The sequence below is a fragment of the Sphingomonas sp. genome (genome assembly GCF_039595165.1).
Classification (GTDB): Bacteria; Pseudomonadota; Alphaproteobacteria; order Sphingomonadales; family Sphingomonadaceae; genus Sphingomonas.
Genome location: NZ_JBCNMA010000019.1, coordinates 1 through 47029 on the forward strand (window position 1 = coordinate 1; position 47029 = coordinate 47029).

Genomic DNA, 47029 nt, shown 5'->3' on the forward strand with positions numbered 1-47029 from the left:
CTCGCTGGTCGGCCCTCGACGCAGCTCGGCGAGGTCACGCCGAGCTACAAGCCCGGGGTGACGATGACAGATCTCTCCCGCTGTCTTCCCGCCTTCGCGATCGACGCGATCCGCGAGGCCCTCCCGGTCTTCGGCCGCCAGATCGCGCGCTACGACCATCCCGATGCGGTGATGACCGGAGTCGAGACGCGCACCTCCTCCCCCGTGCGCATCACCCGCGGCAAGGATTTCCAGAGCCTCAACGTCGAACGGCTGTTCCCCGCCGGCGAGGGCGCGGGCTATGCCGGCGGCATCCTCTCCGCCGCGATCGACGGGATCAAGGTCGCCGAGGCGGTGGCGGCGAGCATCACCGCCCCGCGCTGACCGGCGCTCGCACGATTCGCCAGCTTCCCCGTTCGTCACCACACGAACGGAACCTGCCGATGCGGGAAAAGCCAACATGTTGTGCGACATGTTCTACTTTCCCCCTCGCAATCTGCCTCGCCGACGCTCTCCCATAACCGCTCGAAAGCACGCATTTCCGCGGCTTCCGCAGAGTTCCACGTGGAACCTATTTGGTTAAACTAGGCGGATTGATGCCGCGTGGACACGGGCGTGTTCGATCCGGATTGAACCTCTTCCCCCTGCTCCGCGCCCAGCTCGCCGAGCGAACCCTCCGCGCGCGCCTTGCGGCCATAGACCAGCTCGAACAGCGGCGAGGCCATCAGCGTGGTCACGATCGCCATCAGCACCAGGATCGAGAACAGCGCCGGCGTGATGATCCCGCGCTGCAGCCCGATGTTGATGATGATCAGCTCCATCAGCCCGCGCGCGTTCATCAGCGCGCCGATCGCCATCGCGGTCGGGTTGTCCTGCCCGGTCAGCCGCGCCGCGCCCCAGCAGGCGACGCCCTTGGCGGCGATCGACGCCACCAGGATGCCGCCCGCGATCAGGAACATCGCCGGGTCGGCGAGCAGCGACATCTGCGTGTTGAGGCCCGAGAAGGTGAAGAAGATCGGCAGCAGCAGCACCACCGTCACCGGCTCCAGCATGCGCCGCACTTCGCTCGCGAACACCCCGCGCGGCATCACCGTGCCGAGCAGGAAGCCGCCGAACACGGCATGCAGCCCGGCCCAGTCCATCCCCAGCGCGGCGCTCGCGAACAGGATCAGCGTCAGCCCGAGCAGCGATTGCGAGACCTTGCCCTCGCGCGCCGCGACACGCCCGAGCGGCGCCAGCAGCCGCGGCCCCGCGAACAGGATGAACAGCGCGAGCAGCCCGCCGCCGACGATCGCCTTGATCGCCACCACCGGCCCGGCGCCGAGGCTGGCGAGCACGATCGCCAGCACCGTCCACGCCGCGGCATCGTCGATCGCGCCGGCCGACAGCGACAGCGTGCCCAGCCGCGTCCCGCTCAACCCACGCTCGTGGATGATCCGCGCGAGCATCGGGAAGGCGGTGATCGCGATCGCCGCGCCCATGAACAGCGTCGCCTGGAACTGGCCGACCCCCGGCGTGAACAGCCCGCCATTGGCGAGCAGCAGCGGCGCGATCAGCACGGCGATCATGAACGGCGCCGCCATCCCCGCGATCGAGACCGAGGCCGCGCTCTTGACGTTGGCGCGGAACTCGTCGCTGCGGAACTGCAGCCCGACCAGGAACATGTAGAGCCCGACGCCGAGCTGGGCGAGCACGTAGAGCAGGGTGCGGCTGTCCTTGGGGAACAGCACCTGCTGGATCTCGGGGAAGATCAGCCCGAACAGCGACGGCCCGAGCACCACGCCGGCGATCATCTCGCCCACCACCTGCGGCTGCCCCAGCCATTTCCGCGCCATCCAGCCGACCACGCGCGCCGCCGCGATGATGATCGCGAGCTGCGCGAAGAAATGGATGCTGAGCTCCGCTGGCGCCACGTTCGCCTCCCCTTGAAGCAGCCGGACTCGTTGGCCCGCCCCATGTCAACGTTATCAACGCAAGCGGGAGATGCAATCAGCTGCGCGTCAGGTGCAGGACATAGCAGTGCGATTCCGGATCCTCGGCGAGGTCGTCCCCGCGCCGAAAGCCGGCACCGGCCAGAATATGTGCCGACACCGTGTTGGCGGGGTGCACCGTCGCCACGACGCGATCCCTGCCAAGCGCATCGCGGGCATAGGCGGCCAGCGCCGCGACGAGCTCGCGGCCATATCCCCGGCGCCAATGTGCTCGCGCGAGGCCGTAGATGATCTGCTCCGGCCCGTCCTCCGGGCGCGCGAAGCCGGCCCAGCCGATCATCTCGCCGCTGGCCCGCTCGACCACCGCGCCCGTGCCATAGCCGTACCGGGCGAGGTTCTCGCGCGACCGCTCGATCCACAGCTCCGCTTCCGCGCGCGGCAGCGGCTCGCCGGCGTCGACCCAGCGCGCCACCAGCGGGTCGGCGAACAGCGCGACCAGCGCCGCGGCGTCGTCGGGCTCGAACGGGCGGACCTGCAGCCGCGCGGTCTGCAGCACATCGTCATGGATCATGGTCGGGGAAACACCAGCCGGGCATTGTCGAGGATATAGGGCGCGTAACGAAAGTCGCGGATGCGCGCGATCCGGCCGTCACGCCATTGCACCTGCATGAGGTAGGCCGGCGCCTCGTCGGCGTGGTTCCCAAACACCGCGATCACCTCCTCGCCGCTGCCGTCGAGCCGCGCGGGTTTCAGATGGAAATCGGCGATGGTGGCATAGGTCGTGAAGAAAATACCGACTTCGCGGCGCCCCCTGCGATCGGCGAGCGTCGTCTGGGTAAGATGGACGTCTTCCGCCAGCAGCGTGCGCAGCGCGTCCCAGTCGCGCGCGTTGAAGAGTGCCGAGAAGCGGATCGCATCAGCCGTCGGCGGTCGCGCGGGGCCGGGTTCGGGCTTGGCGCCGAGCTGCCGCAACCGTGTCCGCCCGCGGTGCAGTGCGCCCTTGACCGAATCGATACTGAGATCGAGCAGGCCTGCGATATCCTGCAGCGAATGATCGAGCACGTCCTTGAGGATCACCACGCTGCGCTGCAGGATCGGCAGTTCGGCAAAGCGCGAGAAGGCGGCGGTCGCGGCCTGCTTTCGTGCCAGCGCCTCGTCGGGGTCGTGCGCCCGATCCTCCGCCACCTGCGCCGCCGCCTCGATCGGCTCGCTCCGCCGCACCGCCTGGCTCCTCAGATGATCGAGCGCGCGGTTGTGCGCGATGCGGAACAACCACGGCCGCAGCGGCACGCCCGGCTCCAGCGCATCCACCGCCGCCAGCGCGCGAGCGATCGCATCCTGCACGATATCCTCGCCGTCGAACGCCGATCCCGCGAGGCGCGCGCAATAGCGGTGAAGCTCGGGCCGCAGCGCCGCGATCTCCGCGCGCCGCGCCGCGGGATCGGCCTCGGACGGGTTCATCGCCGCATTCAAGCCGCCGCTTCCTCCAGCACCGCAATGCCTTCGCTCCCGGACAGGCCGAAGGCGCGCTGTTCGGCATAACGGGGGTCGCTCAACAGCGCCACGAGATGTTCGCCATATCGCCGCGGCGGCATCGGCGCCCCGAAGCGCTCGAGATATTCCGCGACCGGAATGCCGAACTTCGCGCTATAGGCCGAGGACGCGGCGTCGCCCGTGCCCGTGCCGGGGATCATCTGGCGCGGCACCACCGTCTGGAAGCGGATGCCGAGGCCGCGTTCGGCGGCGAGCTTGTCGGCATAGTTGGCCATCATCCACAGCATCCGCTTGGCGCCCCCATAGCCGCCCGACATCGGCGAGCCGCCCACCGCGGCGCCGCTCGATCCCATCAATACGCGACTGCCCGGCGCGAGCGGGGTCTCCAGCGCGGCCTGGACCCAATGGAGGCCGGCTTTGACATCGGTCTCCCAGCTGTGGCTGAACGATTCCCAGTCATGCGCGTCGAGCGTGGCCATCGAAGGCGGCGCGCCGGCGTTGAGGACGAGGATCGCCGGCCGTGTCTCGGCGAGGATTCGCCGCGCGGCCGCTCGATCGGTCACGTCCGCCGCGACCGTCGCCACGCCCAGCCGCTCCGCGACCTTCTCGAGATCGCGCTTCGTGCGCGCGACCACGGTCACGTTCGCGCCCTGATCGACCAGCGCCTCGACAATCCCGAGGCCAAGGCCGCGGCTGCCGCCGGTCACCACTGCGGTCTGATTCTTCAACTCCATTTCGGCACTCCTGTTTCGGTCCATGTCCAGGACGTTCAAGGGAGGCGAAAAGAGTCGGTCCTCGGCGAGGAAAACCGGGATCAGTCCAGATTGGGCCGCAGCCAGCGCTCCGCCTGCTCGACGCTGACGCCGCGCCGCCCGGCATATTCCTCGAGCTGGTCGCGGCCGATCCGCGCGACGCCGAAATACTCGGCCTGCGGATGTCCGAAATAGAAGCCGCTGACCGCCGCGGTCGGCAGCATCGCGAAGCTCTCGGTCAAGCTGATCCCGGTGTTGCGGTGCGCGTCGAGCATATCGAACAGGATCGGCTTGAGGCTGTGCTCGGGGCACGCGGGATAGCCGGGCGCCGGGCGGATGCCGCGATACGCTTCCTTGATCAGCGCCTCGTTGGTCAGCTGCTCGCCCTCGGCATAGCCCCACAGGGCGGTGCGCACATAGTGATGCAGCCGCTCGGCGAACGCCTCGGCCAGCCGGTCGGCCAGCGCCTTCAGCAGGATATCGCTATAGTCGTCGATCGCATTCTTGAAGCGCGCCAGATGCGGCTCGATGCCATGGATCGACACCGCGAAGCCGCCGATCCAGTCGCCCTGACGGTCGATGAAGTCGGCGAGGCACATGTTCGCCCGCCCCTCGCGCTTCTGGATCTGCTGGCGCAGCATCGGCAGCGTGACGTGCTTCTCGTCCTCGACATGGACGATGATGTCGTCGCCCTCGCGCCGGCACGGCCACAGCCCGGCGACGCCGCGTGCGGTCAGCCACTTCTCCTCGACGATCTTGTCGAGCATCTTCTGCGCGTCGGCGAACAGCGACGTCGCGCTCTCGCCGACCACCTTGTCCTCGAGGATCGCCGGATAGACCCCCGCCAGCTCCCAGGCGCGGAAGAACGGCGTCCAGTCGATATATTGCCGCAGGTCCTTCAAATCCCAGTCGGGGAAATTGTGCACGCCGGGCAAGCGCGGCTTGCCGGGCTTCAGGCTCATGTCCGCCTCGAACGCGTTGTCGCGCGCCACGGCGATCGGCACCAGCTCGCTCTGCCCCTTGTTGGCGCGCGCCACGCGTACCGCCTCATATTCGTCGGCGACCTTGGCGACATATTCGTCGCGGATCGTGTCCGAGACGAGCGTCGTCGCCACGCCCACCGCGCGGCTCGCATCGAGCACATGCACCACCGGGCCGTCATAGGCCGGAGCGATCTTGAGCGCGGTATGCACCTTCGACGTCGTCGCCCCGCCGATCAGCAGCGGCATCGTCATCTGCGCGCGCTTCATCTCCTCGGCGACGGTCACCATCTCGTCGAGGCTCGGCGTGATCAGGCCGGAAAGCCCGATCATGTCGGCGTCATTCTCGTTCGCCGCCTCCAGGATCTTCGACCAGGGCACCATGACGCCGAGGTCGACCACCTCGAAGCCGTTGCACTGCAACACCACGCCGACGATGTTCTTGCCGATATCGTGGACGTCGCCCTTGACGGTCGCCATCACGACCTTGCCCTTGCCCTTGGCGCCCGGCTCCTTCGCCGCCTCGATGAAGGGCAGCAGGTGCGCCACCGCCTTCTTCATCACGCGCGCGGATTTCACGACCTGCGGCAGGAACATCTTGCCCGACCCGAACAGGTCGCCGACGACGTTCATCCCGTCCATCAGCGGGCCTTCGATCACCTCGATCGGGCGATCGGCCTTGAGGCGGCATTCCTCGGTATCCTCGACCACATATTGGTCGATGCCCTTGACCAGCGCGTGCTCGAGCCGCTTCTCGACCGCCCAGCCCCGCCACTCCGCCGCCTGCTTCTCGGCCACCGCGTCGGTGCCGCGGAACTTCTCGGCCAGCGCCACCAGCCGCTCGCCCGCCTCGGGGTCGCGATTGAGGATCACATCCTCGCACGCGGTGCGCAACTCGGGCTCGATCTGGTCATAGACGTCGAGCTGGCCCGCGTTGACGATCGCCATGTCCATGCCCGCGGGGATCGCGTGGTAAAGGAACACCGAGTGCATCGCCTTGCGCACCGGCTCGTTGCCGCGGAACGAGAAGCTGAGGTTCGACAGGCCGCCCGAGATATGGACATGCGGACAGCGCGCCTTGATCTCGCGGCACGCCTCGATGAAGTCGACGCCGTAGTTGTTGTGCTCCTCGATCCCCGTCGCCACGGCGAACACATTGGGGTCGAAGATGATGTCCTCGGGCGGGAAGCCGATCTCGACGAGCAGCTTGTAGGCGCGCTCGCAGATCTCGACCTTGCGGTCCTTCGTATCCGCCTGGCCGACCTCGTCGAACGCCATCACCACCACCGCGGCGCCATAGGCCATGCACTTGCGCGCATGCTCGAGGAACTGGTCGACGCCTTCCTTCATGCTGATCGAATTGACGATCGGCTTGCCGGAGACGCATTTCAGCCCCGCCTCGATCACGTCCCACTTCGAGCTGTCGACCATCACCGGGATCCGCGCGATGTCGGGCTCGGCCTGGATCAGCTTGAGGAAGGTCGTCATCGCCTCGTGCGCGTCGAGCAGGCCCTCGTCCATGTTGACGTCGAGCACCTGCGCGCCGGCTTCGACCTGCTGCAGCGCGACCTCGACCGCGGCGGCATAGTCGCCGGCCATGATCAGCTTCTTGAAGCGCGCCGATCCGGTGACGTTGGTCCGTTCGCCGATATTGACGAATGCGGTGGAGGTGGTGGTCGAGGTCATCTTGTCTCTCTAATTCCCCCCCCGGAGGGGGAGGGGGACCAGCCGCAGGCTGGTGGAGGGGTAGTTGCCACAAACGGGCCGGCCTGCTTGTGGAGAGCTACCCCTCCACCGGCTTCGCCGGTCCCCCTCCCCTTCCAGGGGAGGAATTTCAGGTCACGCCGCCATCGTGAACGGCTCGAGGCCGGCCAGCCGCGTGCGCACCTCCGGCGTCGGGATCGCGCGCGGCGGCAAGCCTTTCACCGCCTCGGCGATCGCGCGGATATGCTCCGGCGTCGAACCGCAGCACCCGCCGAGCACATTGACCTGCCCCTGCTCCGCCCACTCGCCGACCAGCCCCGCGGTCGTCGCCGGGGCCTCGTCATAGGCACCGAGCTCGTTGGGCAGGCCGGCGTTCGGATAGACCATGATCAGCGTGTCGCAGAGGCCGCTCAGCGTCTTCACATGCGGCCGCAGCTGCTCGGCGCCGAACGAGCAGTTGAGCCCGATCGTCACCGGCTTCGCATGCCGCACCGCGTGCCAGAAGGCCTCGACCGTGTGGCCCGAAAGGTTGCGCCCCGACAGGTCGGTCAGCGTCATCGACAGCATGATCGGCAGGTCGCGGCCCAGCGCCTCGCCCGCCTCGATCGCGGCCATGATCCCGGCCTTGGCGTTGAGCGTGTCGAACACCGTCTCGATCAGCACGAAGTCGATCCCGCCCTCGACCAGCGCGTCGATCTGCTCGCGATAGACGTCCTTCAAATGATCGAAGTCGATCTCGCGATAGCCGGGATCGTTGACGTCTGGCGACAGCGACAGCGTCTTGTTGGTCGGGCCCAGCGCCCCCGCCACGAACCTCGGCCGGCCATCCTTCGCCTCGAACTCGTCGGCGATCGACCGCGCCAGCTTGGCGCTCTCATAGTTGATCGCGTGCACCAGATGCTCGGCGCCATAGTCGGCCTGGCTGATGCGGTTGGCCGAGAAGGTGTTGGTCTCGGCAATGTCCGCCCCCGCCTCGAAATAGGCGCGGTGGATGCTCGCCGGCACCTCGGGCATGGTCAGCGCGAGGATGTCGTTGTTGCCCTTCTGGTCGTGGCTCAGGCCCAGGTCGCCGGCATAGGCCGTCTCGTCGAGCTTCCAGTTCTGGATCTCGGTGCCGAACGCGCCGTCGGTGATCAGGATGCGCTTGGCGGCTTCCGCCAGCAGTTTCTCGCGCGCGGTCATGCCGCCTTCTCCCCGCTCTGGTCCTTGGGCCGCACGCCCAGCAAATGGCAGATCGCGTAGCTCAGCTCCGCGCGGTTGAGCGTGTAGAAATGGAACTGCCGCACCCCGCCGGCGTAAAGCTTGCGGCACAATTCCGCCGCCAGCGTCGCCGCAACCAGCTGCCGCGCCGCCGGATGCTCGTCGAGCCCCTCGAACAGTCGCGCCATCCATGCAGGGACCGCGGTGCCGCACATCGCCGACATCCGCACCACGCTGGCATAGTTCATCACCGGCATGATCCCCGGCACGATCTCGGCGTCGATCCCCGCCGCCGCCGCATCGTCGCGGAAGCGCAGGAAGGTATCGGGCTCGAAGAAGAACTGCGTGATCGCGCGGTTGGCGCCGGCATCGATCTTGCGCTTCAAGTTATCGAGGTCGTGCAGCGCGTCGGGCGAGTCCGGATGGCATTCGGGATAGGCCGCGACCGAGATCTCGAACGGGTGCAGCCTGCGCAGCCCCGCGACGAGGTCCGCAGCGTTCTCGTACCCGCCCTGCGGCGACACGAACTTGGTCCCCGCCGTCGGCGGATCGCCGCGCAGCGCGACGATATGGCGCACGCCGGCCGCCCAATATTCCTCGGCGACCGCATCGATCTCCTCGCGCGTCGCCTCGACGCAGGTGAGGTGCGCCGCCGCCGCGATAGGCGTCTCGCGCGCGATGCGGGCGACGGTGTTGTGCGTGCGCTCGCGCGTCGATCCGCCCGCGCCATAGGTGACGCTGACGAAACGCGGCCCCAGCGGCGAGAGCGTCTGGATCGACTCCCACAGCGTCTCCTCCATCCTCTCCGTCTTGGGCGGGAAGAATTCGAAACTGACGTCGATATCGCCCGCCACGTCCGCAAACAGCGGCGCACCCGGGTCCAAACTCACACTCATGCTGCTTTCACTTTCCCAAGCGGCTGGCCCGCTTTCCGCGCCAGCCACAATTTCACCGTGAGCTCGCCGCCCTCCAGCGTCTCGGTCATGACCGGCGCGAGGTCGGCCGCGTCGAACCAGCCGAGCATCTGCTCGTCCGAGAAGCCCAGCCGCACATGCCCCTCGCGCTGGCGCAGTTCCTCGCGGTCGTGCGGCGCGAAGTCTGCGATCAGCAGCCGCCCGCCATCGCCCAGCACGCGTGCCGCCTCGCGGATCGCCGCGCCGGGCTGCTGCGCGAAGTGGAGGACGTGATGCAGGATCGCGGCGTCCGCCTCGTCGTCCGCCATCGGCAGCGCATAGAGGTCGGCCTGGCGCAGCTCGGCATTGGCGAGGCCCTGCCCCGACAGCTTGGCACGCGCCAGCCGGAGCATCTCCGAGCTGCGATCGATGCCGAGCGCGCTCTTCGCCCGCGGTGCGAACAGCTCGAGCATCCGGCCGGTACCCGTGCCGATATCGATCAGCCGCTCGATCGGAAGCTCGCCCAACGCCGCGGCCATCGCCGCCTCGACCTCGCTCTCGGCGACATGGAGCGAGCGGATCGCGTCCCACTCGCCGGCATGGCTCTCGAACCATTCCTCGGCCGCCGCGGCGCGATCGGCGCGCACCGCCGCCAGCCGCGCGCTGTCCGCCACCGTCCAGTGATCGGCATCGTCCGCCGCCCACGCGTCCAGCGCGCTCAGCACTGGCCGAACGTGGCGATCGTTGCCCAGCGCGACGAATACCCAGCTGCCTTCCTTGCGCCGCTCGGCAAGGCCGGCGTCGCAGAGGATCTTCACATGGCGCGAGACGCGCGGCTGGCTCTGACCGAGCACCTGCGCGAGCTCGCCCACGCTCAACTCCATCGAGCGCAGCAGCGCGAGGATGCGCAGCCGCGTCGAATCCGCGAGCGCGCGGAAGATTTCGAGAGCGATCTTCATGGGGTTAGAGATATAAAGATATCTTTATATCAGGTCAACGGCGCATGTCACGTCGCATAAGACAAGTGGGCGCAAGGGGCAACAACCTGTCCCCGATCCACCATGTTTCGTAATTTGATGACAGCCGCGTGCCTCAGGCGGCGCGCGCTTCCTCGACGATCGGCACCAACGCGTTGAGGAACTGCCGCGCGCTCGCTTCCCAGGTGAAGCTGCTGCCATATTCGGCGCAGGCGGCGCGGTCCTTGGTCAGCGCCTCAGCGATCGCCGCGTCGAGGTCCTCCGCCATCGCCCCGGTCTCCGGCGTCAGGATGTCGACCGGCCCGGTCACCGGATAAGCCGCCACCGGCGTTCCGCACGCCAGCGCCTCGATCATCACCAGCCCGAACGTATCGGTCTTGCTCGGGAAGACAAAGACGTCGGCGGCGGCATAGGCGCTCGCCAGCTCGGCCCCGAACATCGGGCCGAGGAACCGCGCCTCCGGATATTTCGCCTGAAGCGAGGCGCGCGCCGGACCGTCGCCGACCACGACCTTCTTCCCCGGATGCTTCGATGCGAGGAACGCCTCGAGATTCTTCTCGATCGCGACGCGCCCGACATAGAGCTGAACCGGCCCGCCAAGCTCGGCCATCGCCGGATGCGGTTCGAGCCCTGGCCGGAAATTGGCGAGGTCGACCCCGCGCCCCCAGTGCCGCACTTGAGTCAGCCCGTGATCGACCAGCGCCTGGCGGATCGAGGGGGTGGAGGCGAGGATCGACTGGGCCGGCGCGTGGAACCAGCGGATATAGCGCCACACCCACTCCGCCGGCACGCCCGAGCGCGCCTCGACATAGTCGGGGAACTGGGTGTGATAGGCGGTGGTGAAAGGGAAATCGTGGCGCAGGCACCAGCGCCGCGCCGCGACGCACACCGGCCCCTCGGTCGCGAGATGCACCGCGTGCGGCGAGAAATCGTCGAGCAGATCGCCGATCGTCCGGCTGCGTACCATCGCCAGCCGGATCTCGGGATAGGTCGGGCACGGCACCGAGTAGAAGCGGTCGGGCGAGATCACGAGCACCTGATGCCCCTGCGCCTCGAGCACGCGGCGCACCGATTGAAGCGTGCGGACGACCCCGTTCACCTGGGGCTCCCAGGCGTCGGTTACGATCGCGATCCGCATCTCTTCGTCACTCAAGCAGCAGCCAGCGCCTCGACCCGTTCCGGGGCCGTGTCGCGTGCTGCGATCTCATCGGCCCAATGGAGAATTTCCATCCGGCCATCGTAATGCTCGACCAGCGCGGTGCAACCCTCCACCCAATCGCCGTCATTATAGTATTCGACGCCATCGATCTGGCGCATCTCGGCGGTGTGGATATGCCCGGCGATCACGCCGTCGACACCGCGCGCACCCGCCTCCTTCGCGACGATTTCCTCGAAGTTCGAGATGAATTCGACCGCGTTCTTGACCTTCTGCTTGGCGTGCTTGCTGAGCGACCAGTAAGGCAGCCCGCGCCAGCGCCGGTATTTGTTGCACCAGCGGTTCAACGCCATCACCGCGGTGTAGGCGGCGTCGCCGAGGTGCGCGAGCCAGCGGTGCGACAGCGTGATCGCGTCGAACTCGTCGCCGTGCAGCACCAGCAGGCGGCGGCCGTCGGCGGTCTGGTGGATCGCCTGGCGCTTGATCTCGACCCCGCCGAAGTTCAGGCCCGTGAACTGGCGGAAGATCTCGTCGTGGTTGCCGGGGATATAGATTACCCGGGCACCGCGCTTGGCGCGCTTGAGAATGCGCCACACGATGTCGTTGTGAGCGGCAGGCCAGTAGAATTTCTTCTTGAGCTGCCAGCCGTCGATGATGTCGCCGACGAGGTAGATGGTGTCGCTGTCGACATGGTCGAGGAAGTCGATCAGCATCTCCGCATTGCAGCCACGCGTGCCGAGATGGATGTCGGAGATCCAGATCGTGCGATACTGCTTGCGCCCGCCGATCGCCCGCTCGGGGATCGCCGGATTGGACGCCGTGAAATCCGCGAGATCGGTGGTCGCCGCTTCGAACGGCAGCCGAGTGATCGTGGCCATTTTAGCCCCGCGCTGTAAGTCCTTGCCCGAGCGGCTAATGGCGGCGGAATGTTACAGCTGGGCGCGTCCTAACGTCATCGCAGTGTCACGCGGTGATGGGAATATACCCCTCTTGCCCCTCGACCCGCGCGATCCAGGCCCGCACCGCCGGCCAGGGGGCGAGTGAGAAGCCGCCCTCCTCGGCGACATGCGTATAGGCGTAGAGACAGATATCCGCGACACTCGGCCCGTCGCCGACGAACCAGTCGCGCGTCGCGAGATGCTCCTCCATCAGCTTGAGCGCCGCCTCGCCGCCCGCGCGCTTGCCCGGGAGCATCGCACGCTGAAGATCGGAAAGCTTGTCCTCTCCCACCAGCGTCATCCAGAAGCGCACGGTCGCGATGTTGGGCTCGTGGTTGTACTGTTCCCAGAACATCCAGCGCAGCATGTCGGCGCGGTCGAACGGATCCCCGGGGATCAGCGCGCTGCCTTGCGCGACATAGAAGGCCGCGGCGTTGCTCTCCGGCAGGAAGCGGTCGCCGGCCTGCAGCACGGGGATGCGGCCATTGGCGTTGACCCCTGACAGGAAGGCGTCGGTGCGCGTCTCGCCCTTCATGATGTCGTACTCGCGCCGCTCGATCGGCTTGCCCGTCAGTGCGGCCGCCAGCCGGATCTTGTAGCAATTCCCCGAAGCGGCATATTCGTGAAGGATCAGCGTGGTCATGACGTCCCCCGGTCGATACGCGCCGAATGACCTTCATCCGGCCGGCCAGCCGCCCTTAGTCACGCATGCCGCGACCGGGAAGCGCAAGCTCACCAAGCGCCGACACGCATCGACATACGTATTCACCGCTGCCCTCGCTTTACCCGAATGCGCCGCCTTCCTATCCCGCCCCCGGCGGCCGACGACAGGCCGTGCGACGATGGAAGGGAAGAGGATGGCGGGACTCGCTCACCGGTGGCTGCGCGCGCTCGCATTGCTGCTGCTCGGGATCGCCATCGGCGCCGGCGCCGCGCAGGCCAGCCCTCGCCTGATCCGCCATGCCGCCTTCCCGTCCAGCCATGTCCCCGCCCGCGACGTCACCGTCTGGTTGCCCGACGGCTATCGCGCGGACGGGCCACCGCTCCCGGTCCTCTACATGCACGACGGGCAGAACCTCCATGAGGACGCGCGGTCCTTTGGCGGGGTCAGCTGGGGCGTTGGCGAGACCGCCGCGCGCCTGATCCGCGAGGGCCGGATCCCGCCGGTGATCATCGTCGGCATCGACAATTCCGCCGCGCGCGGCCGCGAATATCTGCCGCAGCGCATCTACGACCTGCTGCCCGAGGCGAGCCGCGCGCTGCTGGACGCGGGCTGGGGCACGCCGCGGTCCGGCGCCTATCTCGACTTCCTCGTGCGCGAGCTCAAGCCCTTCATCGACACGCACTATCGCACCCGCACCGATCGCGCGGCGACCTTCATCATGGGCTCGTCGATGGGCGGCCTCATCTCGCTCTACGCGCAGACCGAATATCCCGAGGTGTTCGGCGGCAGCGCGTCGCTGTCGATGCACTGGCTGCTCGGCAATTCCGGCGCGCCGCTCCCGCCGCCCGAGCTCTACACCGGCCAGGTGCTGCGCGCGTTCGAGACCTATCTCGCACTCAGCCATCTCACGCCCGCGCGGCATCGCATCTATGTCGACCGCGGCACCGAGACGCTCGATGCGCGTTACCAGCCCTATACCGCGCCGTTCGAGGCGTTCATGCGCCGCGCCGGATGGCGCCAGGGCGAGACGTTCGACAGCCGCGTCTATCCCGGCACCAACCACAGCGAGAAGGCGTGGCGCGCGCGGCTCGCCGACCCGCTGACGTTCCTGCTGGCGCCGCTGCTCGCCCCGCGCGGCGATCCCGAGACTCGCGCCGAGGCCGCCCGGCTCGCCCAGCTGCGTGCCGCCGACGCCCCGGACGCCTATCTGCTCGGCAAATTCCGCAGCGCCGACGTGGTGCTGCTCGGCGAGGATCATGCGGTCAGGCAGAATATCGCGTTCGTCGCCAGCCTGATCCCCAGCCTCCATGCGGCCGGCGTCACCAACCTCGTCATGGAGTTCGGCGCCGAGGAGGATCAGGCGCGGCTCGACCGGCTGGTCGCCGCACCGGCCTACGACGCCGCGACCGCGCGCCAGCTCATGTTCAACTACAACGTCATGTGGAGCTGGCGGGACTATCGCGACCTCTATCGCGCGGTATGGACGTTCAACCGCAGCCTGCCCAAGGGCAAGCCGCCGTTCCGGATCGTCAACATGAGCTATGTCTTCGACTGGAGCGGCTTCAGCGGCTTGCGCACGCCCGCGACGATGCAGCAGGTGTTCGCGCGGGGCACCGCCGACCAGTTCCGCGCCGGGCGCATCGCGCGCGAGGTGCTCGATCGCGGGGAGAAGGCGCTGGTGCTGACCGGCACCGTCCATGCCTTCACCCGTCATGCCGCCGGGCAGACACAGAGCGACGGCGACGGCTTCTGCCAGCGCACCGCCAACGCCCTCGGCAACCGCCTCCACGCGACCTATGGCGCGCGGATCACCAATGTGCTGCTCCACCAGTCGCTGCCCGCGCTGCCCGGCCGCTCGCGGCCGTTCGAGCAGCCGGGCGACGGCGCGGTCGAGCGGCTCGCGCGCCTCGGCGGCGATCGCCCGATCGGATTCGACCTGCGCCATGCGCCGATGGGCACGCTCCGCGACTATAGCTATTATGGCCTGTGCGACCGCGATCTCACGCTCGGCGACCTGTTCGACGGCTATATCTTCCTCGCGCCGTTCGAGGCGCTGCGGGCGGCCACGCCAGATCCCGCCTTCGTCGACGCGACCAACATCGGCCGCGCGATCGCGCAATTCCCCGATCCCGACTGGTCGCCGCGCCCAGCGAACCTGGCCGAGGCGCGGGCGCATCTTCTCGACATGGCGAAGCAGATCGACGCGCGCTACGCCGCGCTCGCCGGGAACTAAGGGACCAGCACGATCTTCCCCATATGCGCGCCGCTCTCCATGTGCCGGTGCGCCTCGGCGGCGTCGGCAAGCGAAAAGGTGCGGTCGATCAGCGGCTTGAGCTTCCCCGCCGCCACGTGCGGCCAGACGGTGCCGGCCAGTTCGTCGGCGACCAGCGTCTTGAAAGCCTCGTCGCGCGCGCGCAGCGTCGATCCGGTCAGCGTCAGGCGCCGCCGCATGATCTCCCACACCGGCACCGTCGCCAGCATCCCGCCCTGCGCCGCGATCGAGACGTGGCGCCCGTCATCGGCCATGCACTTGATGTTGCGCGCGACATAGTCGCCGCCGACCATGTCGAGCACGATGTCGACGCCGCGCCCGTCGGTGATCGTCTTGATCCGCTCGACGAAATCCTCGGTCTTGTAATTGATGGCATGGTCCGCACCGTGCGCCCGGCACGCGGCGACCTTGTCCTCGCTGCCCGCGGTGACGATCACCGTGACGCCGAACAGGTTGCAGAGTGAGATCGCCATCGTGCCGATGCCGCTGGTCCCACCATGGACCAAGGCGGTCTCGCCCTCGCGCGCATAGCCGCGCTCGAACAGGTTGGTCCACACGGTGAACAAGGTCTCGGGCATCGCCGCCGCCTCGACCATCGACAGCGCCGCGGGCACGGTCAGGCATTGGCCGAGCGGCGCGACGGCATATTCGGCATAGCCCCCGCCCGCGATCAGCGCACACATCGGCTGGCCGATCACCTCGGTGGGAACGTCCGCGCCGACCGCGACGACCTCGCCCGCGACCTCGAGCCCCGGGATGCTGGTCACGCCCGGCGGCGGCGGATAGGCGCCGAGCCGCTGCACCACATCGGGCCGGTTGACCCCAGCCGCGGCGACGCGGATCAGCACCTCGCCCGCACCGGGCAACGGCACCGGCCGCTCGACAGGTACCAGCACCTCGGGACCGCCCGGCACCTCCGGGTCGATCGCCGTCATACGCTGTGGCACGCTCTTCATGTGTTCCCCCTTGCCGCCTGAATCGGGATCGGGAGGCACGACGTCAAGGCTTCGCGGCGCCGATCTATCCCCGGATTTATCCGGCTGTGGCCGCTTGACATCGCCCGCCGTGCGCCCGACGCTGTCCTGCGATGGACGCCGACGATCTTCCGCGTCGCCATGACGACTCCGCCGCGCAGCTCGCGCGCCAGGACCTCGATCCCTTCTCGGTCGAGGAACTGGCCGAGCGCATCCAGCTGCTCGAGGCCGAGATCGCGCGCTGCCGGCAGAAGATGGATCGCGCCATTAATCATCGCGCAAGCGCGGACGCCCTATTCAAGCGATGAGCGTTGCACCGGAGCCGGGGCGTCACGCCGCCAAACTCCGGTGCGAGAGCGTTGAGCTTGATGCAGGGGTCCGCACTTCCAACATTGGTGGAAACGGGCCGCATGTCCTGATGGCCCGACTGGAGTTGCCCCCGAATGCCTAGTTTCGCTTCCGCCCTCGAATCCACCCTGCACCGCGCGCTCGAGGCGGCGAGCTCGCGCCGCCACGAATATGCGACGCTCGAGCATCTGCTGCTCGCGCTGGTCGACGACGAGCATGCCTCCAAGGTGATGGGCGCGTGCGGCGTCGATCTCGACGAGCTCAAGACCACCGTCGCGCATTATCTCGACACCGAGCTTCAGGCGCTGCGCGTCGACCAGGCGACCGACCCCTCGCCGACTAGCGGCTTCCAGCGCGTCGTCCAGCGCGCCATCCTCCACGTCCAATCCTCGGGCCGCGACGAGGTGACCGGCGCCAATGTGCTCGTCGCGCTGTTCAGCGAGCGCGAGAGCTATGCCGTCTATTTCCTGCAACAGCAGGACATGAGCCGCCTCGATGCGGTGAGCTTCATCAGCCACGGCGTCGGCAAGGGCGCGAGCCCGGCCGAATCCGCGCCGCCCAAGGGCGCGGCCGAGGAGGAGAAGCCGCAGAAGAGCGAAGGCGGCAAGAAGGGCGAGAGCGCGCTCAAGCAGTTCACCGTCGACCTCAACGAAAAGGCCAAGGCCGGCAAGGTCGATCCGCTGATCGGTCGCGGGCCCGAGGTCGACCGCACCGTCCAGATCCTGTGCCGTCGCTCGAAGAACAACCCGCTCTATGTGGGTGACCCGGGCGTGGGCAAGACCGCGATCGCCGAGGGCCTGGCACGCAAGATCGTCGAGGGCGATGTGCCCGACGTGCTCAAGGAAGCGGTGATCTACTCGCTCGACATGGGCGCGCTGCTCGCCGGCACCCGCTATCGCGGCGATTTCGAGGAGCGGCTGAAGCAGGTCGTCTCGGAGCTGGAGAAGCTGCCGCACGCGGTGTTGTTCATCGACGAGATCCATACCGTGATCGGCGCCGGCGCGACCAGCGGCGGCGCGATGGACGCGTCGAACCTGCTCAAGCCGGCGTTGTCGGGCGGCACGATCCGCTGCATCGGCTCGACCACCTACAAGGAATTCCGCAATCACTTCGAGAAGGATCGCGCGCTGCTGCGCCGGTTCCAGAAGATCGACGTCAACGAGCCGACGGTCGAGGATACGATCAAGATCCTCGCCGGCCTGCGCACCGCATTCGAGGACCATCACAAGGTCAAGTACACCCCCGACGCGATCAAGTCGGCGGTCGAACTGAGCTCGCGCTACATCAACGACCGCAAGCTGCCCGACAAGGCGATCGACGTGATCGACGAGGTCGGCGCGATGCAGATGCTGGTGCCGCCGTCCAAGCGCAAGAAGACGATCACGCCCAAGGAGATCGAAGCGGTGATCGCGACGATGGCGCGCATCCCGCCGAAGAGCGTCTCGACCGACGACACCCGCGTGCTCGCCAACCTCGAGACCGACTTGAAGCGCGTCGTGTTCGGCCAGGACAAGGCGATCGAGGTGCTGTCCTCGGCGATCAAGCTCAGCCGCGCGGGTCTGCGCGATCCCGAGAAGCCGATCGGCAACTATCTCTTCTCGGGCCCGACCGGCGTCGGCAAGACCGAGGTGACCAAGCAGCTCGCCGAGCTGCTCGGCATCCCGCTGCAGCGTTTCGACATGTCCGAGTACATGGAGCGCCACAGCGTCAGCCGCCTGATTGGCGCGCCGCCGGGCTATGTCGGCTATGACCAGGGCGGGCTGCTCACCGATGCGGTCGACCAGAACCCGCATTGCGTGCTGCTGCTCGACGAGGTCGAGAAGGCGCATCCGGACCTGTTCAACATCCTGTTGCAGGTGATGGACAATGGCAAGCTGACCGACCATCACGGCAAGACCGTCGATTTCCGCAACGTCATCCTGGTGATGACGACCAATGCCGGCGCGTCCGACATGGCGCGCGAGAGCATCGGTTTCGGCGAGATCAGCCGCGAGGACGTTCAGGAAGACGCGGTGAAGAAGCTCTTCACCCCCGAATTCCGCAATCGCCTCGATGCGATCGTGCCGTTCGATTACCTTCCGCCCAAGGTGGTCGAGCGGGTGGTTGAGAAGTTCATCCTCCAGCTCGAGCTCCAGCTCGCCGACCGCGGCGTGCACATCAGCCTCGACGAGGAGGCGAAAGCGTGGCTCACCGAGCGCGGCTACGACAAGCTCTATGGCGCGCGCCCCATGGGCCGCCTGATCCAGGAGAAGGTCAAGCAGCCACTCGCCGAGGAGCTGCTGTTCGGCAAGCTCGTCCATGGCGGCGAGGTCGAGGTGAAGCTGAAGGACGGCGCGCTCACCTTCGCGATCACACCGGCGGCGCCGAAGCGGTCCAAGAAGGGCGGCGGCAGGAAGACCGTCGCGGCCAAGGCCAAGTAACGAAAAGGGGCGGGAGTGATCCCGCCCTTTTTTTGATCTCTGACGCCCGTTCCCCTGCGAAAGCAAGGGCCCAGAACCGAATAAGGCTACAGAGTGCGGCCCCCTGGGCTCCTGCTTTCGCAGGAGCACGGTTCACCATTCAGACAAATGCCGTCCGGCCATTTGGTTCAGGCGGCGACGGCGAGCCCGCCAGCCAGGCCCCGCGCGGCGCTCAGCGCGCCGGCCATCGCCGCTTCACGCGCCTCGTCGCCCATTGCCAGCCCCTCGGCAACGACGAACTCGGGCGTGATGCCGATGAAGCCGAACACCGCCTTGAGATAGGTTTCGCCATGCTCGAAGCCGGCCGCGGGCGCGCCTTCGCCGTAGAAGCCGCCGCGCGCCAGCGCGACGATGACGCGCTTGTTCCCTGCCAACCCCTGCGGCCCATCGGGGCCGTAGCTGAAGGTCTGCCCCGCGATCATGATGCGGTCGAGCCACACCTTGAGCTGGCTCGGGATGGTGAAATTGTAGAAGCCCGCGCCGATAACCACCACGTCGGCGGCAAGGAACGCCTGCAGCTCGGCATTTGCCATGGGATCGCCGAGCACGTCGAGCGTCAGATGCGGCAGCGGCTCGGCGGCGAGGTCGCGATAGCTGGCGGCGAGCGCCGGATGCTCCGCGCGCAGCCGCTCCGCCACCGCCGCGCTGACTGCGCGGCTCGCCGAACCCGCGCCCTGGATGCTGGAATCGATATGAAGAAGTTTCATGTGGTCAATTTCCCGGTCTGGATTTGTGACCAGGATCAGTTATGTGACCTCTATCGCACCGCCAAGAACGCATATTTTCGAGACCAGGTCACGTCGCCATGACTACACCACTTCCACATGCGCACCAGGATTGCCGCGCCGTCAGCAGCATCCTCGCCATGGTCGGCGACAAATGGTCGGTGCTCGTCGTGATGACGCTGCGCCAGCAGCCGCGCCGCTTCAACGAGCTCAAGCGCGCGATTGACGGAATCTCGCAACAGATGCTGACGCGCACGCTCAAGGGGCTCGAGCGCGATGGTCTGGTGACGCGCACGGTCCACCCGACGGTACCGCCGCAAGTCGAATATGCGCTGACCGAGCTCGGCCATTCGCTCGCCGATCCGGTGAAGCAGCTCGGCGAATGGGTGTTCAGCCACCTGCCCGCAATCTACGCCAATCGCGATCGCTACGACCAGGCCGCCGGCTGATCCGGAGCGGCCATCTTAACCGGTTGTTCGCCATCCTCGCCTAGGATCGTGCCATGGGCCGGGGGATCATGGCAGCTCTGCTGGCGGCGTTCGTCGCCGTGCTCGCGTGCGCCGCATCGCCCGCGCATGCCCAATTGTCCAATCTCGGCGCGGGCCAGACTGGCCGGGCGCTCTCCGTCTGCGTTCTGCGTGCGCGTCCCGGCGACGATCCGGCACGCCTGATCCGCACGCCGCAGCGCTTCGACTGCACCACCAAGCAGACCAGTTTCGGGCCAGGCGACTATTGGGTGATCTCCAGTCCGATTGGCAGGCGCTCGCCGCCGCACGACCCGCTGGTCGCGCGAGTCGGCAGCGTGTGGCAGCAGAGCCTGTCGCTCTACGTGCTCTATGCCGACGGCCGCCTTGCCGCGATGCACGACGACAATCGCGGCATCACCCGACGCATCCAGATCGGCGCGATCGTCGAGCACCAGCTGCCGCCCCATCCCGCGGCGGTGCGGCGGCTGATGTGGAAGGTCGGGGGATCGGCCAATCTGCGCGGCATCGTCATGGGCCCACGGCTCGCGACATGGGCGGAGAGCCAGCGCTCCAACCTGGCGATGAGCGCCATCTATGCCGGCTTCGGCGGCCTCGCGCTGGCGCTGCTGGTCTACAATCTCGCGCTCTGGGCGTCGCTGCGCTACCGCTTTCAGCTCGCCTACTGCCTGATGGTAGCGGCGCTGCTGGCCTATGCCTTCACCTCGTCGGGCGCGCTCGCCTGGGCATGGCCCGACATCGCCAATAACGACCGGCTGCGGCTCAACTATCTGCTGCTCACCCTCGCCTGCTCCTCGGCGCTGCTGTTCGCGCGCGCCTTTTTCGAGGAGCATGTGTTCGGCCCCCGGCTGCGGCTGCTGATCCGCGCCACCGTGATTATCCTGCTCGCCACCGGCCTGTTCTTCGTCCTGTTCGCGCCGGTCGGGGTGAACGTCGTCGACCGGGTCTATTCCTGGGTGTTCGCCGGCGTGATCGTCTCGGTTGTCGCGACCCTGTGGAGCGCGTGGCGCAGCCGTTCCAACTATCTCTGGGTGTTTGCGATCGCCTGGGCGCTGCCGATCCTCGCCGCGAGCATGCGCGTCTTCGCCAATCTCGGCCTGATCCGCTGGAATTTTTGGCTCGACAATTCGACGATCCTGTCGATGGCGGCGGAGGCGCTGATCTCCTCGGTCGCAATCGCCTATCGCATCCGCCTGCTCAGCCGCGAGCGGGACTCGGCGATCGCCGCAGAGGCCGTCGCGCGCCGCCTCGCCGATACCGATCCACTCACCGGCCTGCTCAATCGCCGCGCCTTCCTCGCCAGCGCGATCGGTCGCGAGGGACCGCAGACGCTGCTCATCCTCGACCTCGACCATTTCAAGCAGGTCAACGACACGCTCGGTCACGACGGCGGCGACGAGGTGCTGCGCGTCGTCGCACGCACGCTGCGCGCCCTCGCCCCGCCCAGCACGCTCGTCGCGCGGATCGGCGGCGAGGAGTTCGCGGTGGTCACCAGCATGAGCCAACCGATCGATCCCAATGTCGTGCTGACTCGGCTCCGCGCGACGCGCATGCCGTTCGATCTGCGCGTCACCGCCAGCATCGGCACCGCCACCGGCGCGCTTGCCGCCGAGGCCCATTGGAAGTCGCTCTACCGTGCCGCCGACACGGCATTGTTCGCCGCCAAGTCGGCCGGCCGCGACCGCGCCCGCACGGCGCCGCTGGCCGCCTGAACGCGCCGCCAATTCAGTTGCCGTTCAGGCGCTTCGGGCCTAGTATCGCGTGCCATAGGGAGGCGGCAATGGATCGGTTGGGCAGGCGCAAGATCGCACTCGTCGGCGGCGGCGCGGCGTTGCTGGCATTCACTGCCCTGTCGTCCCATCCCACCGCCAATATCCAGATCCTCACGCACGACGTGACCGACACCGCGCCGCGCAAGGTCCAGGCGGCGGTCGATGTCGGCATTCTCGCCGTCTCGGTGCTCTACACTTGGACCGGCAAGCGCGCGCTGCGCTGACGGTGGCCGAATTGACTCGCCCCGCGAGTTGCTTACATTCGTGTAAATGAGCGATCCCGAGCAGGCCTGGCGCACCGCCTATCGTCACCCCGGCCCCTGGGACCAGCAGCTCCCGCCGCTCTCGATGGCCGACGCCTTCGACGAGTCCGCGCGGCGCATGGGCAATGCCCCTTTGCTCGACTTTCTCGGCCGACACTACAGCTATGCCGAGACGCTCGACGGCGCCAACCGCGTCGCCTGCGGGCTGAAGGCGCTGGGCTATGGCCCGGGCGACCGCATCGGCCTGTTCCTGCCCAACGTGCCCCATTACGTCGCGGCCTATTACGGCATCCTCAAACTGGGCGCGACCGTCGTCAATTTCTCCCCGCTCTACTCCGTCGAGGAACTCGAGGCGCAGGTCGAGGATTCGGGCACGCGCCTGCTGTTCACGATCAGCGCCACCGCGCTCCTACCCACCGCGCTCAAGGTGCTCGACGCGAGCAGCCTCGAGCGGCTCGTGGTCGGCTCGGTCGCCGGCGCGCTGCCCGCCGCCAAGTCGCTGCTCTACCGCTGGCTGCGCGCCAAGGAGGTGGCCGAGAAGCCCGACGATCCGCGCATCCTCGCCTTCTCGAAGCTCATCGCCAATGACGGCGCGTGCGAGACCGCGAAGGTCGACCCGGGGACGCACCTCGCGCTGATCCAATATACCGGCGGCACCACCGGCCTGCCCAAGGGCGCGATGCTCACCCACGCCAACCTCTCGGCCAATGCGCGCCAGGTCGCCAGGCTCGATCCCGATCTCGGCACGACCAAGGACAAGGTGCTGGGCGTGCTGCCCTTCTTCCACGTCTTCGCCAACACCTGCGTGCTCAACCGCACCGTGCTGACCGGTGGCGAGATCGTCATGCTCCCGCGCTTCGACGCCGCGCAGGCGCTCGCGGCGATCGCGCGCACCCGCCCGATCGCCTTGCCCGGCGTGCCGACGATGTTCCAGGCGCTGCTCGACCATCCCAAGGCCGCGTCGACCGACTGGTCGAGCCTCAAATACTGCATCTCGGGCGGCGCGCCGCTACCGGCCGAGCTCAAGACGCGGTTCGAGGCCGCGACCGGCGCCAAGCTGATCGAGGGCTACGGCCTGTCGGAGAGTTCCGGCGTGGTCTCCGCCAATCCCTACAAGGCCGAGGGCAAGTCGGGCACGATCGGCCAGCCGATTATCGCCACGCGCGTGCGGCTGGTCGACAAGGAGGACGCATCGAGGCCCGTCGCTGATGGCGAACCGGGCGAGATCGTCGTCGCCGGCCCGCAGATCATGGCGGGCTATTGGAACCGCCCGGAGACCGACGACACCACCTTCTGCCACGATGCCGCCGGCCAGAGGTGGCTGCGCACCGGCGATGTCGGGCAGATCGACGAGGACGGTTTCATCCGCATCGTCGACCGCATCAAGGACATGATCGCCGTGGGGGGCTTCAAGGTCTTCCCCAAGCATATCGAGGACGTGCTCTACCGCCATCCGGCGGTGAAGGAGGCGCTCGTCGTCGGCATGCCCGACGCCTATCGCGGCGAGACCCCGCGCGCCTATGTGTCGCTCAACGGCGATGCCGAGCCGGTCACCGGCGAGGCATTGCGCGACTGGCTCAACCCGCAGGTCGGCAAGCATGAGCGAGTCGACGCCGTGGTGATCCGCGCGAAGCTGCCCAAGACGATGATCGGGAAGTTGAGCCGCAAGGATCTGCTGGTCGAGATCGCCAACGAGCTGACGGCCTAGTCCGGCAGCATCGCCGCCTTCAGGTTCATGAACTCGTGCAGCCCCCACGGCCCCAGCTCGCGGCCGTGGCCCGAACGCTTGACGCCGCCGAACGGCGCCTCGGGCGTCGAGGCGAGCAGCTGGTTCACCGCGGTCATCCCGCTCTCGATGTCGCGCACGAAACGGTCGATCTCGGCCTGATCAGTCGTCCACACGCTCGACCCCAGTCCGAACGGCACGTCGTTGGCCAGCGCGATCGCGGCGTCGATGTCGTCGGCCTTGAACACCATCGCCACCGGCCCGAAAATCTCTTCCTGCGCGAAGTCCGCCTCGGGGTGAACGTCGGTCAGCACGCCCGCGCTCATCCACGCTCCCTCGCGCTCGATCTTCTCGCCGCCGACCAGCGTCGCGCCATCCGCCGTCGCCCGTTCGAGCTGCTCCAGCACCGTGTCGCGCTGCTCGACGCTCGACAGCGGGCCCATCTCGATCCCGTCGGCCATCGGATCGCCGATCTTCACCGCCAGCATCCCCGCGATGAACTTCTCGAGGAACGCGTCGTAGATGTCGGCGTGGACGATCATCCGCTTGGCGCAGATGCAGCTTTGCCCGGCATTCTGCACGCGCGCCTTGACCGCCGTCTTCACAGCCAGATCAAGGTCCGCCGACGGCATCACCACGAACGGGTCGGATCCGCCGAGCTCGAGCACCACCTTCTTGAGCGCCTTGCCTGCGGCCTCGGCGATCTTGGCGCCGGCCCCTTCGCTCCCGGTCAGCGTCACCGCCGCGACGCGCGGGTCGGCGATGATCCGCGAGACCTTGTCGGACTTGATCGCGAGATTCTGGAACACCCCGTCGGGCGCGCCCGCCGCGCTCACCATCTGCTGGATCAGCGCCGCGCACCCCTGAGTCAGCGAGGCATGCTTGAGCAGCCCGACATTGCCCGCGAGGATCATCGGCGCGAGCCAGCGCACCGCCTGCCAGTAGGGGAAGTTCCACGGCATTACCGCCAGCACCGGCCCGAGCGGCAACCAGTGCGCCACCGCGCGCCCGCTCGCGGTCTTTGTCTCGACCGGCTCGAGATGCGCCGGACCCTGCACCGCATAATAGCGGAAGCCCGCGATGCACTTCTCCACCTCGGCTACGGCCGAGGCGAGCGTCTTGCCCATCTCCCTGGTCGCGGTCTCGGCGAGGTGCTGCTTGTTCGCCTCGAACTGGTCGGCGATCGCGTTGAGCAGCGTGGTGCGCTGCGCCAGCTCGCTCACCCGCCACGAGCGATACGCCGCCTCGGCCCGCGCCAGCGCCGTCTCGATCCCGTCATCGTCCAGCGCCTCGAACTGCGCGCCTTCCTCGCCCGTGGCCGGATTGATGCTGGTGAACATGCGCAATCTCCTTCGCCGGCTATGTAGGGATGCCGCACGACTAGCGGGAGGTTGAATTGGCTTCGCCCGCAGCGCATAGCGGCGGCATGACGGAAGAGCCCCAGATCACCGCACTGTCGTTCGAGGATGCGCTCAAGGAGCTCGAGCGGATCGTCGCCCGGCTCGAAAGCGGCGACGCGCTGCTCGATGAGGCGATCGCGCTCTACGAACGCGGCGACGCGCTGCGCCGCCAGTGCGCCGCCCGGCTCGACGCGGCGCAGGCGCGGATCGAGGCGATCCGCGCCGATGCAGACGGCCGCGTCACCGGCACCACGCCCTTCGCCGCAGGATGACCAAGGCGGTGGCGCACGCCAGTCTCGCGCTCGAATCGGCGATGCGCGACGTGGCGGACGAGATCGACCGCCAGTTCGAGCTGCTGCTCCCGATCCCTGCCGATCCGCGCGCGCAGCTCTATGCCGCGATGCGCCACGCCGCGATCGGCGGCGGCAAGCGGCTGCGGCCGCTGCTCACCTTCGCCACCGCGCGGCTGTTCGCGGTCGACCCTGGCTGTACCGCGCGCGCCGCCACCGCGGTCGAGTGCATCCATGTCTATTCGCTGATCCATGACGACCTTCCGGCGATGGACGATGACGACATGCGCCGCGGCAAGCCCACCGTCCATCGCGCCTATGACGAGGCAACCGCGATTCTCGCCGGCGATTGTCTCCATGCGCTCGCCTTCGAGATTCTCGCCCACCCCGCGACTCATGCCGACCCCTTCGTCCGTGCCGAGCTGGTCGCGGACCTCGCGCGGGCTGCAGGACCTGCAGGCATGGCCGGCGGGCAGATGATGGACCTGGTGGCGGAGGCGAGCAGCTTCGACCTCGCCACCGTCACGCGCTGCCAGGCGCTCAAGACCGGCGCGCTGATCTCGTGCGCGGTCGAGGCGGGTGCGATCCTCGGCCGCATCCCGCCCGACGCGCGCACCGGGCTGCGCGGCTATGCCCGCGACATCGGCCTCGCCTTCCAGATCGCCGACGACATCCTCGACGTCGAGGGCGACGAGGATGCCGCGGGCAAGAAGCTGCGCAAGGACGAAGCGGCGGGCAAAGAGACCTTCCTCACGCTGCTCGGCCTCGACCGCGCGCGCGAGCAGGCGCGCCTGCTCGTCGAGCAGGCGATCGCGCACCTCCATACCTATGGCGAGGAAGCCGACCTGCTGCGCGACATCGCCCGCTATACGCTCGAGCGCGACCGCTGACCTCTAACGGAGCCTGCACATGACTCTCCGCACCGGCGTCTACCCCGGCACCTTCGATCCGATCACGCTCGGCCATATGGACATCATCCGCCGCGGCGCGAAGCTGGTCGACCGGCTCGTCATCGGCGTCACCACCAACCCCTCCAAGAACCCGATGTTCAGCGTCGAGGAGCGGATGGCGATGGTGCGCCGCGAGGTCGAGGGGATCGAGGGCGAGATCCATGTCGTCAGCTTCGATTCGCTGCTGATGGACTTCGCCGAGCGCGAGAGCGCCAGCGTCATCGTGCGCGGGCTGCGCGCCGTCGCCGACTTCGAATACGAATATCAGATGGCGGGCATGAACCAGCAGCTCAACAGCCGGATCGAGACCGTCTTCCTGATGGCCGACGTCTCGCTCCAGCCGATCGCCTCGCGCCTGGTCAAGGAGATCGCGATGTTTGGCGGCGAGATCCGCAAGTTCGTGACGCCCGCGGTGCGCGAAGAGGTCATGGCGCGGGTCGACGTGATCGGGCGAAAAGGCTCATAAGCACCGACATGGCCGCAATTCCGCCGCCTGCCGCATTCACTTTGCCGCAAGCGGCGAATTGCTCTAAGCCGCTGCCATTCCAGATCCGGTGGGGATATCGATGCGTTTTGTTGCCCTGATTCTTGCCTTTACGGCGTCGCTCTTCGCCATGCCGGCGAGCGCGCAATCGCAATATGTGCCGGGTCCCGCGGGCCGCGCCGCGCCGCCCGCCACGACCGACAAGGAAAATCTCTGGCTGCTCGACCTGTCGACCGGCGGCCGCGTCACCATCTGGCTGCGCCCCGATGTCGCGCCCAAGATGGTCGAGCGCATCAAGGACCTCACCCGCAAGAAATTCTACGACGGCCTCGTCTTCCACCGCGTGATCGAAGGCTTCATGGCGCAGGGCGGCGATCCCAAGGGTGACGGCACTGGCGGTTCCGACCAGCCCGACCTGGCCAAGGAGTTCAATTATCTCCCGCACGTCCGCGGCGCGGTCTCCGCCGCCCGCGCGCAGAGCGAGGACAGCGCCAACAGCCAGTTCTTCATCATGTTCGCGCCACGCCTCGGCCTCGACCAGAAATACACGGTGTTCGGCCGCGTCCTCGACGGCATGCAATATGTCGACTCGATCCCGCGCGGCGAGCCGCCGGCGCAGCCCGCGAAGATCCTCCACGCCTACATCGCCGCCGACAATCCGCCGGCCTACACCCCGCCGCCCCCGCCGGCGCCGGTCGAGGAGCCCGCGGCGCTGCCGCCCGGCCCCGGCAAGAAGTGATGCGCCGCCCGGCAGGCCCGGGCGCCGGCCTCGCATGAACGTCGACCTGTTCGATTTCGAGCTGCCGCCCGGGCGCATCGCCCTGCGCCCGGCCGCGCCGCGCGATTCGGCGCGGCTGCTGTTGCTCGATGGAGGCCGTACCGAGGATCGCAGTGTCGGCGACCTCCCCGCGCTACTCGCTCCCGGCGACTTGCTCGTCTTCAACGACACTCGCGTCATCCCCGCCCAGCTCGAAGGCACCCGCGGCGAGGCGCGGATCGGCGCCACCCTCCACAAGCGCGAGGGGCCGCGCCACTGGATCGCGTTCATCCGCAATGCCAAAAGATTGCGCACGGGCGACACGGTCGACTTCGGTAACGGCGTCGCGGCCCTCGCCGAAGCACGTCACGACGATGGCAGCTTCACGCTGTTCTTCCCCGGGGACGAGCCGGTCGAACTGCTGCTCGAGCGCGCCGGGCGCATGCCGCTCCCGCCCTATATCGCCGCCAAGCGCCCGACCGACGCCCGCGACACCGACGATTACCAGACGATGTTCGCCAACGAGCCCGGCGCCGTCGCCGCTCCCACCGCGGCGCTGCACTTCACGCCCACTCTCATGTCTGCGCTCGAAGCCGCCGGAATCGGGCACACTACGCTGACCCTCCATGTCGGCGCCGGCACCTTCCTGCCGGTCAAGGCCGACGACACCGACGACCACCGTATGCACGCCGAATGGGGCCGCATCGACCAGGCCACCGCCGATAAGCTCAACGCCGTCCGCGCCAAGGGTGGGCGCATCATCGCCGTCGGCACCACCAGCCTGCGGCTGATCGAGAGCGCGACCGGCGAGGACGGCATCGTCCGCCCATTCGAAGGCGACACCGCGATCTTCATCACGCCGGGCTATCGCTTCCGCGGCGTGGACGGCCTCGTCACCAATTTCCACCTCCCGCGCTCGACTTTGTTCATGCTGGTCTCGGCCCTGATGGGCCTCGACCGCATGCAGGCCGCCTATGCCCACGCCATCGCTGCCAATTACCGTTTCTACAGCTATGGTGACGCCAGCCTGCTCCTGCCCGGAAAGCCCGCATGATCCTTCTCGCTCTCGCCGCCCTCGCCGCCCAGCAGCAGCCGGCGACGCCACCACCGCCCGGCGTCCCGGTACGCCCGCTGCCCGGCGCCGAACCGATCCCGCTGATGATCGCCGAGCCGGTCGCGATGGCGATCGCCGCCTTCGACGCCGACGGCGATGGCACCGTGACCCGCGCCGAATACGACGCCGGCGTGCGCAAGAGCTTCGAGACCGTGGCCAAGGGCCAGTCCGCGATCGGCTATATCAATTTCGGCGACTGGTCCGAACGCTGGCTCGGCAACCGCAATGCGTTGCCCAGCCCGTTCGAGGTCGACCAGGACGGTGACAACCGCATCAGCCTCGCCGAGCTGCAGGACCGGTTCGAGCTGTTCTTCATCCGCTTCGATCGCGACAAGAACGGATCGATCGTGCGCAGCGAATTGCTCACCACCCGCCCGCAGCCCCAGCCCGGCGCACGTCCGGGGGACGGCGAGAACCGCCGCCCGCAGCGCCGCCGCGGCTAGAGCGATCGCTCGGCGTAGATCGCCATCGCCTCGGCGATGAACGCCGCCGTCCCGGGCAGTGCGCCGTCGTCATAGGTACCGCGGAACTCGGGATTCTCGACATAGAACCGCCCCAGGCCCGTGAACGCCGCCGCATCCGGGGTCCAGCTGTGGCACACCCACGCATAGTGGCGCGCGGTCACTTCCTGCGCCGCGTCCGACCCCGGCTCGGCTCCCTCGCGAAACAATCGCTGGAAATCGCCGCGGATCGCTTCCATCTCGGCCTGGATCGCCGCAACCTGTTCCTTCGAGAAGCCGCGCGCCTTCTCCTGCGCCGCACGCACCGCATCCTCGCCCCAGAACGCCACCGCCTCGCGCTGCCAGCGCTCGCGCGTCTCGGGGGCGATCCCGGCGTAATAGTCATTGTCTTCCATCGTCTCATCCTTTTCGAGCGACGCGATCGTGCGGTCGATCGTGAAGATGAGGTCGCGATACTGGCCGATCCGCGCCTCGAGCGCCTCCCGGTGCCCCTTCAGCGCCGTCAGCGGATCGAACCCCGGATCGTCGAGGATCGCGGCGATCTCGCCCAATGGCAGGCCCAGCTCGCGATAGAACAGGATCTGCTGCAGCCGCAGCAGCTCCGGGCGGCCATAAAAGCGATAGCCATTGGCCCCGACATGCCCCGGCTTGAGCAAACCGATCGCGTCATAATGATGCAGCGTGCGCACGCTGATACGCGCCGCCTTCGCCACCTGCCGCACCGTTCGCATGTCATTCCTCATCTTCACGCGAATCGCCCTATCGGGGATGACGCAGCGTCAGGGTCAAGCCCGCTCCCAAAATCGCACTGTGTCCTAGCATCACATGCTGCGCTGCGGTTAAAGGGGCGTCATGCACGGCTCGCACCAGCATCACGGTCATTCGCACGCGGGCCACAGCCATGCGCCCGCCGATTTCGGCCGCGCCTTCGCGATCGGCACCGCGCTCAACCTCGCCTTCGTCGCGGTCGAGGGCGCAGCGGGCATCCTCACCGGATCGATGGCGCTGCTGGCCGACGCCGGGCACAACCTGTCCGACGTGCTCGGGCTGCTGATCGCTTGGGGCGGCGCCTCGCTCGCCAAGCTCCCGGCCTCGCGCCGCTTCACTTACGGCCTGGCGAGCTCGACCATCCTCGCCGCGCTCGCCAACGCGGTGCTGCTGCTCGTCGCGGTCGGCGCGATCGCGCTCGAGGCGGCGCAGCGCTTCCGCGACCCGCCCCCGGTCGAGGGCGTGACGGTGATGATCGTCGCGGGCATCGGGATCCTCATCAACACCGCCACCGCGCTGCTGTTCATGCGCGGACGTCACAGCGACATCAACATCCGCGGCGCCTATCTCCACATGGCTGCCGACGCCGGCGTCTCCGCGGGCGTGGTGCTCGGCGGCGGGCTGATCCTGCTCACTGGCAAGGCGTGGATCGACCCCGCGATCAGCCTGGTCATCGTCGCGGTGATCCTGTGGAGCACCTGGGGCCTGCTGCGCGATTCGGTGACGATGGCGCTCCACGCCGTGCCCGCCGGCATCGACCCGGACAAGGTCGAGGCGATGCTCGCCGCACTGCCCGGGGTCACCCGAGTCCACGACCTCCATATCTGGCCGATGAGCACGACCGAGGTCGCGCTGACCGCGCATCTGGTGATCCCCGGCGGCCATCCCGGCGATGCCTTCCTCCACGACGCGGGGCACCATCTCGCGCATGATTTCCGCATCGGCCATGCGACGCTGCAGATCGAGGTCGGCGACGGCGATCCCTGCCGCCTGCACGGCGGCCACAACAATCATGGGCCCGCCCATGACTGAGCCGGGCGCACCGCTCCGGCTGGTAATCTTCGATTTCGACGGCACGCTCTCCGACAGCGGCAACTGGTTCCTGTCGATCGTCGACCATCTGTCCGACCGCTACGGCTTCCGCCGCGTCCACCCCGACGAGATCGAGCCGTTGCGGCGCAAGAGCACGCGCGACGTGATCAGCCATCTCGCGATCCCGCGCTGGAAGCTGCCGTTTATTTCGCGCTATGTCCGTCGCCTGTTCAGCCGCAACACGCACCAGGTACATCTGTTCGAGGGCGTGTCGGGGATGCTCGCGGCGATCGAGGCGGCCGGGATCGCCATCGCGGTCGTCACCTCGAACAGCGAGGCGAACGCGCGCGCGGTGCTCGGCCCCGCGAACGCCGCGCGTGTGCGCTGGTGGGCGTGCGGCGCGTCGCTGTTCGGCAAGGCGCCCAAGTTCCGCAAGGTGCTCAAGGCCAGCGGCATCCCGCCGCACGAGGCGCTGTCGATCGGCGACGAGACTCGCGACATCGATGCGGCGCGCGCGGTCGGCGTGCGCGCCGGGGCGGTACTATGGGGCTACGCCAATCCCGAGGCGTTCGCGCATCTCGATCCCGACATCGCCTTCGCCACGCCGCAGGCGGTGATCGACCATGTCACCTCAGCTCAGGTGCACGGCTAGCCACACCGTCGGCCCGTCCGGATCGGTGCGCGTCACCCAATGCTTCACGCCGCCCGGGATCAGCAGGTGATCGCCAGGCTCCAGCGCCGCCTCTTGATGGCCCTCCAACCGGATCGCCGCGCTGCCTTGGAGCAGCACCACCCATTCGTCGGCGTCCTGCACGAACGGCTTCCCCTGGGGCGTCGCCTGCCCGCCCGACACGATCCGCTCGATCCGTATCCCGCCCTGGGCGAGCAATTCGGTGAACACTTCCTTGCGCTTCGCCGCGGGCAGCCTGGCCAGCATGTTGTCGATCTTGAGCTTCTTGAGCTTCGGCTTGGGCGGCGCCTTCGGCTTGGACGGGGGCTTGCGCTTGGGCAGCCCCTTCGCCGCCTCCTTCCAGTCGCTGCGCATCGCCCCGCGCAGATAGTCCTCGATCTCCTCCGCGCTGGCGGTCAGTCCGGTCTCGCCGAAGCCGAGCAGTTCCTTGCCCGCGGCATCCTTCAGCCCGTATTTCCCGAAGTCGCCACCCGTCTTGCGCCGCCGCGACTTGACCAGCTTCAGCCCCCGGTTTCGCGCGCTTTCGCGAAGGTCGTCATCCTGTCCTGCCATCCAACTCCTCCGATCCTCCCCCGCCAGGGGAGGTGGCGCCGAAGGCGGCGGAGGGGGAGGACTCCCGACGCGCGTTCTGGCATCCGCCCCCTCCACCAGCTTCGCTGGTCCCCCTCCCCCTAGCGGGGGAGGATGGTATTGGCTTCCCCACCATAACGCGCCATTGGCGCGAAATGCCCCCGCGTTTCGAATTCACCATCCACGCCACCGACGGCAAGGCCCGCACCGGCACGATTCTCATGCAGCGCGGCGAGATCCGCACTCCCGCCTTCATGCCCGTCGGCACCGCCGCCACGGTCAAGGCGATGAAACCGCAGGACGTGCGCGCGTCGGGCGCCGACATCCTGCTCGGCAACACCTATCACCTGATGCTCCGCCCCACCGCCGAGCGAGTCCATCGCCTCGGCGGGCTGCACGGCTTCATGGGCTGGGACCACCCGATCCTGACCGATTCGGGCGGCTATCAGGTGATGAGCCTGTCCGAGCTGACCAAGCGCAGCGAGGAAGGCATCGTCTTCAAATCGCACCTCGACGGCTCGCGCCACATGCTCAGCCCAGAGCGATCGATGGAAATCCAGCGCCTGCTCGGCTCGAATATCGTCATGGCGTTCGACGAGCTCGTCCCGACCACCTCGACCCGCGAAGTGCAGGCCGCGGCGATGGAACGATCGATGCGCTGGGCGAAGCGCTCGCGCGAAGGCTTCGACTCGGGCGGCGAGCATGCCGAGCAGAACGCCCTGTTCGGCATCCAGCAGGGCGCGCTCGACGAGGGGCTGCGCAAGGCCAGCGCCGACGCGCTGCTCGATATCGGCTTCGACGGCTATGCGGTCGGGGGCCTCGCCGTCGGCGAAGGCCAGGAAGCGATGTTCGGCGTGCTCGACTATGCCCCCGGCCAGCTCGACCCGGCCAAGCCGCGCTACCTGATGGGCGTCGGCAAGCCCGACGACATTGTCGGCGCGGTCGAGCGCGGGATCGACATGTTCGACTGCGTCTTGCCGACCCGCTCGGGCCGCACCGGCCAAGCCTTCACCCGCGCCGGCCCGATCAACATCCGCAACGCGAAGTTCGCCGAGGACCAGGGCCCGCTCGACCCGGCCTGCGCGTGCCCGAGTTGCGCCACCTTCACCCGCGCCTATGTCCACCATCTCGTCCGGGCGGGCGAGATCCTCGGCGCGATGCTGATGACCGAGCATAATCTGTGGTTCTACCAGGCGCTGATGGCCGACCTGCGCGCCGCGATCGCCGAGGGCCGTCTCGCCGCGTTCGCCGGCGATTTCCGCGCCACCTATTATGGCAAAGGCTGATTGCACCGCTGGCTCCGGAGTCTTACTCCTGTGCAACAGAGGAGTATCCAGTGACCGACAAGCTTGAAGAACAAGACGAAATCGCAAACGAGATCACCGCCGCCGCCCGCGCCGCGCGCGAGACCGCCGAGCGCGCCGAGGGAACGCCCAAGCCCGGCGAAGGCAAGAAGTGGCCACTGACCAAGATCGGGCTCGGCATCGGCTCCGCCGCCCTCGCCGCCGCCGTCATCTACGCCGCGCGCTCGCGCAACAAACGCTGACCCTTCCCTCCCGACCGGAGACTCGCATGCGCCTGACCCGCACCGCGCTCTACCTGAGCGCCGCCCTGCTCCCCTTCACCGCGCAAGCGCAGGATGCCGCCCCGGCAGCAAAGGAGATCGCGGTCGCCCCGCTCGCCTATACCGAGCGTACGCTGCCCAACGGCCTCAAGGTCTACGCGATCCGCGACACCTCGACCGCCAACGTCTCGGTACAGGTGTGGTACGACGTCGGCAGCAAGGACGATCCCGCGGGCAAATCGGGCTTCGCGCACATGTTCGAGCATCTGATGTTCAAGGGCACGCGCAACCTGGTCGACGAGCAGTTCGATCGCCTGACCGAGGATGTCGGCGGCTACAACAACGCCTCGACCAATGCGGACTACACCAATTACTACGAGGTCGTCCCGGCCAACCATCTCGAGCGCCTGCTGTTCGCCGAAGCGGACCGCATGTCGAGCCTGGTGGTCAGCGACAAGGTGTTCGCGTCCGAGCGCGACGTGGTGAAGGAGGAGCTGCGCAATCGCGTCCTCGCCTCGCCTTATGGCAAGCTGTTCTACGTCTATTTCCCCAACATCTCCTACGGCGTGCACCCCTATGCCCGCCCCGGCATCGGCAGCATCGCGGATCTCGACGCGGCGACGATCGACGACATCCGCGCCTTCCACGCGACCTATTACCGCCCCGACAACGCCGTGCTGGTGGTCGCCGGCAATTTCGATCCGGCACAATTGGACAAATGGGTAGACAAATACTTCGCCGGGATCGCCAGGCCCGATCGCCCGATCCCGCGCGTCACCACCGTCGAGCCACCGCGCACCGCGCCGACGCGCCAGACGGTCTATGAGGCCAACACGCCGCTGCCCGCGGTGCTGCTGAGCTATCAGCTTCCGCCCGACAATGACCCCGACACGCCCGCGCTCGCGGTGCTCGACGGCATCCTCTCGGGCGGCGAGAATTCGCGGCTCTACCGCAACCTCGTCTATCGCGACCAGCTCGTCGCGCAGGCCGACACGTTCCTCGACACGCGCCAGTCGACCGGCGCCTATGCGATGTACGCGATCCTCGCCGGCGGCAAATCCGCGGACGAGGGCGAGAAGGCGATGCGCCGCGAGATCGCCGACCTGCGCGACAAGCCGGTCAGCGACGCCGAACTCGCCGAGGCCAAGAACGAGATCCTTACCGCCTCGCTCAAGAGCCGCGAGACCGCCGAGGGCAAGGCTTCGACCCTCGCCGCCTCGATCATCGTCAGCCGCGATCCCAAGGCGGCCGACGAACAGCTCGCCGCGATCGCCAAGGTCACCGCCGCCGACGTCCAGCGCGTCGCGCGGAAGTATCTCGGCGACAACCAGTCCGCCGCGTTGATCTACCTCCCCGACGGCATGGCCAACGGCGCCAAGGCCGACACCATCGCGGTCGCGCCCACGGTCAAGGTCGCGCCGCTCGTCGCGCCGAGGGACATCGTGATCCACACCCAGGCGTCTGAGGCCGAGCGCGTCGCCGTCCCGGCGCCCGGCACCGCGGTTTCGCCCGTCATCCCTCGGGCAACCGAGACCAAGCTCGCCAACGGCCTGCGCGTGATCGTGGTCGAGAAACGCGATCTGCCGATCGTCACCGCCACCGTGGTCGCCCCGGCGGGCGGCGGGCGCGATCCCGTGGGCAAGGCCGGCACCGCGTCGCTCGCCGCCGACCTGATGACCAAGGGCACCGCCACCCGCTCGGCCGAGCAGATCGCGCAGCAGATCGAGTCGCTCGGCGGCTCGATCGGTGCCGGGGCCGACTGGGACGCGGCCTTCGCCACCGTCACGGTCAAGGCGGATCAGGTCGACCCCGCGCTCACCCTACTCGCCGATGTCGCGCGCAACCCCACCTTCGCCCAGGCCGAAATCGACCGCGCGCGGAAACAGTCGATCGACGGCGTCGCCGTGCAGCTCAAGGATCCCGGCGCGCTGTCGGGAATCGTCGCGAGCCGCGCGGTGTTCGGCGACCGCGCTTATGGCAACCTGCTCACCGGCACGCCGAGCTCGCTCCCGCGCATCACCCGCGACGACATTTCGAGCGCCTATCGCCGCGCGTGGAATCCCGCCCAGTCGGCTCTCGTCGTGGTCGGCGACATCGCGAGCAAGGACGCCGCCGCACTCGCGCAGAAGCTGTTCGGTGACTGGAAGACGGACGGCCTCGCCGTCTCGAGCAGCGAGCGCATCGTCCCGACCGCGCCCCGCGTCGTCGTCGTCGACATGCCCGGCGCAGGCCAGGCCGGCGTGGTCATCGCCCGCCCCGGCATCGCGCGCGCCGACAAGGATTTCTACGCGGCACAGGTCGCCAACGCCACGCTCGGCGTCGGCTTCACCTCGCGCCTCAACCGCGAGATCCGCATCAAGCGCGGCCTGGCTTATGGCGCGGGCAGCAGCGTCGATACCCGCAAGCTCACGGGCATCGTCTCGGCCTCGACTCAGACCAAGAACCCCTCGGCGCCCGAGGTGGTGTCGCTGATCGCCGCCGAGATGAAGAAGCTCGGCGAAGCCCCCGTCCCCGCCGCCGAGCTCGATTCGCGCAAGGCGGTGCTGGTCGGCAGCTTCGGCCGCCGCATCGAGCGCACCGACGGCATCGCCGGCGCGCTCGCCGACTATGTCGCCGAGGGCGTCCCGCTCGATACGCTGCGCAGCTACATCCCGTCGATCCAGGGTGTCGATCCGGCGGCGGTACAGGCCGCGGCGCAGAAGGTGCTCGACCCGACCGGCGCCAGCATCGTCGTGGTCGGCGACGCCAAGCTGTTCGTCGACGAGCTGCGCAAGGCGCACCCCAGCCTCGAGGTGATCCCCGCCGCCTCGCTCAACCTCGACAGCGCGACGCTGAAGTGACCTTGAGGCGGGCGGCCCGTCCCTCGGGACGCGGCCGCGCGCAAAAATTACGTTAACCATCAATCGTTTCACGGTGGGACGCCGCAAAATCCGGGGCAGAAAATTCACTCCTGCCGAGCTATGGCGGCTGCCTGACGAGGCCATCGCCTCCCACGGGATACGAGCGTGCTGCGGCGATTCACGCGACTACAGCTTCGGGGCATCGCGGCGGCGCTTCTGGTGTCGCTGATCGGCGCAGGCGTGTCCGCGCAGGCCGGCCTCACCGCGCTGAGCTCAGGCGAAGCCCGCGCCCGCGTCGCCGGCCCGATGCCGACCGGCTACGAAGCCGACGACCATTTCCCCGGCGCCGCCTTCTACCATCTCGCGGCCGACGAGATTGCCGCGCCTGCGGCCGGGGTCACCGGCACGGTCGCGCTGCCCGATACCCCGGTGCCCGAGAACGCCGTGCTCGATCCCACGCTGCGCCCGGCCGCGCCGTTCCAGCTGCGCGGCACGCCGCAGGACAAGGCACGCGCGCTCGAATGCCTCACCACCGCGATCTATTACGAAGCCGCGAACGAGCCCGACGACGGTCAGCGCGCAGTGGCGCAGGTGATCCTCAACCGCGTCCGCCATCCTACCTTCCCCGCCACCGTGTGCGGGGTGATCTACCAGGGCTCGGAAAAGGCCGGCTGCCAGTTCAGCTATGCCTGCGACGGTGCGATGGCCCGCCGCCCAGCGCGCGCCGCCTGGCAGCGTGCGGCTCGCGTCGCCGCCTCGGCGCTGGCGGGCGAGGTGTTCGCGCCGGTCGGCATGGCGACGCACTACCACACCTATGCCGTCACCCCGAGTTGGAACAAGTCGCTGGTGATGACCGGCGTGTTCGGCGCGCATTTCTTCCACCGCTGGAAGGGCTATTGGGGCACCGGCGCCGCGTTCAGCCAGGCCTATCGCGGCGGCGAGCCCTATCCGGGGCCGCATCCGCGCGCCGTGACCGCCGCCGAGATCGCGTCCGCGGCGAGCGCCGCGACGGTGCCGATGCCGCTCGCCCCCGCGCCGGCCGCCAAGCCGCGCACCGAGCCCACCGCCATCCAGCGCGAATATGTCCGCAGCGGCGACGTCCTCCCGCAATATGCCGCGCCCGCCGACTCGCAGATCCTCGACAAGTGGAAGGACAGCGGCCAGCCGCTGCGCTGACACGAAAACGGCCCCCGCCCGTCGGGGCGGAGGCCGTCATTCGTACTAGCCGTTCAGCGGCTTAGCGGCGGTTCTGCCAGTCGCGGCGTTCCCAGCGGATCTTGCGTGCCAGCATGTCGAAGCGGCGATCGAGGTCGCGACGCTCGGCCATGTTGAGTCCGCCACCGCTGCGGCGATAGCGATATTCGAGGTTCACGATACCGCGGAACTCCGAGCGAAGCCGCATCGCTTCCGAACGGGTCAGCTGACCGCGGCGGATACCCTGATCGATGCGGCGATCGAGCTGCGCCTGGCGCTGGTTGATCCCCCACCAGCCCTGCTGGGCCGAAGCGGCGGGAATGGTGGCCGCGGCGACGCCGAGGCCGGCGATCAGAATGGCGATCTTCTTCATCTCTACTCTCCTCACTCAAAAACCGGACCGCCTCTGCGGTCGAATGCCGTTATCGGGCCGGTGTGTCGCACCAGTTTCACGCAAATCGGGCTTTTGTGTCGCCGAGTGTCGCAACCGCGAAGCGTTCGTTCAGCTTCGTTAATGCGACGCGTGCCTTATAGTGATAATACACCTTGTCAGATCGTTCCGGAGGTCCCATCTTCCTGCTATGCTGAACCTGATCTCGATCATCGTCGGCGTCGTCGCCTTTCCGGTGATGCTGCTCGGCCTCGTCCCGCTGCTCGGCTGGCTCAACTATCTGGTGATCCCGCTCGCGGTCCTCGGTGCGGCGCTCGGGGCGCTGTCCGATTCGAACACCGGGCGGAACCTCAACCTGGTGGTTCTGCTGGTCGGGTTCGTCCGGCTCTGGCTCGGCGGATTCATCCTCTGACTCAAACGGGGCCCGGCGAACCGGACCCCATTCCTCGCATCGGCGCTTAGCGGCAGCGCACGTTGCCGCGATCGATCGACGACCCGAGCGCCGCGCCGCCGGCTGCTCCGAGCAGCGTGCCGAGCACGCTCGAGCGCCCGTTGGCCAGCGCGTTGCCGAGCAGGCCGCCGGCGATACCGCCCACGATCAGCCCGGTGGTGCCGTCGCTGCGGCGGCAATAATAGCGCCCGTCGCGCCCGCGATAGATGCGGTCCGCGCGACTCAGGCGACGCTCCTGATAATAGCGCCCGTCGCGATAATATTGGTCGGCGTAGTAATAGCGCTGACCGCGCGGCAGCCGGTTCCAGTCATAGTTGCGGTAGCTGCGCCAGTCGCGGCGGTCGTCGCGATAGTCGCGGCGCGCGTCGCGCACTTCCCGGCGATATTCGCGCTGCGCCCGGCGCACGTCGCGCGGGCTGTCGGCGCGGCGCACGTCGCGGCGATAGTCGCGCTGAGCGTCGCGGATCTCGTCGCGATATTCCTCACGGCTTTCGCGCGGGGTCTGCTGGGCCATCGCCGGAATCGGGGTCAGAACCACCGACGCCAGCATCGTGGCGATCATGGGGGTACGCATGATACTCTCCTGCCTCTTGAACCCCGCCTCAACGGATGGCGGGTGAGGCGGGTTGCGTGAACCCGAAACTACTTTCCGTTCACGTGGCAGCCAGCTTTTCCAGACGCTTGCGGCCCGGATATGCGAACAGGACATCACTTCCCACCGCGGCGTGGACCTGCGCCTCGCCGGTCACGGTCACGCACTGGCCCGCCTGCCACGCCACGCCGTCGACCACGCCCTCGCCGCGCACCGGCACCAGCCAGCCGGTGACGCCCTGGGGGAGCTCGACCGTGCGCTCGCCGCCCGGCCAGCGTTCGAGCACGAATTTCGGCCCCTCGACCAGGATCGTCCGGCCCGGCGCGACCTCGCCCGGCATCGGCGCGGCGACGAACGGCCGCGCATCGGCCACCGCCACCCCATCCTCCAAGTGCAACTCGCGCGGCCGGCCATAGTCGTAGAGGCGATAGGTGGTCTCGCTGTTCTGCTGCACCTCGATCAGCGTGATGCCCGCGCCGATCGCGTGAACCGTGCCCGAGGGCGCGTAGAAGAAATCGCCGGCCTTGACCGGCTTCCAGTCGAGCAGCTGCTCGATCGACCCGTCGAGCGCCGCCTCGCGCAGCGTATCGGCGTCGACCGGTTCGTGCGTGCCCAGCGCGATCGTCGAATCGGGCTCGGCGTCGAGGATCACCCAGCATTCGTCCTTGCCGCGCGGCAGCCCGCGGGCGCGCGCCTGATCGTCGTCGGGGTGCACCTGCACCGACAGTTTCTCGCTGGTGAAGAGATATTTGATCAGCAAATCGGGCGTGCTGTCGCCCGGCGTCTGGAACCACACCTCGCCCACCGGCTCGCCGTCCGGCGCCGGGTCGGCGAAGCCCGGCCACAGCGTGTGGCGGCCCCAAGGCTTTTCGACACGATGGGTGGCAAGAAGCGTCGCTGGCATTGTTCCTCCTTAGGGGTGTCGGGATCGCTGCGGCAACGCGTCATGACTGGCCTTCGATCCCGCCCGCCGCAAGCACCGCCAAAAAACATTTCGCCCCTTCGCATCGCTCGGCTAAGAACCCGCCATGCGTATGCTTTCCACTCGTCCGTTCGCGCTGGTTCTCGTCGCGGCACTCGCTCTTCCGCTCGCCGCCTGCAACCGTGGCGGCGGCACTCGCGCCGACCTGCCTTATGTCGCGCGCGACGTCGGCACGCTCTACACCGCGGCCAAGGACCGGCTCGACAGCGGCCAGTACAAGCTCGCCGCCGCCCTGTTCGACGAGGTGGAGCGCCAGCACCCCTATTCGATCTGGGCGCGCCGCGCGCAGCTGATGGGCGCCTTCGCTTATTATCTCGACCGCAACTACACTCAGGCGATCCAGTCGTCGCAGCGCTTCCTCGCGGTCCACCCCGGAAACCGCGACGCGCCCTACGCCTATTACCTGATCGCGCTCAGCTATTACGAGCAGATCAGCGACGTGACGCGCGACCAGAAGATCACTCAGCAGGCGCTCGACGCGCTGGGCGAACTCAACCGCCGCTACCCCAACACCCGCTACGCCGCCGACGCCCGGCTCAAGATCGACCTCGTCCGCGACCATCTCGCCGGCAAGGAGATGGAGATCGGCCGTTACTATCAGGTGCGCGGCCAGTGGCTCGCCTCGATCATCCGCTTCCGATCGGTGATCGACACCTATCAGACCACGACTCACACGCCCGAGGCGCTGATGCGCCTGACCGAGAGCTATCTCGCGCTCGGCGTGAAGGAGGAGGCGAAGAAGTCGGCGGCGGTGCTCGGCGCCAACTACCCGGGCACGCGCTGGTACGAGCGCGCCTATGAGCTGATCGGCAAGCATGGCGAGCCGGTGCCCGTTCCCGCCGCCACCGAGCCGGCGGCGAAGCCCGCGCGCGACGAGACGCCGACTCCCGCGCCCGCCACCGACCAGACCAACTGATTGCGAGGCATGCCGTACTTGACCGTACGGCACCTCCAACAACCCCTCTCCCAAGGCGGAACAAAAAGGGGTAACAGCGGCCGATGCTGACCGCGCTCAACATCCGCGACGTGGTGCTGATCGAGGCGCTCGACCTCGATTTCCATGCGGGCCTCGGCGTGCTCACCGGCGAGACCGGCGCGGGCAAGTCGATCCTGCTCGATTCGCTCGGGCTTGCGCTCGGCATGCGCGCCGACAGCGGGCTCGTCCGCCAAGGCGCGGCGCAAGCGGCGGTCGCCGCCACCTTCGAGCCTGCCGACGCCGCCGCGATTGCCGCGCTGCTCGCCGACAGCGGTCTCGACTATGATTCGAGCGAGCCGCTCACCATCCGCCGCATCGTCAAGGCGGACGGCGGCAGCCGCGCTTTCGTCAACGACCAGCCCGCCTCGGCCGGTCTGCTGCGCGAGCTCGGGGCGCAGCTCGTCGAGATTCACGGTCAGCACGACGATCGCGGCCTGCTCAACCCCCGCGGCCACCGCGCTTTGCTGGACAGCTTCGGCCGACTCGACACCGGCGCGGTCGCCGCCGCGCATCGCGCCTTCCGCCAGGCCGAGGTGGAGCTCGCCGCCGCCCGGGCCGAGCAGGAGAGTGCCGCGCGCGACCGCGAATGGCTCGAGCATGCCGTGGCCGAGCTCACGACGCTCGCTCCCGAGCCGGGCGAGGAGGAACGCCTAGCCGAGCGCCGGGCATCAATGCAGCGCGGCGAGAAGATCGCCGGCGAGCTTCAGGCCATTGCCGACCTGCTCGACGGCAGCGACGGCGCGCTTACCCGGCTGCGCCAGGCCGCGCGCATCCTCGAACGCATCGCCGCGGACCATCCCGCGCTCGCCGAAGCCCTCGCCGCGCTCGACCGCGCGCTGATCGAGGGTGGCACGACTCAGGAAAAGGTCGACGAGGCGGCCGAAGCGCTCGCCTTCGACCCCGCCGCGCTTGAGGCCGACGAGGCGCGCCTGTTCGAGCTGCGCGGCCTCGCGCGCAAGCACCGCGTCCAGCCCGACGATCTCGCCGAGCTGACGGAGACGCTTGCCGCCCGCCTCGCCCGGATCGAAGGCGGCGAGGACACGATCCACCGCCTCGAAGCCGCGCTGACCGAGGCCGAGGCCGCCTACACCGCGGCCGCTGAGGCCCTCTCCGCCGCCCGCGCCGCCGCTGCCGCCCGGCTCGACGCCGCGGTCGCTGCCGAGCTCGCTCCGCTCAAGCTCGACGCCGCCCGCTTCCGCACCGTCGTCGATCCGCTCCCGCGCGAATCCTGGTCCGCGGCCGGCCGCGACCGCGTCGAATTCGAGGTCTCGACCAACCCCGGCGCACCCTTCGCCCCGCTCATCAAGATCGCCTCGGGCGGCGAGCTGTCGCGCTTCATCCTCGCGCTCAAGGTCGCGCTTGCCGAGGAAGGCGGGGCGCGTACCTTGATCTTCGACGAGATCGACCGCGGCGTCGGCGGCGCGGTCGCAAGTGCGATCGGCGAACGCCTCGCCCGCCTCGCCAGCGGCGCACAATTGCTAGTCGTGACCCACAGCCCGCAGGTCGCCGCGCGGGGCGCGCATCACCTGCTCATCGCCAAGAGCCATGACGGCACCGTCACCCGCACCGGCGTTCGTGCGCTGGACGATGACGCTCGTCGAGAAGAAATTGCCCGCATGCTCTCCGGCGCGCAGATCACCGCCGAAGCCCGCGCACAGGCCGAACGTCTGTTGGAGACCGCATGAGGCATTTCGCCGCGCTCGTTTCGTTCGTGCTCGCCGCCCCCGCCAGCGCGCAGATGCCGATCTCGGTCGAGCTCGCGGTCGCCGCGCGGCCGGCGCACGTCGTGCGCGCGGATGGCATGCAGGTCGTCTATGAGCTTCGCGTCGCGAGCTTCCATCCCCAGCCGCTCCGGCTGCGCACGCTCGAGATCCTCGATGGCGAGAGCCGCCCGCTCGCCCGCTACGAAGGGGATGCGCTCGCCGCGCTGATCGGCGGGCAATGGGTCGCCAACGACGCCGATCGCACGCTGCTTACGCCCGGCGGACAGGCGCTGGCCTTCGTCAACCTGCCCGTGGCAAAGCCGGTCACCGCCATCCGTCACCGCCTCACCTATACCGCCGGCGAGCGCCCGCCCGTGACGGTCGAGGGGACCATGCAGCCGGTCGCCGCCGCGCCCGCGCCCTTCGGCCCGCCGCTGCGCGGCGGCGCCTGGTCCGCGATCTACCAGCCGGCGATGGAGTTCGGCCACCGCCGCTACGTCTACGCCGCGGGCGGCGTCGCGCGTGTCCCGGGCCGCCACGCGATCGATTTCTTCCACGCCGACCGCAACTCCAAGGAACCGCGCTACGCCACCGATCCCGGCTTCGGTGCGGAGGTGATCGCGGTCGCCGACGGCACGGTGGTCGCCGCGCGCGACGATTTCGCCGATCCGGCGCAGCGCAACCCCGACGAACGCGTCGCTGCCGAGAACGCCACCGGCAACTATGTCGCGCTCGATATCGGAGGCGGCCGCATCGTCTTCTACGAGCATCTGAAGCAGGGCCTTGCGGTCAAGCGCGGCGACCGCGTGCGCCGCGGCCAGCTGCTGGGCCGCGTCGGCGCCACCGGCCAGGTCGGGGGTACGCATCTCCACTTCCATGTCGCCGACGCCAACTCGCCGCTCGGTGCCGAGGGCCTGCCGTTCAGCCTCGCCAACTTCGAGCAGGTCGGCGCGTGGAAAACGATCGACCAGGCCTTCTCGGGCGAGCGCTGGCAGCCGGCCCCTCCGCGCCGCGTCACCGCCGCGATGCCGTCACCGAACGTGGTCGTGCGCTTCCCCTAAAGCCCCTTCGGCTTCTCGCCCTTGGCCGGCACCCGCCAGAAATAGACCATCCGCCCGTTGACGTCGCGTTCGGCCTCGGGCTCCCATTCGCCCATGCGGAAGGCATGGCTGACGATCCGCGTCCCGGGCTTGAGCTCGGCAAGTAGCTTGGGCCGCAATTTCTCGTTGAGCGTATCGAGCAGGTAGAGCGTGATCACGCTCGCGTCGCTGAAGTCGCTGGTGAACAGGTCCGCCTGCTTGAACGTCACCCGGTCCGCCACGCCCTGCGCCTTGGCGTTGGCATTGGCCTCGGCAATGCGCTGCGGGTCGATGTCGATCCCGGTCGCCTTGACCTTGGCGCGCTTGACCGCCGCGATCGGGATGCGCCCGTCGCCGGAGCCCAGGTCGTAGAGCACGTCGCCGTCCTTGATCTGCGCCATGTCGAGCATCGCCTCGACCACCTCGGGCGGGGTGGGCACGAAGATCACGTCGGGCGTCCGGCTTTCCTGCACGGCGCCAGAGTGGGTTGGCGGAGTCGCGGCGGGCGGCGCGACCAATACGCTGCCTCCCAGCACCAGCGCGGCAGTGGTGATGATCAGCTTCATTGCGACATCTCCTCTTCAGGCTTCAGGAACAGGAGCAGGACGGCGCCCGCTCCCAGCACGGCAACCCCGGCGAGCGCGCCCCATCCGGTATAGGCGAGGCTCGACCACAGCAGATAGGCCGTCGTCGCGCAGAAGACGGCGGGAAGCACCGGATAGAGCGGCACGCGGAACGGCCGCTCGACCTCGGGATGACGCCTGCGGAGCACGAACAGTGCCACGCCGACCAGCAGCAAGAAGAACCAGAAGACCGGCGCGGTATATTCGACTGCGACCTGAAACCCGTCGCGCGCGAACCCGCCGGCCACCACCAGCAGCAGCGCGATCGCGCCCTGCGCCACCAGCGCATTGCCCGGCGTGTCGCGCGCCATGTCCCACCGCCCCAGCCAGCGCAACGCGGCGAAGCGCTGGCCCAGCGCTGCCGCGGTGCGCCCGCCGGTGATCGCCGTGGCGTTGGCGCTGGTCAGCGCCGACACCGCCACCGCCGCGCTGATCGCCGCCGCGCCGCCTTCGCCCAGCGCGCGCCGCATCACTTCGGCCGCCACCGCGTCCGATCCCGCCATCCCGGCCATGCCGAGCGAATTGAGCGCGGCGAGGTTGACCAGCACGTAGAGCAAAGTCACCAGCGCCAGCCCCGCACTCAATATCGCACCCATCCGCCGCGGCGCGTCCTTCATCTCGGCCGAGACATAGACCGCCTCGCTCCACCCGCCATAAGCGAGCAGCACGAACACCATCATCAGGCCGATCGCACCGCCTCCGCTGATCGGCGCGGGTGCCTCGCCTGCGGGTGCGACCATGATGCCGGCGACGATGATCGCCACCAGCCCCGCGACCTCGACCAGGGTCAGCCAGCGCTGGGCCGCCGCGCCCCAGCGGATGCCGAGCCAGTTGATCGCGCTCACCGCGATCACCGCGATCCCCGCCCAGATCGCGGGGCCAGCGGATCCGAGCGGCGCGATCACCTGCAGATAGTCGCCGACGATGAACGCGAGCAGCGCCAGCGACCCGGTCTGGATCACCGCCAGCCGCGCCCAGGCGTAGAGGAACGCCAGCCGCTCGCCATAGGCCCGGCCGAGGAAATGATAGTCGCCACCGACGCTCGGCCACGCCGCCGCCAGCTCGGCATAGCAGAGCGCACCGACGATCGAGAGCAGCCCGCCCGCGATCCATGCCGCGATCATCGTGGTCGCGTCGGGCGCGAACCCCGCGACCAGCGCCGGAGTGCGGAAGATGCCCGCGCCGATGACGATGCCGACGGTGAGCGCGAAGACGTCGAGATTGCCGAGCGTGCGGCGCGGAAGGACGGCCTCTGTCATCGGGGCTCGGACACGCGGCTACACTCCCTCGACCTTGGGGGACGGCCATGAGTCAACCGGCCGTACCCGTTTCGGTTCCGTAACTCGGTCGCACCGGTGCCGAAAGGTTGCAATGTCGGACTTGGTCTGCTTGCCTCACCACTATGCGAACAATCGCCTTTCTGCGTGGCCGCCAGTTTGCGCAGGCATCGCCGGGAAGGGGAAATCGGGGGACTTGGAGTGAAATTTGACAACTTCCGCAGCCGCGTCGGTGCGCGAGTAGCCTGCACCGCGGCGCTGCTCGCCATCGCCACCCCCGCCGCCGCGGGCCCCTCGGACGACCTGCGCGCGCTGCTCGACGAGCATTTCGCCTGGGTACAGAAGGAAAATCCCGGCTTCGCGCTGTCGATCGGCAATGCCGAGTACGCGACCGAGGTCGGCGACGTCAGCCTCGCCGCCGAGGATCGCCGCACCGCCGCCGAGGCCGCGTTCCTCGAGCGCCTCGACGCCATCCCCGACGCCGGCCTTTCCCCCGCCGAGCGCACCGACAAGGCGATCCTCCACCGCCTGCTCGCCGAGAGCGTCGAATCGAACAGCTATGGCCAGCGTACGATGCTGTTCACCAGCTACTCCAATCCATGGCAGGGCGCCGCCGGCCAGGCCGACCGCACCGCCTTCCGCGGCAAGGCCGACTACGCCAACTATCTCACCCGACTCGAGCAATTCCCCAAGACCAACGACGAACTGCTCGCCATCACCGCGCAGGCGGTGAAGGGCGGCTATGTCCAGCCCTGCGTCAGCCTCGTCGGGTTCGAGAAGACGATCACCGGCGTGATCCAGGCGGATCCGACCAAGTCGCGCTTCTATTCGCCCTTCGCCCGTCCCAAGCCCGCCGACGCCACCGACGCCGAGTGGAAAGCGCTGCAGGACCGCGCGCGCGCGGTCGTCACCGGCTCGATCAACCCAGCCTACGCCAAGGCGGCGCAATTCTACCGCACGACCTACGAGCCCAAATGCGCCAAGGCGGTGGGCGTCTCGGCCCAGCCCGGCGGCGCCAAATACTATGCCTTCCGCATCCGCCAGCTCACCACCACCGACTATACCGCCGACCAGATCCACAAGATCGGCCTCGACGAGGTCGCGCGCATCCGCGCCGAGATGGCGAAGGTCGCCAAGGACGCCGGCTA

Annotated in this window: 46 protein-coding genes; 25 read left to right on the forward strand and 21 right to left on the reverse strand. The window is 68.4% G+C overall.

All coding sequences use genetic code 11. From position 1 onward, the window contains the following. The coding region (locus tag ABDV68_RS05385) for an FAD-dependent protein (protein WP_343518659.1) at positions 1-363 on the forward strand (363 nt) is incomplete at its 5' end. Positions 364-563: 200 nt separating this feature from the next. On the opposite strand, the gene ABDV68_RS05390 is transcribed toward ABDV68_RS05385, so the two are convergent. The 11 genes from ABDV68_RS05390 to ABDV68_RS05440 all read right to left on the reverse strand — a co-directional run bounded on the left by ABDV68_RS05390 (position 564) and on the right by ABDV68_RS05440 (position 12647). Continuing rightward, positions 564-1892 carry a cation:proton antiporter gene (locus ABDV68_RS05390; protein WP_343518660.1) on the reverse strand — a complete coding sequence of 443 codons (1329 nt, stop codon included), beginning with the start codon at positions 1890-1892 and terminating at the stop codon, positions 564-566. Between the two features lie 76 nt (positions 1893-1968). Continuing rightward, a complete protein-coding gene (locus tag ABDV68_RS05395; RefSeq protein ID WP_343518661.1) occupies positions 1969-2481 on the reverse strand; it encodes a GNAT family N-acetyltransferase in 513 nt (170 codons plus the stop codon). Then, a complete protein-coding gene (locus ABDV68_RS05400) occupies positions 2478-3371 on the reverse strand; it encodes a sigma-70 family RNA polymerase sigma factor (protein WP_343518662.1) in 894 nt (297 codons plus the stop codon). The genes ABDV68_RS05395 and ABDV68_RS05400 overlap by 4 nt, the downstream gene beginning before the upstream one ends. A gap of 8 nt (positions 3372-3379) precedes the next feature. Further along, positions 3380-4138 (reverse strand): SDR family NAD(P)-dependent oxidoreductase, encoded by a 759-nt coding sequence (locus ABDV68_RS05405; protein WP_343518663.1) that lies wholly within the window; start codon positions 4136-4138, stop codon positions 3380-3382. A gap of 80 nt (positions 4139-4218) precedes the next feature. Continuing rightward, the gene (metH, locus tag ABDV68_RS05410) at positions 4219-6822 is read right to left on the reverse strand and encodes a methionine synthase (protein ID WP_343518664.1); all 2604 of its coding nucleotides are present in this window, start codon (positions 6820-6822) and stop codon (positions 4219-4221) included. 153 nt (positions 6823-6975) lie between these two features. After that, positions 6976-8022, reverse strand: coding sequence for a homocysteine S-methyltransferase family protein (locus ABDV68_RS05415; protein WP_343518665.1), 1047 nt, complete (start codon positions 8020-8022; stop codon positions 6976-6978). Beyond that, the gene (metF, locus tag ABDV68_RS05420; RefSeq protein WP_343518666.1) at positions 8019-8936 is read right to left on the reverse strand and encodes a methylenetetrahydrofolate reductase; all 918 of its coding nucleotides are present in this window, start codon (positions 8934-8936) and stop codon (positions 8019-8021) included. The genes ABDV68_RS05415 and metF overlap by 4 nt, the downstream gene beginning before the upstream one ends. Then, positions 8933-9892, reverse strand: a complete 960-nt coding sequence (locus ABDV68_RS05425) for a metalloregulator ArsR/SmtB family transcription factor (RefSeq protein WP_343518668.1) — start codon at positions 9890-9892, stop codon at positions 8933-8935. Before ABDV68_RS05425 ends, metF begins: the two co-directional genes overlap by 4 nt. A gap of 133 nt (positions 9893-10025) precedes the next feature. After that, positions 10026-11048: a glycosyltransferase family 1 protein gene (locus ABDV68_RS05430; protein ID WP_343518710.1), complete on the reverse strand. Its 1023-nt coding sequence runs from the start codon at positions 11046-11048 to the stop codon at positions 10026-10028. A gap of 11 nt (positions 11049-11059) precedes the next feature. Further along, on the reverse strand, positions 11060-11944 hold the full coding sequence (locus ABDV68_RS05435) for a UDP-2,3-diacylglucosamine diphosphatase (protein WP_343518669.1): 885 nt from the start codon (positions 11942-11944) through the stop codon (positions 11060-11062). 85 nt (positions 11945-12029) lie between these two features. Further along, complete coding sequence (locus ABDV68_RS05440; RefSeq protein WP_343518670.1) at positions 12030-12647, reverse strand: glutathione S-transferase family protein; 618 nt, start codon at positions 12645-12647, stop codon at positions 12030-12032. 214 nt (positions 12648-12861) lie between these two features. Between ABDV68_RS05440 and ABDV68_RS05445 the strand changes: the two genes are divergently transcribed. Continuing rightward, positions 12862-14901, forward strand: a complete 2040-nt coding sequence (locus ABDV68_RS05445) for a ChaN family lipoprotein (protein ID WP_343518671.1) — start codon at positions 12862-12864, stop codon at positions 14899-14901. Here ABDV68_RS05445 and ABDV68_RS05450 read toward each other — a convergent pair. Beyond that, the gene (locus tag ABDV68_RS05450; protein WP_343518672.1) at positions 14898-15896 is read right to left on the reverse strand and encodes an NAD(P)H-quinone oxidoreductase; all 999 of its coding nucleotides are present in this window, start codon (positions 15894-15896) and stop codon (positions 14898-14900) included. The two genes, ABDV68_RS05445 and ABDV68_RS05450, sit on opposite strands and share 4 nt — an antisense overlap. A gap of 131 nt (positions 15897-16027) precedes the next feature. Between ABDV68_RS05450 and ABDV68_RS05455 the strand changes: the two genes are divergently transcribed. Further along, positions 16028-16222 (forward strand): DUF1192 domain-containing protein, encoded by a 195-nt coding sequence (locus tag ABDV68_RS05455; RefSeq protein ID WP_343518674.1) that lies wholly within the window; start codon positions 16028-16030, stop codon positions 16220-16222. A gap of 135 nt (positions 16223-16357) precedes the next feature. Next, the gene (gene clpA / locus ABDV68_RS05460) at positions 16358-18682 is read left to right on the forward strand and encodes an ATP-dependent Clp protease ATP-binding subunit ClpA (RefSeq protein ID WP_343518675.1); all 2325 of its coding nucleotides are present in this window, start codon (positions 16358-16360) and stop codon (positions 18680-18682) included. Between the two features lie 167 nt (positions 18683-18849). Here clpA and ABDV68_RS05465 read toward each other — a convergent pair whose 3' ends face one another. Continuing rightward, positions 18850-19428: an NAD(P)H-dependent oxidoreductase gene (locus ABDV68_RS05465; RefSeq protein ID WP_343518676.1), complete on the reverse strand. Its 579-nt coding sequence runs from the start codon at positions 19426-19428 to the stop codon at positions 18850-18852. A gap of 98 nt (positions 19429-19526) precedes the next feature. On the opposite strand from ABDV68_RS05465, the gene ABDV68_RS05470 reads away from it, so the two are divergent. From ABDV68_RS05470 to ABDV68_RS05485, 4 genes are all read left to right on the forward strand, one after another. Continuing rightward, a complete protein-coding gene (locus tag ABDV68_RS05470) occupies positions 19527-19895 on the forward strand; it encodes a helix-turn-helix domain-containing protein (RefSeq protein WP_343518677.1) in 369 nt (122 codons plus the stop codon). Between the two features lie 53 nt (positions 19896-19948). Further along, entirely contained in the window at positions 19949-21643 is a 1695-nt protein-coding gene (locus tag ABDV68_RS05475) for a diguanylate cyclase (RefSeq protein WP_343518679.1), read from the forward strand. A gap of 68 nt (positions 21644-21711) precedes the next feature. Next, positions 21712-21927 (forward strand): hypothetical protein, encoded by a 216-nt coding sequence (locus ABDV68_RS05480; RefSeq protein ID WP_343518680.1) that lies wholly within the window; start codon positions 21712-21714, stop codon positions 21925-21927. A 46-nt stretch (positions 21928-21973) separates the two neighbouring features. After that, the gene (locus ABDV68_RS05485; RefSeq protein WP_343518682.1) at positions 21974-23674 is read left to right on the forward strand and encodes a long-chain fatty acid--CoA ligase; all 1701 of its coding nucleotides are present in this window, start codon (positions 21974-21976) and stop codon (positions 23672-23674) included. On the opposite strand, the gene ABDV68_RS05490 is transcribed toward ABDV68_RS05485, so the two are convergent. Then, positions 23671-25032, reverse strand: a complete 1362-nt coding sequence (locus tag ABDV68_RS05490; RefSeq protein WP_343518683.1) for an NAD-dependent succinate-semialdehyde dehydrogenase — start codon at positions 25030-25032, stop codon at positions 23671-23673. The genes ABDV68_RS05485 and ABDV68_RS05490 overlap by 4 nt on opposite strands. Before the next feature lie 86 nt (positions 25033-25118). On the opposite strand from ABDV68_RS05490, the gene ABDV68_RS05495 reads away from it, so the two are divergent. The 6 genes from ABDV68_RS05495 (at position 25119) to ABDV68_RS05520 (ending at position 29130) form a co-directional block, all read left to right on the forward strand. Beyond that, entirely contained in the window at positions 25119-25364 is a 246-nt protein-coding gene (locus ABDV68_RS05495) for an exodeoxyribonuclease VII small subunit (protein WP_343518685.1), read from the forward strand. Continuing rightward, a complete protein-coding gene (locus tag ABDV68_RS05500) occupies positions 25361-26272 on the forward strand; it encodes a polyprenyl synthetase family protein (protein ID WP_343518686.1) in 912 nt (303 codons plus the stop codon). The genes ABDV68_RS05495 and ABDV68_RS05500 overlap by 4 nt, the downstream gene beginning before the upstream one ends. A gap of 19 nt (positions 26273-26291) precedes the next feature. Then, a complete protein-coding gene (gene coaD, locus ABDV68_RS05505; protein WP_343518687.1) occupies positions 26292-26798 on the forward strand; it encodes a pantetheine-phosphate adenylyltransferase in 507 nt (168 codons plus the stop codon). 100 nt (positions 26799-26898) lie between these two features. Further along, a complete protein-coding gene (locus ABDV68_RS05510; RefSeq protein WP_343518688.1) occupies positions 26899-27555 on the forward strand; it encodes a peptidylprolyl isomerase in 657 nt (218 codons plus the stop codon). Positions 27556-27589: 34 nt separating this feature from the next. Beyond that, entirely contained in the window at positions 27590-28627 is a 1038-nt protein-coding gene (gene queA, locus ABDV68_RS05515; protein ID WP_343518689.1) for a tRNA preQ1(34) S-adenosylmethionine ribosyltransferase-isomerase QueA, read from the forward strand. Continuing rightward, the gene (locus ABDV68_RS05520; protein WP_343518690.1) at positions 28624-29130 is read left to right on the forward strand and encodes an EF-hand domain-containing protein; all 507 of its coding nucleotides are present in this window, start codon (positions 28624-28626) and stop codon (positions 29128-29130) included. Before queA ends, ABDV68_RS05520 begins: the two co-directional genes overlap by 4 nt. On the opposite strand, the gene ABDV68_RS05525 is transcribed toward ABDV68_RS05520, so the two are convergent. Next, the gene (locus ABDV68_RS05525) at positions 29127-29879 is read right to left on the reverse strand and encodes a MerR family transcriptional regulator (RefSeq protein ID WP_343518691.1); all 753 of its coding nucleotides are present in this window, start codon (positions 29877-29879) and stop codon (positions 29127-29129) included. The two genes, ABDV68_RS05520 and ABDV68_RS05525, sit on opposite strands and share 4 nt — an antisense overlap. Positions 29880-30000: 121 nt before the next feature. Between ABDV68_RS05525 and ABDV68_RS05530 the strand changes: the two genes are divergently transcribed. Both ABDV68_RS05530 and ABDV68_RS05535 read left to right on the forward strand, forming a co-directional pair. After that, on the forward strand, positions 30001-30948 hold the full coding sequence (locus ABDV68_RS05530; protein WP_343518692.1) for a cation diffusion facilitator family transporter: 948 nt from the start codon (positions 30001-30003) through the stop codon (positions 30946-30948). After that, on the forward strand, positions 30941-31600 hold the full coding sequence (locus ABDV68_RS05535) for an HAD hydrolase-like protein (protein WP_343518693.1): 660 nt from the start codon (positions 30941-30943) through the stop codon (positions 31598-31600). Before ABDV68_RS05530 ends, ABDV68_RS05535 begins: the two co-directional genes overlap by 8 nt. Here ABDV68_RS05535 and ABDV68_RS05540 read toward each other — a convergent pair. Then, positions 31580-32191, reverse strand: a complete 612-nt coding sequence (locus tag ABDV68_RS05540; protein WP_343518694.1) for a cupin domain-containing protein — start codon at positions 32189-32191, stop codon at positions 31580-31582. The two genes, ABDV68_RS05535 and ABDV68_RS05540, sit on opposite strands and share 21 nt — an antisense overlap. A 173-nt stretch (positions 32192-32364) precedes the next feature. Between ABDV68_RS05540 and tgt the strand changes: the two genes are divergently transcribed. The 4 genes from tgt to ABDV68_RS05560 all read left to right on the forward strand — a co-directional run bounded on the left by tgt (position 32365) and on the right by ABDV68_RS05560 (position 37789). Then, positions 32365-33495 carry a tRNA guanosine(34) transglycosylase Tgt gene (gene tgt / locus ABDV68_RS05545; protein ID WP_343518695.1) on the forward strand — a complete coding sequence of 377 codons (1131 nt, stop codon included), beginning with the start codon at positions 32365-32367 and terminating at the stop codon, positions 33493-33495. Between the two features lie 50 nt (positions 33496-33545). Further along, positions 33546-33755, forward strand: a complete 210-nt coding sequence (locus ABDV68_RS05550; RefSeq protein WP_343518696.1) for a hypothetical protein — start codon at positions 33546-33548, stop codon at positions 33753-33755. A gap of 26 nt (positions 33756-33781) precedes the next feature. After that, positions 33782-36613: a pitrilysin family protein gene (locus tag ABDV68_RS05555; protein ID WP_343518697.1), complete on the forward strand. Its 2832-nt coding sequence runs from the start codon at positions 33782-33784 to the stop codon at positions 36611-36613. A 165-nt stretch (positions 36614-36778) separates the two neighbouring features. Continuing rightward, positions 36779-37789 carry a cell wall hydrolase gene (locus ABDV68_RS05560; protein WP_343518698.1) on the forward strand — a complete coding sequence of 337 codons (1011 nt, stop codon included), beginning with the start codon at positions 36779-36781 and terminating at the stop codon, positions 37787-37789. Between the two features lie 61 nt (positions 37790-37850). Here ABDV68_RS05560 and ABDV68_RS05565 read toward each other — a convergent pair whose 3' ends face one another. Further along, positions 37851-38180: a hypothetical protein gene (locus ABDV68_RS05565; protein WP_343518699.1), complete on the reverse strand. Its 330-nt coding sequence runs from the start codon at positions 38178-38180 to the stop codon at positions 37851-37853. A gap of 208 nt (positions 38181-38388) precedes the next feature. Between ABDV68_RS05565 and ABDV68_RS05570 the strand changes: the two genes are divergently transcribed. Continuing rightward, positions 38389-38610, forward strand: coding sequence for a hypothetical protein (locus ABDV68_RS05570; RefSeq protein ID WP_265117082.1), 222 nt, complete (start codon positions 38389-38391; stop codon positions 38608-38610). A gap of 46 nt (positions 38611-38656) precedes the next feature. Here ABDV68_RS05570 and ABDV68_RS05575 read toward each other — a convergent pair whose 3' ends face one another. Continuing rightward, positions 38657-39223, reverse strand: coding sequence for a glycine zipper 2TM domain-containing protein (locus ABDV68_RS05575; RefSeq protein WP_343518700.1), 567 nt, complete (start codon positions 39221-39223; stop codon positions 38657-38659). A gap of 79 nt (positions 39224-39302) precedes the next feature. Further along, positions 39303-40145 (reverse strand): class I mannose-6-phosphate isomerase, encoded by an 843-nt coding sequence (locus tag ABDV68_RS05580; protein WP_343518701.1) that lies wholly within the window; start codon positions 40143-40145, stop codon positions 39303-39305. Positions 40146-40269: 124 nt separating this feature from the next. Here ABDV68_RS05580 and ABDV68_RS05585 point away from each other — a divergent pair, with 124 nt between their 5' ends. The 3 genes from ABDV68_RS05585 (at position 40270) to ABDV68_RS05595 (ending at position 43963) form a co-directional block, all read left to right on the forward strand. Further along, positions 40270-41139 (forward strand): outer membrane protein assembly factor BamD, encoded by an 870-nt coding sequence (locus ABDV68_RS05585; RefSeq protein WP_343518702.1) that lies wholly within the window; start codon positions 40270-40272, stop codon positions 41137-41139. Positions 41140-41222: 83 nt separating this feature from the next. Further along, positions 41223-42884: a DNA repair protein RecN gene (gene recN / locus ABDV68_RS05590; protein WP_343518703.1), complete on the forward strand. Its 1662-nt coding sequence runs from the start codon at positions 41223-41225 to the stop codon at positions 42882-42884. Beyond that, entirely contained in the window at positions 42881-43963 is a 1083-nt protein-coding gene (locus tag ABDV68_RS05595) for a M23 family metallopeptidase (protein WP_343518704.1), read from the forward strand. The genes recN and ABDV68_RS05595 overlap by 4 nt, the downstream gene beginning before the upstream one ends. Here ABDV68_RS05595 and ABDV68_RS05600 read toward each other — a convergent pair. Together ABDV68_RS05600 and ABDV68_RS05605 are read right to left on the reverse strand one after the other, a co-directional pair. Further along, positions 43960-44547, reverse strand: a complete 588-nt coding sequence (locus ABDV68_RS05600; protein ID WP_343518705.1) for a class I SAM-dependent methyltransferase — start codon at positions 44545-44547, stop codon at positions 43960-43962. The genes ABDV68_RS05595 and ABDV68_RS05600 overlap by 4 nt on opposite strands. Next, positions 44544-45863, reverse strand: a complete 1320-nt coding sequence (locus tag ABDV68_RS05605) for an amino acid permease (protein WP_343518706.1) — start codon at positions 45861-45863, stop codon at positions 44544-44546. The genes ABDV68_RS05600 and ABDV68_RS05605 overlap by 4 nt, the downstream gene beginning before the upstream one ends. Positions 45864-46082: 219 nt before the next feature. Here ABDV68_RS05605 and ABDV68_RS05610 point away from each other — a divergent pair. Then, positions 46083-47029, forward strand: a 947-nt coding sequence (locus tag ABDV68_RS05610; protein ID WP_343518708.1) for a DUF885 family protein, incomplete at its 3' end; no start/stop codon positions are given.

Bases quoted from the DNA above. Each gene is read 5' to 3' on its own strand.
- ABDV68_RS05395 (WP_343518661.1), bottom strand. From the start codon at position 2,481: ATGATCCATGACGATGTGCTGCAGACCGCGCGGCTGCAGGTCCGCCCG.
- ABDV68_RS05400 (WP_343518662.1), bottom strand. From the start codon at position 3,371: ATGAACCCGTCCGAGGCCGATCCCGCGGCGCGGCGCGCGGAGATCGCG.
- ABDV68_RS05405 (WP_343518663.1), bottom strand. From the start codon at position 4,138: ATGGAGTTGAAGAATCAGACCGCAGTGGTGACCGGCGGCAGCCGCGGC.
- metH (WP_343518664.1), bottom strand. From the start codon at position 6,822: ATGACCTCGACCACCACCTCCACCGCATTCGTCAATATCGGCGAACGG.
- ABDV68_RS05415 (WP_343518665.1), bottom strand. From the start codon at position 8,022: ATGACCGCGCGCGAGAAACTGCTGGCGGAAGCCGCCAAGCGCATCCTG.
- metF (WP_343518666.1), bottom strand. From the start codon at position 8,936: ATGAGTGTGAGTTTGGACCCGGGTGCGCCGCTGTTTGCGGACGTGGCG.
- ABDV68_RS05425 (WP_343518668.1), bottom strand. From the start codon at position 9,892: ATGAAGATCGCTCTCGAAATCTTCCGCGCGCTCGCGGATTCGACGCGG.
- ABDV68_RS05430 (WP_343518710.1), bottom strand. From the start codon at position 11,048: ATGCGGATCGCGATCGTAACCGACGCCTGGGAGCCCCAGGTGAACGGG.
- ABDV68_RS05435 (WP_343518669.1), bottom strand. From the start codon at position 11,944: ATGGCCACGATCACTCGGCTGCCGTTCGAAGCGGCGACCACCGATCTC.
- ABDV68_RS05440 (WP_343518670.1), bottom strand. From the start codon at position 12,647: ATGACCACGCTGATCCTTCACGAATATGCCGCTTCGGGGAATTGCTAC.
- ABDV68_RS05445 (WP_343518671.1), top strand. From the start codon at position 12,862: ATGGCGGGACTCGCTCACCGGTGGCTGCGCGCGCTCGCATTGCTGCTG.
- ABDV68_RS05450 (WP_343518672.1), bottom strand. From the start codon at position 15,896: ATGAAGAGCGTGCCACAGCGTATGACGGCGATCGACCCGGAGGTGCCG.
- ABDV68_RS05455 (WP_343518674.1), top strand. From the start codon at position 16,028: ATGGACGCCGACGATCTTCCGCGTCGCCATGACGACTCCGCCGCGCAG.
- clpA (WP_343518675.1), top strand. From the start codon at position 16,358: ATGCCTAGTTTCGCTTCCGCCCTCGAATCCACCCTGCACCGCGCGCTC.
- ABDV68_RS05465 (WP_343518676.1), bottom strand. From the start codon at position 19,428: ATGAAACTTCTTCATATCGATTCCAGCATCCAGGGCGCGGGTTCGGCG.
- ABDV68_RS05470 (WP_343518677.1), top strand. From the start codon at position 19,527: ATGACTACACCACTTCCACATGCGCACCAGGATTGCCGCGCCGTCAGC.
- ABDV68_RS05475 (WP_343518679.1), top strand. From the start codon at position 19,949: ATGGGCCGGGGGATCATGGCAGCTCTGCTGGCGGCGTTCGTCGCCGTG.
- ABDV68_RS05480 (WP_343518680.1), top strand. From the start codon at position 21,712: ATGGATCGGTTGGGCAGGCGCAAGATCGCACTCGTCGGCGGCGGCGCG.
- ABDV68_RS05485 (WP_343518682.1), top strand. From the start codon at position 21,974: ATGAGCGATCCCGAGCAGGCCTGGCGCACCGCCTATCGTCACCCCGGC.
- ABDV68_RS05490 (WP_343518683.1), bottom strand. From the start codon at position 25,032: ATGTTCACCAGCATCAATCCGGCCACGGGCGAGGAAGGCGCGCAGTTC.
- ABDV68_RS05495 (WP_343518685.1), top strand. From the start codon at position 25,119: ATGACGGAAGAGCCCCAGATCACCGCACTGTCGTTCGAGGATGCGCTC.
- ABDV68_RS05500 (WP_343518686.1), top strand. From the start codon at position 25,361: ATGACCAAGGCGGTGGCGCACGCCAGTCTCGCGCTCGAATCGGCGATG.
- coaD (WP_343518687.1), top strand. From the start codon at position 26,292: ATGACTCTCCGCACCGGCGTCTACCCCGGCACCTTCGATCCGATCACG.
- ABDV68_RS05510 (WP_343518688.1), top strand. From the start codon at position 26,899: ATGCGTTTTGTTGCCCTGATTCTTGCCTTTACGGCGTCGCTCTTCGCC.
- queA (WP_343518689.1), top strand. From the start codon at position 27,590: ATGAACGTCGACCTGTTCGATTTCGAGCTGCCGCCCGGGCGCATCGCC.
- ABDV68_RS05520 (WP_343518690.1), top strand. From the start codon at position 28,624: ATGATCCTTCTCGCTCTCGCCGCCCTCGCCGCCCAGCAGCAGCCGGCG.
- ABDV68_RS05525 (WP_343518691.1), bottom strand. From the start codon at position 29,879: ATGCGAACGGTGCGGCAGGTGGCGAAGGCGGCGCGTATCAGCGTGCGC.
- ABDV68_RS05530 (WP_343518692.1), top strand. From the start codon at position 30,001: ATGCACGGCTCGCACCAGCATCACGGTCATTCGCACGCGGGCCACAGC.
- ABDV68_RS05535 (WP_343518693.1), top strand. From the start codon at position 30,941: ATGACTGAGCCGGGCGCACCGCTCCGGCTGGTAATCTTCGATTTCGAC.
- ABDV68_RS05540 (WP_343518694.1), bottom strand. From the start codon at position 32,191: ATGGCAGGACAGGATGACGACCTTCGCGAAAGCGCGCGAAACCGGGGG.
- tgt (WP_343518695.1), top strand. From the start codon at position 32,365: ATGCCCCCGCGTTTCGAATTCACCATCCACGCCACCGACGGCAAGGCC.
- ABDV68_RS05555 (WP_343518697.1), top strand. From the start codon at position 33,782: ATGCGCCTGACCCGCACCGCGCTCTACCTGAGCGCCGCCCTGCTCCCC.
- ABDV68_RS05565 (WP_343518699.1), bottom strand. From the start codon at position 38,180: ATGAAGAAGATCGCCATTCTGATCGCCGGCCTCGGCGTCGCCGCGGCC.
- ABDV68_RS05570 (WP_265117082.1), top strand. From the start codon at position 38,389: ATGCTGAACCTGATCTCGATCATCGTCGGCGTCGTCGCCTTTCCGGTG.
- ABDV68_RS05575 (WP_343518700.1), bottom strand. From the start codon at position 39,223: ATGCGTACCCCCATGATCGCCACGATGCTGGCGTCGGTGGTTCTGACC.
- ABDV68_RS05580 (WP_343518701.1), bottom strand. From the start codon at position 40,145: ATGCCAGCGACGCTTCTTGCCACCCATCGTGTCGAAAAGCCTTGGGGC.
- ABDV68_RS05585 (WP_343518702.1), top strand. From the start codon at position 40,270: ATGCGTATGCTTTCCACTCGTCCGTTCGCGCTGGTTCTCGTCGCGGCA.
- recN (WP_343518703.1), top strand. From the start codon at position 41,223: ATGCTGACCGCGCTCAACATCCGCGACGTGGTGCTGATCGAGGCGCTC.
- ABDV68_RS05595 (WP_343518704.1), top strand. From the start codon at position 42,881: ATGAGGCATTTCGCCGCGCTCGTTTCGTTCGTGCTCGCCGCCCCCGCC.
- ABDV68_RS05600 (WP_343518705.1), bottom strand. From the start codon at position 44,547: ATGAAGCTGATCATCACCACTGCCGCGCTGGTGCTGGGAGGCAGCGTA.
- ABDV68_RS05605 (WP_343518706.1), bottom strand. From the start codon at position 45,863: ATGACAGAGGCCGTCCTTCCGCGCCGCACGCTCGGCAATCTCGACGTC.